Annotated in this window: 59 protein-coding genes, 1 tRNA gene and 1 other RNA gene (2 of these 61 cut by a window edge); 36 read left to right on the top strand and 25 right to left on the bottom strand. The window is 69.0% G+C overall.

Translation table 11 applies throughout. The features are described from left to right. Window positions 1–452, top strand: partial view of a phosphoribosylformylglycinamidine synthase subunit PurL gene (purL, locus tag FY251_RS02245; RefSeq protein WP_148413268.1) — the 3' portion only. The gene continues 1,657 nt to the left of window position 1, outside the view; only the last 452 of its 2,109 coding nucleotides appear in the window; the start codon falls outside the window, past its left edge; it ends in the stop codon at window positions 450–452. A gap of 43 nt (window positions 453–495) precedes the next feature. Here the strand turns inward: purL and FY251_RS02240 are convergent, their stop codons facing one another. From FY251_RS02240 to FY251_RS22385, 3 genes are all read right to left on the bottom strand, one after another. Next, on the bottom strand, window positions 496–1,467 hold the full coding sequence (locus FY251_RS02240; protein ID WP_148413267.1) for an NADPH:quinone oxidoreductase family protein: 972 nt from the start codon (window positions 1,465–1,467) through the stop codon (window positions 496–498). Between the two features lie 85 nt (window positions 1,468–1,552). Beyond that, a complete protein-coding gene (locus FY251_RS22390; protein ID WP_187367318.1) occupies window positions 1,553–1,720 on the bottom strand; it encodes a hypothetical protein in 168 nt (55 codons plus the stop codon). Between the two features lie 110 nt (window positions 1,721–1,830). Next, the gene (locus tag FY251_RS22385) at window positions 1,831–1,986 is read right to left on the bottom strand and encodes a hypothetical protein (RefSeq protein WP_187367317.1); all 156 of its coding nucleotides are present in this window, start codon (window positions 1,984–1,986) and stop codon (window positions 1,831–1,833) included. Between the two features lie 177 nt (window positions 1,987–2,163). Between FY251_RS22385 and hisF the strand changes: the two genes are divergently transcribed. Both hisF and FY251_RS02230 read left to right on the top strand, forming a co-directional pair. Then, entirely contained in the window at window positions 2,164–2,976 is an 813-nt protein-coding gene (hisF, locus tag FY251_RS02235; protein ID WP_148413266.1) for an imidazole glycerol phosphate synthase subunit HisF, read from the top strand. A 162-nt stretch (window positions 2,977–3,138) separates the two neighbouring features. Beyond that, window positions 3,139–3,699, top strand: a complete 561-nt coding sequence (locus FY251_RS02230; RefSeq protein ID WP_148413265.1) for a DUF1684 domain-containing protein — start codon at window positions 3,139–3,141, stop codon at window positions 3,697–3,699. A gap of 63 nt (window positions 3,700–3,762) precedes the next feature. Here FY251_RS02230 and FY251_RS02225 read toward each other — a convergent pair whose 3' ends face one another. Both FY251_RS02225 and FY251_RS02220 read right to left on the bottom strand, forming a co-directional pair. Beyond that, on the bottom strand, window positions 3,763–4,053 hold the full coding sequence (locus FY251_RS02225; RefSeq protein ID WP_148413264.1) for a DNA-directed RNA polymerase subunit L: 291 nt from the start codon (window positions 4,051–4,053) through the stop codon (window positions 3,763–3,765). A gap of 26 nt (window positions 4,054–4,079) precedes the next feature. After that, window positions 4,080–5,078 carry an MBL fold metallo-hydrolase gene (locus tag FY251_RS02220; RefSeq protein WP_148413263.1) on the bottom strand — a complete coding sequence of 333 codons (999 nt, stop codon included), beginning with the start codon at window positions 5,076–5,078 and terminating at the stop codon, window positions 4,080–4,082. A gap of 163 nt (window positions 5,079–5,241) precedes the next feature. Between FY251_RS02220 and FY251_RS02215 the strand changes: the two genes are divergently transcribed. Together FY251_RS02215 and FY251_RS02210 are read left to right on the top strand one after the other, a co-directional pair. Next, entirely contained in the window at window positions 5,242–6,363 is a 1,122-nt protein-coding gene (locus tag FY251_RS02215; protein WP_148413262.1) for a J domain-containing protein, read from the top strand. Between the two features lie 62 nt (window positions 6,364–6,425). Then, on the top strand, window positions 6,426–7,100 hold the full coding sequence (locus FY251_RS02210; RefSeq protein ID WP_148413261.1) for an MBL fold metallo-hydrolase: 675 nt from the start codon (window positions 6,426–6,428) through the stop codon (window positions 7,098–7,100). 404 nt (window positions 7,101–7,504) lie between these two features. Here the strand turns inward: FY251_RS02210 and FY251_RS02205 are convergent, their stop codons facing one another. Both FY251_RS02205 and FY251_RS02200 read right to left on the bottom strand, forming a co-directional pair. Beyond that, on the bottom strand, window positions 7,505–8,131 hold the full coding sequence (locus FY251_RS02205; protein ID WP_148413260.1) for a uracil-DNA glycosylase family protein: 627 nt from the start codon (window positions 8,129–8,131) through the stop codon (window positions 7,505–7,507). Between the two features lie 127 nt (window positions 8,132–8,258). Next, the gene (locus tag FY251_RS02200; RefSeq protein ID WP_148413259.1) at window positions 8,259–8,732 is read right to left on the bottom strand and encodes a DUF5793 family protein; all 474 of its coding nucleotides are present in this window, start codon (window positions 8,730–8,732) and stop codon (window positions 8,259–8,261) included. A gap of 210 nt (window positions 8,733–8,942) precedes the next feature. Between FY251_RS02200 and FY251_RS02195 the strand changes: the two genes are divergently transcribed. The 10 genes from FY251_RS02195 to tatA all read left to right on the top strand — a co-directional run bounded on the left by FY251_RS02195 (window position 8,943) and on the right by tatA (window position 18,690). After that, window positions 8,943–9,308, top strand: a complete 366-nt coding sequence (locus FY251_RS02195; protein WP_148413258.1) for a cupin domain-containing protein — start codon at window positions 8,943–8,945, stop codon at window positions 9,306–9,308. A 95-nt stretch (window positions 9,309–9,403) separates the two neighbouring features. Next, window positions 9,404–9,901, top strand: a complete 498-nt coding sequence (locus tag FY251_RS02190) for a hypothetical protein (RefSeq protein ID WP_042665365.1) — start codon at window positions 9,404–9,406, stop codon at window positions 9,899–9,901. 101 nt (window positions 9,902–10,002) lie between these two features. After that, window positions 10,003–11,697: a type II/IV secretion system ATPase subunit gene (locus FY251_RS02185; protein ID WP_148413257.1), complete on the top strand. Its 1,695-nt coding sequence runs from the start codon at window positions 10,003–10,005 to the stop codon at window positions 11,695–11,697. A gap of 1 nt (window position 11,698) precedes the next feature. Beyond that, window positions 11,699–13,825: a type II secretion system F family protein gene (locus tag FY251_RS02180; protein ID WP_148413256.1), complete on the top strand. Its 2,127-nt coding sequence runs from the start codon at window positions 11,699–11,701 to the stop codon at window positions 13,823–13,825. A 98-nt stretch (window positions 13,826–13,923) separates the two neighbouring features. Next, window positions 13,924–14,577, top strand: coding sequence for a class I SAM-dependent methyltransferase (locus tag FY251_RS02175; protein WP_148413255.1), 654 nt, complete (start codon window positions 13,924–13,926; stop codon window positions 14,575–14,577). Window positions 14,578–14,696: 119 nt separating this feature from the next. Then, window positions 14,697–15,725 (top strand): NAD(P)/FAD-dependent oxidoreductase, encoded by a 1,029-nt coding sequence (locus FY251_RS02170; RefSeq protein ID WP_148413254.1) that lies wholly within the window; start codon window positions 14,697–14,699, stop codon window positions 15,723–15,725. A 122-nt stretch (window positions 15,726–15,847) separates the two neighbouring features. Next, window positions 15,848–17,056: a DUF4382 domain-containing protein gene (locus FY251_RS02165; RefSeq protein ID WP_148413591.1), complete on the top strand. Its 1,209-nt coding sequence runs from the start codon at window positions 15,848–15,850 to the stop codon at window positions 17,054–17,056. A gap of 177 nt (window positions 17,057–17,233) precedes the next feature. Next, window positions 17,234–17,304 (top strand) — tRNA-Gly (locus FY251_RS02160). Between the two features lie 114 nt (window positions 17,305–17,418). Next, the gene (locus FY251_RS02155; protein WP_148413253.1) at window positions 17,419–18,189 is read left to right on the top strand and encodes an SDR family oxidoreductase; all 771 of its coding nucleotides are present in this window, start codon (window positions 17,419–17,421) and stop codon (window positions 18,187–18,189) included. 222 nt (window positions 18,190–18,411) lie between these two features. Beyond that, on the top strand, window positions 18,412–18,690 hold the full coding sequence (gene tatA, locus FY251_RS02150; protein WP_148413252.1) for a twin-arginine translocase TatA/TatE family subunit: 279 nt from the start codon (window positions 18,412–18,414) through the stop codon (window positions 18,688–18,690). 177 nt (window positions 18,691–18,867) lie between these two features. On the opposite strand, the gene ffs is transcribed toward tatA, so the two are convergent. Beyond that, an RNA gene (gene ffs, locus FY251_RS02145) (signal recognition particle sRNA) lies at window positions 18,868–19,179 on the bottom strand. A 121-nt stretch (window positions 19,180–19,300) separates the two neighbouring features. Next, window positions 19,301–19,714, bottom strand: coding sequence for a hypothetical protein (locus FY251_RS02140; RefSeq protein ID WP_148413251.1), 414 nt, complete (start codon window positions 19,712–19,714; stop codon window positions 19,301–19,303). 93 nt (window positions 19,715–19,807) lie between these two features. On the opposite strand from FY251_RS02140, the gene FY251_RS02135 reads away from it, so the two are divergent. From FY251_RS02135 to FY251_RS02125, 3 genes are read left to right on the top strand one after another with little or no spacing between them, the layout of a single operon-like run. Continuing rightward, window positions 19,808–20,959: a 3-ketoacyl-CoA thiolase gene (locus tag FY251_RS02135; protein WP_089778585.1), complete on the top strand. Its 1,152-nt coding sequence runs from the start codon at window positions 19,808–19,810 to the stop codon at window positions 20,957–20,959. After that, a complete protein-coding gene (locus FY251_RS02130; protein ID WP_148413250.1) occupies window positions 20,959–21,336 on the top strand; it encodes an OB-fold domain-containing protein in 378 nt (125 codons plus the stop codon). The genes FY251_RS02135 and FY251_RS02130 overlap by 1 nt, the downstream gene beginning before the upstream one ends. Window positions 21,337–21,376: 40 nt before the next feature. Continuing rightward, window positions 21,377–21,844, top strand: a complete 468-nt coding sequence (locus FY251_RS02125; RefSeq protein ID WP_148413249.1) for a hypothetical protein — start codon at window positions 21,377–21,379, stop codon at window positions 21,842–21,844. Between the two features lie 30 nt (window positions 21,845–21,874). Here FY251_RS02125 and FY251_RS02120 read toward each other — a convergent pair whose 3' ends face one another. The 3 genes from FY251_RS02120 to FY251_RS02110 form a co-directional block, all read right to left on the bottom strand. Then, window positions 21,875–22,681 carry a hypothetical protein gene (locus tag FY251_RS02120; RefSeq protein ID WP_148413248.1) on the bottom strand — a complete coding sequence of 269 codons (807 nt, stop codon included), beginning with the start codon at window positions 22,679–22,681 and terminating at the stop codon, window positions 21,875–21,877. A gap of 74 nt (window positions 22,682–22,755) precedes the next feature. Next, a complete protein-coding gene (locus FY251_RS02115; RefSeq protein WP_148413247.1) occupies window positions 22,756–23,844 on the bottom strand; it encodes an NADH:flavin oxidoreductase/NADH oxidase in 1,089 nt (362 codons plus the stop codon). Window positions 23,845–23,907: 63 nt separating this feature from the next. Continuing rightward, window positions 23,908–24,672 carry a carbon-nitrogen hydrolase family protein gene (locus FY251_RS02110; protein ID WP_148413246.1) on the bottom strand — a complete coding sequence of 255 codons (765 nt, stop codon included), beginning with the start codon at window positions 24,670–24,672 and terminating at the stop codon, window positions 23,908–23,910. A gap of 118 nt (window positions 24,673–24,790) precedes the next feature. Between FY251_RS02110 and FY251_RS02105 the strand changes: the two genes are divergently transcribed. Together FY251_RS02105 and FY251_RS02100 are read left to right on the top strand one after the other, a co-directional pair. Next, entirely contained in the window at window positions 24,791–26,050 is a 1,260-nt protein-coding gene (locus FY251_RS02105; protein WP_148413245.1) for a HEAT repeat domain-containing protein, read from the top strand. Between the two features lie 126 nt (window positions 26,051–26,176). Continuing rightward, the gene (locus tag FY251_RS02100) at window positions 26,177–27,871 is read left to right on the top strand and encodes a phosphatidylserine/phosphatidylglycerophosphate/cardiolipin synthase family protein (RefSeq protein WP_148413244.1); all 1,695 of its coding nucleotides are present in this window, start codon (window positions 26,177–26,179) and stop codon (window positions 27,869–27,871) included. A gap of 30 nt (window positions 27,872–27,901) precedes the next feature. On the opposite strand, the gene FY251_RS02095 is transcribed toward FY251_RS02100, so the two are convergent. After that, entirely contained in the window at window positions 27,902–29,803 is a 1,902-nt protein-coding gene (locus FY251_RS02095; RefSeq protein WP_148413243.1) for a DHH family phosphoesterase, read from the bottom strand. A 105-nt stretch (window positions 29,804–29,908) separates the two neighbouring features. Beyond that, entirely contained in the window at window positions 29,909–30,763 is an 855-nt protein-coding gene (locus tag FY251_RS02090; protein WP_148413242.1) for a fructosamine kinase family protein, read from the bottom strand. A gap of 102 nt (window positions 30,764–30,865) precedes the next feature. Between FY251_RS02090 and FY251_RS02085 the strand changes: the two genes are divergently transcribed. Together FY251_RS02085 and FY251_RS02080 are read left to right on the top strand one after the other, a co-directional pair. Beyond that, window positions 30,866–31,351 carry a Mov34/MPN/PAD-1 family protein gene (locus tag FY251_RS02085; RefSeq protein WP_148413241.1) on the top strand — a complete coding sequence of 162 codons (486 nt, stop codon included), beginning with the start codon at window positions 30,866–30,868 and terminating at the stop codon, window positions 31,349–31,351. Continuing rightward, window positions 31,348–31,776, top strand: coding sequence for an adenylyltransferase/cytidyltransferase family protein (locus FY251_RS02080; protein ID WP_148413240.1), 429 nt, complete (start codon window positions 31,348–31,350; stop codon window positions 31,774–31,776). The genes FY251_RS02085 and FY251_RS02080 overlap by 4 nt, the downstream gene beginning before the upstream one ends. A gap of 114 nt (window positions 31,777–31,890) precedes the next feature. Here the strand turns inward: FY251_RS02080 and coxB are convergent, their stop codons facing one another. Continuing rightward, the gene (gene coxB, locus FY251_RS02075; RefSeq protein ID WP_148413239.1) at window positions 31,891–32,682 is read right to left on the bottom strand and encodes a cytochrome c oxidase subunit II; all 792 of its coding nucleotides are present in this window, start codon (window positions 32,680–32,682) and stop codon (window positions 31,891–31,893) included. Window positions 32,683–32,844: 162 nt separating this feature from the next. Between coxB and cyoE the strand changes: the two genes are divergently transcribed. Genes cyoE through FY251_RS02055 form a run of 4 tightly spaced genes read left to right on the top strand, consistent with a single transcriptional unit; the run spans window position 32,845 to window position 35,645 of the window. Next, window positions 32,845–34,251 carry a heme o synthase gene (gene cyoE / locus FY251_RS02070; protein ID WP_148413238.1) on the top strand — a complete coding sequence of 469 codons (1,407 nt, stop codon included), beginning with the start codon at window positions 32,845–32,847 and terminating at the stop codon, window positions 34,249–34,251. A gap of 28 nt (window positions 34,252–34,279) precedes the next feature. Continuing rightward, window positions 34,280–34,936: a hypothetical protein gene (locus FY251_RS02065; RefSeq protein ID WP_148413237.1), complete on the top strand. Its 657-nt coding sequence runs from the start codon at window positions 34,280–34,282 to the stop codon at window positions 34,934–34,936. A 59-nt stretch (window positions 34,937–34,995) separates the two neighbouring features. Further along, the gene (locus FY251_RS02060) at window positions 34,996–35,229 is read left to right on the top strand and encodes a SelT/SelW/SelH family protein (RefSeq protein ID WP_004971007.1); all 234 of its coding nucleotides are present in this window, start codon (window positions 34,996–34,998) and stop codon (window positions 35,227–35,229) included. Window positions 35,230–35,240: 11 nt separating this feature from the next. Beyond that, complete coding sequence (locus FY251_RS02055; RefSeq protein ID WP_148413236.1) at window positions 35,241–35,645, top strand: metal-dependent hydrolase; 405 nt, start codon at window positions 35,241–35,243, stop codon at window positions 35,643–35,645. Between the two features lie 50 nt (window positions 35,646–35,695). Here FY251_RS02055 and FY251_RS02050 read toward each other — a convergent pair whose 3' ends face one another. Then, window positions 35,696–36,718 carry an aldo/keto reductase gene (locus tag FY251_RS02050; protein WP_148413235.1) on the bottom strand — a complete coding sequence of 341 codons (1,023 nt, stop codon included), beginning with the start codon at window positions 36,716–36,718 and terminating at the stop codon, window positions 35,696–35,698. A 52-nt stretch (window positions 36,719–36,770) separates the two neighbouring features. After that, window positions 36,771–36,992, bottom strand: a complete 222-nt coding sequence (locus tag FY251_RS02045) for a hypothetical protein (protein WP_089778615.1) — start codon at window positions 36,990–36,992, stop codon at window positions 36,771–36,773. Window positions 36,993–37,071: 79 nt separating this feature from the next. Between FY251_RS02045 and FY251_RS02040 the strand changes: the two genes are divergently transcribed. Then, the gene (locus FY251_RS02040) at window positions 37,072–38,070 is read left to right on the top strand and encodes a Gfo/Idh/MocA family protein (RefSeq protein WP_148413234.1); all 999 of its coding nucleotides are present in this window, start codon (window positions 37,072–37,074) and stop codon (window positions 38,068–38,070) included. Window positions 38,071–38,100: 30 nt separating this feature from the next. Here FY251_RS02040 and FY251_RS02035 read toward each other — a convergent pair whose 3' ends face one another. Next, the gene (locus FY251_RS02035) at window positions 38,101–39,495 is read right to left on the bottom strand and encodes a sorbosone dehydrogenase family protein (RefSeq protein WP_148413233.1); all 1,395 of its coding nucleotides are present in this window, start codon (window positions 39,493–39,495) and stop codon (window positions 38,101–38,103) included. Between the two features lie 141 nt (window positions 39,496–39,636). Here FY251_RS02035 and FY251_RS02030 point away from each other — a divergent pair, with 141 nt between their 5' ends. The 3 genes from FY251_RS02030 (at window position 39,637) to FY251_RS02020 (ending at window position 41,731) form a co-directional block, all read left to right on the top strand. Then, window positions 39,637–40,596 (top strand): ABC transporter ATP-binding protein, encoded by a 960-nt coding sequence (locus FY251_RS02030; RefSeq protein WP_148413232.1) that lies wholly within the window; start codon window positions 39,637–39,639, stop codon window positions 40,594–40,596. Then, on the top strand, window positions 40,593–41,348 hold the full coding sequence (locus FY251_RS02025) for an ABC transporter permease (protein ID WP_148413231.1): 756 nt from the start codon (window positions 40,593–40,595) through the stop codon (window positions 41,346–41,348). Before FY251_RS02030 ends, FY251_RS02025 begins: the two co-directional genes overlap by 4 nt. A gap of 98 nt (window positions 41,349–41,446) precedes the next feature. Further along, on the top strand, window positions 41,447–41,731 hold the full coding sequence (locus tag FY251_RS02020; protein ID WP_148413230.1) for a hypothetical protein: 285 nt from the start codon (window positions 41,447–41,449) through the stop codon (window positions 41,729–41,731). Window positions 41,732–42,004: 273 nt separating this feature from the next. On the opposite strand, the gene FY251_RS02015 is transcribed toward FY251_RS02020, so the two are convergent. From FY251_RS02015 to FY251_RS02005, 3 genes are all read right to left on the bottom strand, one after another. Beyond that, on the bottom strand, window positions 42,005–42,802 hold the full coding sequence (locus tag FY251_RS02015) for a ZIP family metal transporter (RefSeq protein WP_148413229.1): 798 nt from the start codon (window positions 42,800–42,802) through the stop codon (window positions 42,005–42,007). 238 nt (window positions 42,803–43,040) lie between these two features. Further along, window positions 43,041–43,793 carry a hypothetical protein gene (locus FY251_RS02010; RefSeq protein WP_148413228.1) on the bottom strand — a complete coding sequence of 251 codons (753 nt, stop codon included), beginning with the start codon at window positions 43,791–43,793 and terminating at the stop codon, window positions 43,041–43,043. Window positions 43,794–43,996: 203 nt separating this feature from the next. Beyond that, window positions 43,997–44,263: a hypothetical protein gene (locus FY251_RS02005; protein WP_148413227.1), complete on the bottom strand. Its 267-nt coding sequence runs from the start codon at window positions 44,261–44,263 to the stop codon at window positions 43,997–43,999. A 208-nt stretch (window positions 44,264–44,471) separates the two neighbouring features. On the opposite strand from FY251_RS02005, the gene acs reads away from it, so the two are divergent. Further along, window positions 44,472–46,565, top strand: coding sequence for an acetate--CoA ligase alpha subunit (acs, locus tag FY251_RS02000; RefSeq protein ID WP_148413226.1), 2,094 nt, complete (start codon window positions 44,472–44,474; stop codon window positions 46,563–46,565). Between the two features lie 26 nt (window positions 46,566–46,591). Continuing rightward, on the top strand, window positions 46,592–47,701 hold the full coding sequence (locus FY251_RS01995; protein ID WP_148413225.1) for a phosphotransacetylase family protein: 1,110 nt from the start codon (window positions 46,592–46,594) through the stop codon (window positions 47,699–47,701). A gap of 43 nt (window positions 47,702–47,744) precedes the next feature. Here FY251_RS01995 and FY251_RS01990 read toward each other — a convergent pair whose 3' ends face one another. The 3 genes from FY251_RS01990 to FY251_RS01980 form a co-directional block, all read right to left on the bottom strand. Further along, window positions 47,745–47,933, bottom strand: a complete 189-nt coding sequence (locus FY251_RS01990; RefSeq protein ID WP_148413224.1) for a hypothetical protein — start codon at window positions 47,931–47,933, stop codon at window positions 47,745–47,747. A 39-nt stretch (window positions 47,934–47,972) separates the two neighbouring features. Then, window positions 47,973–49,079: a Xaa-Pro peptidase family protein gene (locus tag FY251_RS01985; protein ID WP_148413223.1), complete on the bottom strand. Its 1,107-nt coding sequence runs from the start codon at window positions 49,077–49,079 to the stop codon at window positions 47,973–47,975. A 92-nt stretch (window positions 49,080–49,171) separates the two neighbouring features. Further along, window positions 49,172–50,278, bottom strand: coding sequence for a hemolysin family protein (locus FY251_RS01980; protein WP_148413222.1), 1,107 nt, complete (start codon window positions 50,276–50,278; stop codon window positions 49,172–49,174). Window positions 50,279–50,410: 132 nt separating this feature from the next. On the opposite strand from FY251_RS01980, the gene FY251_RS01975 reads away from it, so the two are divergent. From FY251_RS01975 to FY251_RS01965, 4 genes are all read left to right on the top strand, one after another. Further along, a complete protein-coding gene (locus FY251_RS01975; protein WP_148413221.1) occupies window positions 50,411–51,742 on the top strand; it encodes a S8 family serine peptidase in 1,332 nt (443 codons plus the stop codon). Window positions 51,743–51,844: 102 nt separating this feature from the next. Then, window positions 51,845–52,882, top strand: a complete 1,038-nt coding sequence (locus tag FY251_RS01970) for a hypothetical protein (RefSeq protein WP_148413220.1) — start codon at window positions 51,845–51,847, stop codon at window positions 52,880–52,882. 205 nt (window positions 52,883–53,087) lie between these two features. Continuing rightward, window positions 53,088–53,258, top strand: a complete 171-nt coding sequence (locus FY251_RS22380; protein WP_187367316.1) for a hypothetical protein — start codon at window positions 53,088–53,090, stop codon at window positions 53,256–53,258. 30 nt (window positions 53,259–53,288) lie between these two features. Beyond that, entirely contained in the window at window positions 53,289–53,516 is a 228-nt protein-coding gene (locus tag FY251_RS01965) for a hypothetical protein (RefSeq protein ID WP_089778645.1), read from the top strand. Window positions 53,517–53,523: 7 nt separating this feature from the next. On the opposite strand, the gene FY251_RS01960 is transcribed toward FY251_RS01965, so the two are convergent. Further along, on the bottom strand, window positions 53,524–53,924 hold the 3' portion of the coding sequence (locus tag FY251_RS01960; protein WP_148413219.1) for a CBS domain-containing protein. 382 nt of this gene lie beyond the right edge of the window; the window shows 401 of its 783 coding nt (coding positions 383–783); its start codon lies beyond the right edge, outside the window; its stop codon occupies window positions 53,524–53,526.

The raw sequence follows: 53,924 nt of genomic DNA, 5'->3' as shown, positions 1-53,924 counted from the left end.
TCGGCTTCCCGGGCGGGGCGCTCGGCGGCTCGGCGGTCCTCGAACACGCCGGCGGCTCCGACGCCTTCCCGGCGCTCCCCGAGGACGCCGACGCCGCGACGGCGGTCGAGACGATTCGGACGGTCGCGGCCGACGAGTCCACGGTCGCGGTCCACGACGTGAGCCACGGCGGCCTCGCGGTCGCGCTGGCCGAGATGGTCACAGACGACGTCGGCGCGGACGTGTCCGTCGCCGACTTCGTCTCGCTGTTCGAGGAGACGCCCGGTCGCATCGTCGTCGAGACGACCGACGAGGCCGCACTGCGCGACCTCGCGGGCGACGTGCCCGTGGTCGAACTCGGGACGACCACCGACGACGCGACGCTCTCGCTCGCGGTGGACGGCGACGAGGTCGCCTACGGCTCGGGCGACATCGCCGACCTGCGCGACGTGCTCGCCCGCGAACTCGACTGAACGAACCGAACTGCAAAAACGCGTCCGCGTCGCACCGCGTCCGCTACGGTTCGAGGACGACTTTCCCGCTGCTCTTTCTGGCTTCGATGTACTCGTGGGCCGCCGCGGCGTCTTCGAGGTCGAACGTCTCGCCGACGACCACGTCGAGTTCGCCCGCGGCGAGCAGTTCGGACAGCTCCGGCACCGATCCGAGAATCGACTCTGGGCGCTGCTGCATGGCGCTTCCGAGGTGGAAGCCGATGACGGACTTGTTCTCGAACAGCAGGCGCGTCGGGTCCGCCGCGGCCGCGTCGCCGGAGGCCGCGCCGTAGGTGACGAGTCGGCCGAAGTCGGCGAGGGCGTCCAGACTGCGCTCGAACGTCTCGCCGCCGACGCCGTCGAGGACGAGGTCGACGCCCGCGCCGTCGGTCTCGTCGGCGACGACCTCGCGGAAGTCCTCTTCTGTGTACTGGATGCCGTGGTCGAGTCCGAGGTCCGCCGCGAGGTCGAGTTTCTCCTCGGTGCTGGCCGTGCCGAACGTCTCGACGCCGGCGTGGGAGGCGAGCTGGACCGCCGCGGTGCCGACGCCGCCGGCGGCCGCCTGAATCAGCACGCGCTCGTCGTCGTCGAGGCCGCCCCACTCGTGGAGGCAGTTGTAGGCGGTGAGGAACTGGACGGGGAAGCCGGCCGCCTCGGCGAACGACATCGACTCGGGCACGTCGAACAGCGTCGGGGCCGGCGTGGTGACGTACTCGGCGTACGCCCCGCCGCCGGTCATGGCGACGACGCGCTCGCCGACCTCGCGGTCGACGCCCTCGCCGACCGCGTCGATGGTGCCGGCGGCCTCCATCCCCGGCGTGTACGGCGGTTCCGGGCCGTCTCGGTAGGTCCCGCGCCGCTGCATGATGTCGGCGAAGTTGATGCCGGCGGCCTCGACGGCGATGCGGACCTCGCCCGGGGCCGGTTCGGGCGTCTCGGTCTCTCGCAGTTCGAAGCTGTCGGTACTGCCGTACTCGGTGACGACTATCGATTTCACGACGGGTCGTAGCCGCGGCTGCCTGAAAAGCGGAGAGAACGCGGAAGTTCGTGCGGGTTGCCGGTTCCGAAGCCCCCGAGCGCGCTTACGCCAGCGCCAGCGGGATGCCGAACGTGACGGCGAGGCCGACGACGAAGACGAGGAGGCCGGTCGTGACCTGACTCATCGAGAACTCCTGCATCGGGGAGGTGACGCGGCCTTCCTGTTCGCCTTCGTGGTGGTCGTCGTGTCCGTGGTCGTGGTCGTCGCTCATACGCGGGGCGACGGGTTCGCGGTACAAAAACGCACCTAACCGTCGCCTGCGACCCCCCGCGACTGCATCGCCGGCGGCCGGTCTCGCGGGCGGGCGTCGCTCCGGACGGGTCAGGTCCAGTACAGATATAGCACGACCAGGAACACGAACGCGAGCGGCAGGAACGGAAGCGCGGCGTCGAGCGGGACCAAAAGCGCCACTACCGCGGCCATCACCACGAACTCGACGACCACGAGCAGACTGAGGAGTTCGGCTGAATCGGTCATCGTTCGAATCGGAACCCACGCCGGGGTTCTCGCCGACGAGTCATCAAACCACCCGCTGGACGAGGGGCCGAAATCGGCATCCTCGTCGCCGGGACTCGCCGAGGTGTTCGGATTTCGGCCAGCACCTGCCGTAGTCGAAACGGTGAAACGGCTCTTTCGCAAACGTTTCGGTAGCGAATGCTCACGAAGCGAATCATCCCCTGTATCGACGTCGACCTCGACGAGGACGGGAACCCGGCCGTCTACACCGGCGTCAACTTCGAGGACCTGAAGTACACGGGCGACCCGGTCGAGATGGCCAAACTGTACAACGAGGCGGGCGCGGACGAGTTCGTCTTCCTCGACATCACCGCCTCCGCCGAGGGCCGGGCGACGATGCTCGACACCGTCTCGAAGGTCGCAGACGAGGTGTTCATCCCGCTGACCGTCGGCGGCGGTATCCGCACCCGCGACGACATCAAAGAGACGCTCCGCGCCGGCGCGGACAAGGTCTCTATCAACACCGCGGCGCTCCAGAACCCCGACCTCATCGAGGAGGGCGCGCGCTCCTTCGGGAGCCAGTGCATCGTCATCTCGGTGGACGCCCGCCGGCGCTTCGACGAGGCGGGCGAGCACTACGCCGAGGTCGACGGCGAGTCCTGCTGGTTCGAGTGCACCGTCAAGGGCGGCCGCGAGGGAACCGGCGTCGACGTGGTCGAATGGGCCAACGAGGCCGAATCGCGCGGCGCGGGGGAGCTGTTTATCAACTCCATCGACGCCGACGGCACGAAAGACGGCTACGACATCCCGCTGACGAAGGCCGTCTGCGACAGCGTCTCGACGCCCGTCATCGCCTCCTCCGGCTGCGGCGGCCCCGAGGACATGTACGAAGTCTTCACCGAGGCCGGCGCGGACGCCGGCCTCGCCGCCTCCATCTTCCACTTCGACGAGTACACGATTCGAGACGTCAAGGAGTACCTCGACGAGCGCGGCGTGCCGGTTCGCCTGTAAGCACAGCGCCTTACGGCAGTTTTTCTCCGTCTCTCTCCGCCCCTCTTCGTCTCTCTCCGTCCCGCTTTTCGCCCCCAGCCACCGTCCCCGCCGACCGGTCGTGCGCTCCCCGCGCAGTCGGAACCAATCTTAACCCGCCGGCGCGTCGTATCTCGCTCCGAGATGACAGACGACGCGTGGCTCGACGCCCTCCGCACGCACCGAGAACAGAAGGACCGCTATCTCGCCGCCGACCGCAACTCGCCGATTCCGCCGGACCAACGGAGCTTTTTCGACGGTCTCGACTACTTCGCCCCCGACCCCGACCTCCGATACGAACTCGAACTCCGGGCGTACGACGACCCAGAGCACATCACCATCGGCACCTCGACCGACGGCGAGCGCGAGTACCTCGCGTGGGGTCGCTTCGAGTTCGAGGTCGACGGCGAGTCCTACGCGCTCGACGCCTACCGCGCCGACCCCGACGAGGACCGCCTGTGGGTGCCGTTCCGCGACGAGACGAACACCGAGGAGACGTACGGCGCGGGACGCTACCTCGACCTCGAAGCCGCGGACCGGACCGACGGCGGCCGCTGGGTCGTCGACTTCAACGACGCCTACAACCCGTTTTGCGCCTACTCGCCGCGGTACGAGTGCCCGCTGGTGCCGATGGAGAACTGGCTCGAAGTCCGCATCGAGGCCGGCGAGAAGGACTACGAGGGACCGGGCGGCGGCGACGAGTAACCGAAGCCGAGAACTGAGAGACGCGCCGCTCGCGGCCGGAAGAAACGAGAGAGAACCCGCAGATTACGCGTCGATGCCGACGCGGTAGGCGTCGGTGAACTCGTCGGCGGTGCGCTGGACGCCGCGGGCGGCCTCCGCGAGCGCGTCGAGGGGGTCGACGCCGGGTTCCGTCTTGATAGAGAGGACGGGGTCCGTCTGTCCGCCGGACTGCTCGGGGTTCACGTCGTAGGTCGCGGCCGTGATGGTGTCGGTCTGGAGGAGTTCGCCCTTCAGGACGTTCATGAAGGTGTGGTCCTCGCCGCCGATTTCGATGCGGAGTTCCTCGTCGGTCTTGTCGATGACCCGCAGTTCCATGGCTCTCCGTTCCCTCCAGCGGCGTTTTAACGTTTCGTCTCGGGGACCGCGACCAGTTCTTCGAAGTCCGGGTCCGCGTCGAGGAGTTCGTATCGCCCCTCGGCGTCCGGGGGCGCGACGACGCCCTCGGCGACGAGGTGGTCGAGGTGGGCGAACGCCTCGCCGGGGCCGTGGAGGATGTGGATGCCCGAGAGGTCGCCGAACAGGTGCGCGCTCACGGTCCACGCGTCCGTGGGTCCGTGTTCGTCGAGGACCGAGACGACGCGCTCGGTGCGCTCGCGGTGGTGCTCCGCGATGACGCGCGCCCGCCCGGCGGGGTCGGAGATGGGGTCGCGGTGGCCGGGCCACGCCCGCTCGAAGTCGAGGTCGGCGAGGCGAGCGAGGCTGTCGAGATAGGTTTCGAGCGGGCGGTCGACCCGGAGGTCCGCGCCGCCGACGTTCGGGGTGTACTTCGGGAGGATGACGTCGCCGACGTACGCCTCGCGGCCCGCCCCGCGCTCGCCGTCGAACGCGAGGGCGCTCAGTCCGGCGGCGTGGCCGGGGAGGTGGACGACGTCGAGTTCGCCGTCGCCGGCGGCGATGCGGTCGCCGTCCTCGACGGGCGTCACGTCGACGCGACCACCGCGGAGGTCGTCGTGGCCGTCGAGGTAGTCAGTCACTTCGGCGCGCGGTTCGTCAGGGATTCGCCACTCGTCGAAGCGGCGCTCGCGAATCGAGCGCTCGGCCGCGATTGCGTCGGGGTCGCCCGCGACGATGCCCGCGTCGCCGGCGTGGACGTAGACCGGCGCGCCGCTTTCGGCCTGTAGTTCGGCCGCGAGCCCGGCGTGGTCGGCGTGCCAGTGGGTGAGGACGATGGCTTCGAGGTCGGCGACCTCGTGGCCGGCCGCCGCGAGTCCCTCGCGGAGGTCCCGTCGGACCGAGTCGGTCGCCACGCCGGCGTCGACGAGCGTCGGCCGGTCGCCGGGGAGGAGATAGGCGTTGTTCCGCCCCTCGAAGACGGTGTTCCCGAGCCGTATTCGTTCCATGCGACCACCTGGCCGTCGAGGTGCATGATTATTCCGACTCCACTGGCGGCGGCGTCCCGCGGGGCGGCCGAGGGTCGTCCGACCATCGGCGAGTCGGCGGCCCGCACGCCGGCCTGACGCCCGACACATTCAAAAGCCGGCCGCGCATCGAATCGCACGTCGAATGCCGGTGGACTTCTACGAACTCCTCGGGGTCGAACGCGACGCCGAGACGGCGGAGATAAAACAGGCCTTTCGTCAGCGGGCGCGGGAGTACCATCCCGACGTCAACGACGACGAGCGAGCGACCGCGCAGTTCACCGTCGTCCGGAAGGCCTACGAAGTCCTCACAGACGACGCCGAGCGCGCCGACTACGACCGGATGGGTCACGGCCCGTACGTCGAGAAACGCCTCGACGGCCTGACGAAGTTCAAGTATCCCGGAAAAGCCGGCAAGAACGGCGGGCGCGGCGAGTCTGACACCGGCGGTCGGTCGGCCCCGGGGCGGTCGTCGGCCGGGCGGTCGGCTTCGTCGTCGTCCACAACGTCGTCTTCGTCGTCGTCCTCGTCTTCCCGGTCGTCCTCCCAGCGCGCGTCGTCGTCCTCTCGGCGGGCGTCGTCCGCGTCGAGTTCGTCGCGGTCGAGCCGGTCGCGAGCCTCCGGGTCGTCCTCGTCGTCGCGGGCCACGGGCGCATCGCAGTCGTCGGGCGCGGGCGGGTCGTCGCGCGGCCGCACCCGAACCTCGGAGTCCGGTCGCTCTGGTCGGACCGGAACGACCGGCCGGTTCGAACGCGGACGCGACGGTCCCGAGTCGTCGGCCACGACCGCGCCCACGTCGGGCGCGACGAACCCGCTTTGGTACGGCTGGAGCGTCTCGCTCGTCGCGCTGGTCGCGTATCTCGGCGGCTTCGCGTGGCACCTCGCGGGCGACGGCGCGGGGTTCGCGGCCGCGCTCGCGTCGCTGGACACCGCCGCGCCCGCCGCGGGACTCCTCGCGTCGTCGCCGCTGTCGCTCCCGTCTCTCGCGGCCCTGCAGGCCGCGGCGACGCCGGCGGCGCTCGCCCTCCCGGTCGCGGCGGCGCTCCTCGCCGTCTCGCTCGCGGGGGTCATCGCCCGGTTCGGCCACGCGTGGACCACGTGGGCCTACGCGCTCGCGGCGGGCGTCCCGCTGGCGCTCGTGGCGGCCGGCGCGCTCGGCGTCGGACGACCCGTCGCGGTCGACCTCCTCGGCTTCGTCGTCTGCCCGCTCCTCGGGGCGGGCGGTTTCGTCGTCGACGCCGGGTGGTATCTCTTCACCTCGCGGTAGCCGGCGCGACGCGCGCTTCGTCGTCGCCCACGATTTTTGTCGCCAGCGCCCGACGGACCGGTATGACCATTCCGACCGACTCGGTCCGACGGTTCCGACTCCGCGGCGTGAACGCGTACCTCGTCTCCGACGGCTCGGAGACGGCGCTCGTCGACGCCGGGACGCCGTGGGACCGCGACCGACTCCTCGGCGGTCTCGCCCGCGTGGACCTCGACCCCGGCGCAATCGACCGGGTGCTCGTGACGCATTTCGACCTCGACCACGTCGGGACGCTCGCCTCGCTCAGCCTCCGCGACGACGTGCCGATTCACCTCGCCGAGCCGGACGCCTCGCACCTGACCGGCGCGTCGAAGCCGTCGCTCCGCTCGCCGAAAGGCGTCGCACAGCGCGCGCTCGCGTCGTTCCTCGACCGGCCGACGAACCCCGTGGAGGTCGTCCGCGACGGCGACGAACTCGGCGGCTTCGTCGCGTACCGGACGCCGGGACACACCCCCGGACACACCGCGTTCGTCCACGAGGGCCGCGGCGTCGCGTTCGTCGGCGACCTGGTCCGCGAGTCGAACGGGCGGCTCGGTACGTTGCCGGCGTTCATGGCGACCGACGCCGCGGAGAACAGGCGGAGCGTCCGCGAGTTCGCGGCGCGCTGCCCGCCGGTCGACGTCGTCGCGGTGGGCCACGGCGAACCGGTCACGGAGTACGGATACGGCGCGCTCAAGCGACTCGCCGACAGGCTCTGAGCGGAAGCGACGCCGCTCTCTGTTCGGAGGGACGGGAGGCGAGACACCGAGCTATCGCTCGCGTCTGAGTTAAGAGCGGGGACCGCGGCCGAGCGCAGGTCCCCGGACTGACCAAGCCACTGTGAGGAGCACCAGTCTCACAGCTGCCTGACGCGCCCGGCGGAAGTGAATCGAACCACGCGCGTCAACACCACGTTGGACACTAGTTGTAAAAAGTCCTTTGTTATCGCCAATTAGGACCACGGCCTCCAGAACGATTGGATAAATATGCTCTTATGTGATCCATTTAGCCGCTTCAACTGTACATATAGTAACCATCATGGTTGTTACTGGACGAACGAACGGTAGAATCGTGAAGAATCTATCGAATCCGCGGACGACGGTCGAATACGGCCGAAAACGGGTTATCTGACCAGATACGGGTCCGCTCCGGGCATGAAGCGGCCGAGGTCTGACTCGCGGCGGAAGTCGGTCGACTGGAGCTCCAGCAGGCCCGCGACGAGTTCGTCGTGGTCGCCGTCGTCCCACTCGGCGGGGTCCTTGATGGGCAACACGAGGAAGCCGCTCCCGCGGAGCTCGTTCCCGTGGAGCGTCTCCATGTCCACGTCGGTCTTCCAGCCGACGGACGTGTAGTTGTTCAGGACGTGCTTCGTCGCCACCGCGCCGACCGGCAGGAGGACGTGGGCGGCGATTGCGCGGAGCTCCGCGTCGAAAAACCGCTCCATGTCGGTGTAGTCGGCCGCCGACGGCGTCCCGTCCGGCACGCACATGTGGAGATACGAGAGGAACGTGCTGTTGACGGTCGGTTCGTCGCCCGCCTCGGCCAGCAGTTCGCCGTCTTCGAGCGCCGGGAACAGCCTCGCGCCCGCCGCCCCCGAAAAGGGGATGCCGGTCTCGACGCCCCCGTGGACGCCGGGGTGGTCGCCGATGACGTGGAAGTCGGCGTTGGCGTCGCCGTAGCCGGGGACGTACCGGTCACACGACGGTCGCATGTCGAACGGGTTTCTCGTGCGGTCGGTTACGTTTCTCACGGTACACTCTGTGGGAGCGGTCGGTAAAGAAGACGTGGTTCCGCCCGATATCGTACACGAACGAGCGTGAGGAACGCGTCGAGAGAGTGAGAGAGCGTCGTCCGCGTCGTCGACCCGGCGAGCGCCCTCAGAGTTCGACGCCCGAGGGGATGAGACTCTGGCTCCGCAGGAGCGTCCCGTCGCCGTCGTAGACGAGGAACGTCGATTTCTCGAAGGTCTCGAAGTGGTCGCTCTCGATGGCCACGTCGACGCGGTAGCGCCCCTCGTCGTCGCCCGCGACGCGCCCGTACTCGCGGGCCGCGCGGATGAAGTCCAGTACGTCCTCCGCCCGAGCGTTGAGTTCGAGGACGTAGTCGCCGGTGAGTCGGTCCGTCACGCTCACGACGCCGCGGGCGTCGTCGTCGTCGACGGAGTCTTGCAACCGAAAGGAGACGTCCAGTTCCTCCGCGGCGACCACGTCGCCGCTGGTCGAGAGGAACCGAGACCGAAGCTCCTCGGCCGGGCCGTAGAAGTCGATAGATACTGTCGGTTGGCGGGGGTCGCCGTCGTCCTCGTACCAATCGACGTCGCGGACATCGAGTTCGAAGTAGTCACGCCGCATTCCGTACTGTTGGTTGTACTGCGCGGCCTATTAACGTGACGCCCCCGAATCGTGGTTCCGGGGTCGAAACCGGCCGAATGCGCCGGTTCGACACGGAAACGCCGCTCTCGTCGGTTCCGGCCGCCGCCGGAGTCGGGACGCGCCGAGCGAACGCCGGCCGCCCCGCGTCGGTCACAACGGTTATCGGCCGCCGCCGCGAGCGAACCGCGTATGGAACCCGTCAACCTCGACGAGATCTTCGCGTCGTTCGACGAGACGTGGGCCCCGAGAATCGCCGCGGAGCTGAACGACCACGCGGTGAAAGTCGCGAAGCTCGACGGCGAGTTCGTCTGGCACGCCCACGAGGGGACCGACGAGCTGTTTCTCGTCCGCGACGGGCGGCTCCGAATCGAGTTCCGCGACCGCGACGACGCGGACCTCGGCCCGGGTGACCTGCTCGTGGTCCCCCGCGGCGTCGAACACCGCCCCGTGGCACTCGAACCGAGCGAAGTGCTCCTCGTCGAGCCGACCGAGACGCTCAACACCGGCGACGCCGCGGCGAGCGACCTGACTCACGACCCCGAGCGGCTCGACTGAGGGCTCGTCCGCTCGGGCGTCGCGCCCGGCGACGCGGGCGGCCGACGCGCCCGGACTGTCGGTAGTTTTTACCTGTCAGACCGTGCGATTGTCCTATGGTCTGGGTCCGCTCCGAACACGCGGGTGCGCTGGCCGTCGTCTCGACGTGGCTCTGCGCGCTCCTCCCGTGGAACGTCGCGTACACGCCGAACGTCTCGGGCGCGAGCCTGCTTTTCGTCCGGTTCCCCTTCGCCGAGATTCAGTTCGCGTGGGGGCTCTCCAGCCGCGTCGCGGTCCGGACCCCGCTTTCCGCGCTGTCGCTCCAGTCGGGACAGACCGTCGCCGTCGCCTACCAGACGTGGGTCGTCGGCGCGGCCGTCCTCGCGCTCGCGGTGCTGTTCTCCATCGTCTACTACCTGCGCGACGAGCGGGTCGAGGCCGGCCCGGTCGACCCCGTTCGAGTCCTCGGCGGACTCCTCGGCGTCGTCGGCGTCGTCTTCGCCGCGGCGACGTATCTGCTCGCGACGCGCGGGCTCCCGGGGGTTCCGCTCCCGGTCGGCGTCGTCATCGCGCTCGTCCTCGCCGGCGTTCTCCTGACCGTCGACCGGACCTGAACGCGCGCCGCGGGCCGGTCGTTCACCCCGAGTGACAGTCTCCCGCGCGGACCTTTTAAGTTCTGACCCGCCATACCTCCCGACCAACTGACCGGGTGACGATGGCACGAGATACGACGAGCGAGACGACGGCGACGCGCGACCCGCGGGCCGACCGAGGGGTGCTGAGACTCCTCGCCGACGGGGAGTTCGACGCCGCGGCCGCCGAGGCCGAACGGCTCCTGCGCCGAACCGCGGAGATGCTGCGGGGGTCTGACCTCGACGTGCGCCCGCTTTCGCCCGGCGACACGCCGCTCGGGACGTACGAGGTCCCCGAGGGCCACGAGGAGGTCGAGCGCTACTGGGTGAACGCCCCCTTCGCCTACGTGGTCGTCACCTATGACAGTGACGCGACCGCCCACCGGTACCACACCGTCGAACCCGATCTCGACGCGTTCGAGGCGTCGCTGCTCGAACGCGTCCGCACCGACGTCCGCGACCCGCTTTTGTACCGCCGCGAGGCGGACCCGCGGACCGAGACGGCGCTCGTCGAGGAACTCCAGTCGATTCTCGAACAGTACGGGCTGGAACTCGACATGAACACCTTCTACACGCTTCTGTACTACCTCCGGCGCGACTTCCACGGCTACGGCCCGCTGGACCCGCTGATGAAGGACCCGCACATCGAGGACATCTCGTGTGACGGCTACGACCTCCCGCTTTTCGTCTACCACGACGAGTACACCGACATCGCCACGAACGTCTCGTTCGCGGCCGAGGAACTCGACAACTACGTCATCCGACTCGCCCAGCGCTCGGGCCAGCACATCAGCGTCGGCGACCCCGTCCTCGGGACGACGCTTCCGAACGGCGCGCGCGCCGAGTTGGCCCTCGGCGAGGAGGTCACCCCGCGCGGGTCGGCGTTCACCATCCGCCTGTACGCCGAAGAGCCGTTCACGCCCATCGACCTCGTGCGCTACGGCACGTTCTCCATCGAGCAGATGGCCTACCTGTGGCTCTGTATCGAACACAACAAGAGCCTCATCTTCGCGGGCGGCACCGCCTCGGGGAAGACCACCTCGATGAACGCGGTGTCGATGTTCGTCCCGCCGCGGTCGAAGGTGCTGTCCATCGAGGACACCCGCGAACTCGCGCTCTACCACGACAACTGGCTGTCGTCCGTCACCCGCGAGCGACTCCACGAGGGGACCGACATCTCGATGTACGACCTGCTTCGCTCCGCGCTCCGACACCGCCCCGAGTACATCATCGTCGGCGAGGTCCGCGGCGACGAGGCCGTGACGCTGTTTCAGGCGATGAACACCGGCCACACGACGTTCTCGACGATGCACGCCGACAGCATCGAGACGGTCATCAACCGCCTCGAAAACGAGCCCATCAACGTCCCCCGCGCGATGGTGCAGTCGCTGGACCTGCTGTGCGTCCAGACGCTCACCCGCCACGACGGCGAGCGCGTCCGCCGCTCGCAGACCATCGGCGAAATCGGCGACATCGACCAGCGGACCGGCGAGCTCGACTACTCGTCGGCGTTCGCGTGGGAGCCCGAGACCGACACGTTCAGCCGGAACGACAGCTCGCTTCTCACCGAAATTCAGCGCGAGAACGGCTGGTCGCGGACCGAACTCCGGCGCGAACTCCGGCGACGCGAGACGTTCCTCCGGTACCTCCTCGACAAGGGCGTCACCGACTACCGGCGCTTTACGGCGCTCATCAACGAGTACTACGCGGACTCCGAAGACGTGATGCGGCGCGTCGAGACCGACGAGAACATCGTCGACGCCGGCTCGGAGGCCTGAGATGCCCGCCGCGCAGTTCCTGTCGCTGCTCCCCCTCGTCCTCGCCGTCCTCCTCGTCCTCCCCGTCGTCCTGTCGCCGGTGAGCCGCGCCGCCGACCTCCTCGTCTCGCGGGTCGCGCTCTCCGTCTTCGGGTTCTACGTCGCCAACGAGAACCCCCGGCGCAGGGGACAGCGAAACCAACTGCGGGCGGCGCACGTGAGCGTCACCCACCGGGTGTACGCCTCGCGGACGCTCCTCATGGCGGGCGTCTTCGGCGTCGCCGGGAGCGTCTTCGGCGTCTACCTCGCCGCCGCGGCGCTCGACACCCTCGCCGTCCAGTCCGAGACGATTCGGGAGGTCCTCCCCGCCCCGCTCGGCTTCCTCGGCGGCCTCACGAGCATTCGGGCGCTCTCGCTCCACGACCTGTTTCTCGCGCTTCTGCTTTCGAGCGCGACGCTCGGGACGCTCCTCGCGCTCGGCGTCTACTGGGGCCGGTGGTACGTCCTCACCGAGCGGGCGCGGACCCGCTCGTCGGAAATCGAGGCGACGCTCCCGCGGACGGTCGCGTTCGTCTTCGCGCTGTCGCGGTCGGGGATGCCGTTCCCGAAGGTGCTGGAGACGCTGGCCCGAAACGAGGCCATCTACGGCGAGGCGGCGCGCGAGGTCTCCATCGTCGTCCGCGACATGGACGCCTTCGGCACCGACGTGCTCTCCGCGCTCCAGACGATGGCCACGCGGACGCCGAGTCCGAGCCTCGAAGAGTTCGCCGAGAACCTCGCCAGCGTCCTCGGGAGCGGGCGCAACCTCTCGTCGTTCCTCCAAGAGCAGTACGAGCGGTTTCAGGCGGAGGCGGAGGCCCAACAACAGCAGTACCTCGACCTGCTTTCGACGTTCGCGGAGGTGTACGTCACCGTCCTCGTCGCCGGCCCGCTGTTTTTCATCACCGTCCTCGTCGTCATCGGCCTCGTCCTCGCGGACACGCTGACGCTCATCCGCGTCGTCGGCTACGTCGGCATCCCGCTGGCGAGTTTCGGCTTCGTCGTCTACATCGACAGCATCACCGAGTCGCTCCGGGGCGCGACGGTCGCGGACGACGGCGCGGACACCGCGAGCGACTCGGGTCGCCGCATCGGCACATCCGCCGACGGCGGGGGGCCGCCCGCGACCGACGGCGGCGAGACCGACGTCCGAGGCGACCCGTGGGGCGCGAACCGCGAGCGACTCGCCGCCTTCGACCGCTTCCGCGCGGTTCGCGACTGGTTCGAGCGCCCGCTCGACACCCTCGGCCGCAAGCCGCTCGCCACGCTCGCGCTCACCGTCCCGCTGGGGCTGGTCTGGGTCGCGCTCCGGACCACGCTCCCCGCGGACCCGACGATACTCGGCGTCGCCGACGCGGCGGACCAACACGTCGTCGAGGCCGCAATCGGCGCGCTCGTCGTCGTCTCGGCGTTCCACGAGCTTCGGAAGCGTCGAATCCGCGCCATCGAGCGGAGCATGCCCGACTTCCTCGACCGCCTCGCCAGCGTCAACGAGGCCGGCCTGACGGTCGTCCAGAGTCTCCGCCGGGTGTCGGCGTCGGACCTCGGGCCGCTCGGCGACGAGGTCGAACGCGCCGTCCGCGACATCGACTGGGGGGCCGACGCCCAGACCGCGCTCCGGCGGATGGACCGCCGGACGGCGAGTCCGATGGTGTCGCGGTCGGTGACCCTCATCGCCAACGCGATGAGCGCCAGCGGCGACCTCGCGCCCGTGCTCCGCATCGCGGCCAACGAGGCCCAAGACAGCCGCCGCCTCGCCCGCGAGCGGAACCAGGAGATGGTCACCTACCTCCTCGTCATCTACATCTCGTTTCTCGTCTTCCTCGGTATCATCGCCGCGCTGACGGTGTCGTTCATCCCGGCGGTCGAGCAGGCCAGCGCCGGTGCCGTCGGCTCCGGCGAGGTCGCGGGCGTCAGTTCGGGCACGTTCTCCGGCCTGCGCGACGTGAACACGGCCTCGTACACGCTGTTGTTCTTCCACGTCACGGCGATTCAGGGGCTGTGTTCGGGACTCATCGCCGGACAGCTCGGTGAGGGACAGGTCGCCGACGGCGTCAAACACGCGGCCATTCTGCTCGTCGTCACCTACGTGACGTTCATGTTCATCTGAGCGTGCGCCCCGCTCGCCGACCGCCGGGTCGGAGCCGCCCGCGGATGCGGTCGCCCGCGACCCGTGCGGTCTTTGTCCCGCCGCCGCGACCGACCGGCATGGACGGAGACGAACCCCGAGACGGGGTCCGCGAGACGTACGACCGCATCGCGTCGCACTTCGCGTCGACCCGCGAGTACCCGTGGCCCGAAGTCGAGTCGTTCGTCGCCGACGCGACCGAGTCGGGACCGGCCGCCCGCGCGCTCGACCTCGGCTGTGGAAACGGTCGGCACGTCGAACTCCTCTCTGCACACGCCGACGAGGTCGTCGGCCTCGACGTGAGCCGCGGCCTGCTCGACGAGGCGGTCGCGCGGGCGGCGGAACGCGGCTTCGACGCCGGACTCGTGCAGGGCGACGCCTCGCGGCTCCCATTCGCCACCGACGCCTTCGACCTCGCGGTGTACGTGGCGACGATTCACCACCTCGCGCCGCGGGCGGCGCGCGTGGCCAGCCTGAACGAACTTGCGCGCGTGCTCGACGCCGACGGCCGCGCGGTCGTCAGCGCGTGGAGCACGGCCCACGACACGTTCGACCGCGAGGACGGCTTCGACACGACGGTCGACTGGACGCTCCCCGGCGGCGAGACGGTCCCCCGATTTTACCACATCTACGCGCCCGACGAGTTCGACGCCGACCTCGACGCGAGCGACCTCGCGGTCGTCGAATCGACGGTGTCCAGCGGGAACTGCTACGCCGTCGTCGCCGGGCGCTGAGCGTCGCGGTCGGCTTCGGGCGTCGCGCCCCCAGCGTGCCGGGCGTTAACACGTTTCGGGTGGATGCCGGCCGCGCACAGGTGATGTGGGCTTAAGAGCGCCGCGACGAATCCCCGTGTATGACCGACACCGACGAACCACGGGAGTACGAGGTTGTCGTCGTGGGCGGGGGCCCCGCCGGACTGCAGACCGCGCTCTACACGACGCGACTGGGCCACGACACCGCGCTCGTGGACCGCGGCGGCGGCCGCGCGGCCATGATGCTCGACACGCACAACGTCATCGGCGTCACCGAGGACGTCTCCGGCAACGAGTTCCTCGAAACCGCGCGCGGGCAACTCGAAGACTACGGGACCGACATCCACCGCGACTTCGTGACCGACGCGGAGCAGTTAGACGACGGTCGGTTCCGCCTCGTCGCCAACGAGGGCGAGTTCGTCGCCGACCGCGTCGTCCTCGGCGTCGGCTTCAACGACGAGCGCCCCGAGCCGCCGCTTCCCCGCACCGGGAAGGGCCTGCACTACTGCCTGCACTGCGACGCCTACATGTTCGTCGACGAGTCGGTGTACGTGATGGGCCACTCCGACTCGGCGGCCTACGTCGCCATGATTATGCTCAACTTCACCGACGAGGTGGACCTGCTGCTCCGGGGCGACGAGCCGACGTGGTCCGACGAGACGGACGAACTCGTCCGGGCGCACCCCGTCGATATCGTCGAAGAAGAGATTTCGGGCATGACGAAGCGCGACGACGGCTGGCTGGAGAGCTTCGAGTTCGAAGACGGGGCCGTCCGCGAGTACAAAGGCGGCTTCGCCATGTACGGCTCGAACTACAACACGGCGCTGTTCGAGGCGCTCGACGTGGACCTCGACGACGACGGGACGGTCCCCGTGGACGACCACGGTCGGACCAGCGTCGACGGCGTGTTCGCCGTCGGCGACATCACCCCCGGCCACAACCAGATTCCGGTGGCGATGGGGAAGGGCGCGAAGGCCGGTATCGCCATCCACATGGAACTCCGCGAGTTCCCCAAGAGCCTCGACGAGATTCGCGCCGAGGGCGCGGTGAGCGTCGACGACGTGCCCGGCATCTCGCCCGGCCTGCTCGACAAGGCAAAACGGTTCAACGAGTCGCACGCGGACGACTGAGGCGGTAATTCGGCGAAAATCGGTGAAAACCGAGGTCTACGAACACCCTTCTAAAGTTCCCGCGACCAGTACGGTCTCCCACGATGAAACGTACTGGACTTGCGACTGTCCTGCTCGCGCTCATGGTCGTACTGGCCGGCTGCGCGGGCGGGGCCGGCACGATGACCGAGACGCAGACTGACGGGAGCGCCGACGCGACGACGACCGCGTCGCCCGACGGCGGCGACGCGGCCCGGACCGGGACCGTGAACTTCTACGTGAGCGACGAGCAGAACGCCATCGCGGACTTCGAACACCTCAACGTCACCATCGAGCGCGTGACGCTCGTCCGCGCGGACGGTGACGCGGAAGCCGAAGCCGACGGCGGCGACGCGGAAACCGAGACTGAGACAGAAACCGAGACCGACGCCGACGCGGAGGCGAACGCGAGCGTCGAAGTGGAAATCGAAGCCGACGCGACGACGAACGCGACGAACACGTCCGCCTCGGCCAACGGGTCGGTCGACGCCGACGCCGACACTGACTCCGAGGCCGACGTCGAAATCGAAGAAGCGGACGACGCGAACGACACCGACGCGGCCGACGGCGAGTCGAGCGTCACCTACGAGGTCGACGACGCGACCGTCGACCTGACCGAACTGCAGGGCGAGAACGCGAGTCTCGTGGGCGAATACGACGTGCCGGAAGGCAACTACACGAAGGTCTTCGTGCACGTGAGCGACGTGAACGGGACGCTGAAGACCGGCGAACAGGTCAACGTGAAGCTCCCCAGTAACAAGCTTCAGCTCAACACGGACTTCGAGGTCGGCAACGGCGAGTCCGTGGACTTCGTCTTCGACATCACCGCGTTCGAGGCGGGCGGCAGCGGGAAGTACGTCCTCAAGCCCGTCGTGAGCGAGTCGGGGACGAACGTCCCGATTACGAAGGTCGGCGCGGAGGAGACGGCCGAGGCGGAGGCGGAGGCTGACGCGAACGCCGAGGTCGAAGCGGCCGAAAACGAGACCGACGACGGCGAGCGCGCCGAAACCGACGCCGAGGGCAACCTCACCGTGAACTTCGACGGGAACGCCTCCGCCGGCGAGAACGCGACGGTCGTCGTCACGCGGAACGGGACGCCCGTGGAGAACGCGACGGTGACGATAAACGACGAGACCGCCGGCACGACCGACGCCGACGGCGAGTTAGGCGTCGCCATCCCCGACGAGCGGGACGTGACGGTGGTCGTCGTCGACGGGGAGGCCGAGGCCGAGACGGAGTTCGAGTTCGAAGTCGTCGGGAGCGCCCCCGACAACCCCGCCGAGGGCGGCGAATCGACCTCCCTCGCCGCCTGACCGAAAAGGTAACATCCTTATTGGGGCGTCGAGAATGAAGGGATAGATGCCACACGCGGGCACCGGTGTCTTGGACGAGTGAAACGAGTCCAAGGCTCGGTGCACGAGTGAGGGACGAACGAGTGCACCGGTGTTGAGACGGACGGAGTCCGTCGATGCACGGTGCGAATGAAATGAGCACCGGTGGTCTAATGGTAAGACATTGGCCTTCCAAGCCAATTATCTGGGTTCGATTCCCAGCCGGTGCATCTTCTCCGGACCGCTACTCGCCGCGGAGAGCGCTCAGCGACTCTCGCCCTCGTCGGAATCGGCGGGTATCCTTAACTGTTATTCCGTCGATATTCGTGTGAGGTGTATTACAGATGAGTCTGCTCGACGGCCGCGTCGCGGTCGTCACCGGCGGGAGCTCGGGAATCGGACGGGGAATCGCGCTGGCCTACGCCGAGGAGGGCGCGGACGTGGTCGTCTGCGACATCCGCGAAGACCCGAAGGAGGGCGGCGCGCCCACCCACGAGCGAATCGAGGCCGACACCGATTCGTCGGCGACGTACGTCGACCTCGACGTGACCGACCCGGCCGCGTTCGAGGCGGCGATGGACGCCGCCGAGGCGTTCGGCGGCGTGGACGTGATGGTGAACAACGCCGGCATCTGGCGGCCCGAGGAGTTCCTCGACGTCACGGAAGACGAGTTCCAAGGGATGATGGACATCAACCTGAAGGGCGTGTACTTCGGGGCGCAGGCGGCCGCAAGGCGGATGGTCGAATCGGGCGGCGGGAGCATTATCAACGTCTCCAGCGTCAACGGCATCTTCGGCAACGGCAACTACCCGTCGTACAGCGCGTCGAAGGGAGCCGTCCGGACGCTCTCGTACTCGCTCGCCCACGGCCTCGGCGGAGACGGCGTCCGGGTGAACGCGATTCACCCCGGCGCTATCAAGACCAAAATCGGCCCGGAAGGGGCCGAGGAGACGAGCGAGGAACAGGTGGCGCAGTTGACCGCGATGATTCCGCTCGGTCGGCAGGGCGAACCGGACGACGTGGCCGGCGTTGCGGTGTTCCTCGCCAGCGACCTCTCGAAGTACGTCACCGGCGAGTCCATCGTCGTTGACGGCGGCTGGACCAGTTGGCGGTAACGCGGGATGAACCAGTTGGCGATGACGCGAGAGTAACGCGGGGGCGGCGCGAGGTGAGAGGTGATATCGGGCCGACGCGGGACCGATGCGTCGACCGCGGCGCTCGTACCGCACTGTGGCGCGTGACCGCCGATATATCGCCGAAACACGCGGACTGCGGCGAGTTCGGGTCGCCGACTCGGACCGTCTCTCTTATCTTCCTCCCGAACGTAACCGAACGTAATGCTGGATTCCATTCCGCTGTTCCCCGGACTGCCGGGCGGCCCAGAACTGCTCATCGTCCTGCTCATCATCGTCCTCCTGTTCGGCGCGAACAAACTCCCCCAACTGGCCCGGTCGTCGGGGCAGGCGATGGGCGAGTTCCGCCGCGGCCGCGAGGAAATCGAAGAGGAACTGAAGAAGGGCGCAGAGGGCGAGAGCGACGACGATGACGACGACGAGACCGAGACCGAGGCAGACGAGGCCGACGCGACCGAGACGGAACCCGAGAACAGACAGTAAGCGTCTCTCCGGGGACACAGCCCCCTTGTGCGGTATCTCAGGTTCGACGAGTGCCGACAGTCGGTGCTCGGCAGTCGTGCGGGGCGGAGAACGACCGGCGCGGGAGTCCCGAGACGCGGCGCGTGACTCGCGACCGAGAGACCGGCCGGTCGGCGAGTAACCGAATGAAGTATGAATGGGTGGACAGCGAGGTTGCCCGGCGTTCCGACGTGGGGAATCCCGGTTGCCTCCTCCACCCCGCGATCCCTCGAGCGACGCACGTCCGATGGTCCGCTGCTCGCTTCCGCGCCTGGCGGGGTACCACCGATGAACCGCGCGAACCCTTCCCTGCGGAAGGGGTACGCGGAACCGCTGTCCCCGAAGGACGAGGTTTCTACGTTGGCTTCCGGGGCCCGCGCCGGTCTGACCGGACGCGCCCGTGTTCGGTCCCCGCTGAAGACCTATTTCGCGGGTGGAGAGCAGGGCCTAACTGCCCGACCTAGTCCACTCCCTCATTGTCCACCGACTGTTAAGGGCCTTTCGACTCGGAGGCGGGAAAATCGGGGGACACCGTCGGGGTGGTTCGACGCGACGCGCCCGCGAGAAGTCGGCGTCCGTTCCGTGGGTCGGTTTACAACACGCCGCGTGCGTACCACGCGCCGCCGACGAAGGTGACGAACGCGGCGGCCACGACCGACCAACGGTGATAGGTGAGCCACGAGTACTGCCGGTCGAAGCTAAACAGGAGCGTCGGGTCGATGGAGAGCGACCACAGCGCGGCGACGCCGAGCATCGAAAGCGAGAGCACGAAGGCGAGTCCGGCGGCCGTCGCCGGGTCGGTCCGCCCCTGTCTGCCCGAGAGGAAGACGACGGTTTCGAGCAGTGCGAGCATCCCGACGAACGAGATGCCGACCGGGCCCGCGGCGTAGTAGGCGGCCACCTGTCCGTCCCCGGCCTCGACGGTGACGGCGGGAATCGCGATGGCGAGTGCGAGCAGCAGCGCGCCGACGATTCCGACCGTCGGCGCGAGGCGTTCGGCGTCCATGGCCGGTCGTTCGGGCGACCGACTGATAAACGGTTTGAGACGTGCCGGCGAGGGATTGCCCGGTTTTAAATCGCGCTGCGACGACGTGCGCGTATGGACCGCGTAGCGATTATCGGTGCATCGATGACCCAGTTCGGGCAGCGGGACGCGTGGATTCGCGAACTGCTCGCGGAGGCGGGGCAGGCCGCGCTCGCGGACGCCGACGTCTCGCCCGACGAAATCGAGCACCTCTACGTCTCGAACATGGCGAGCGGCGAGTTCGAGGGCCAGACGGGCGTGCCGAACGCCCTCGCCCACGACCTCGCGGCGATGCCCGCCTACACCGCCCGAATCGACCAGACCTCCTCGTCCGGCGGCGCGGGCGTCTACGCCGCGTGGCAGTCGGTCGCCTCCGGCGCGTCCGACATGACGATGCTCGTCGGCGGCGAGAAGATGACCCACCGCTCGACGGCCGAGGCGACCGACGTCATCGCCTCGCTGACGCACCCGGTGGAGTACAAACACGGCGTGACGCTCCCCTCCTTCGCGGGGCTGACCGCCCGGCTCTACCTCGACACCTACGACGCCCCGCGGGAGTCGCTCGGAAAGGTCGCCGTCAAGAACCACAAAAACGGCGTCGACAACCCCCACGCCCAGTTCCGCAAGGAGGTCGACCTCGACACCGTCCTCGACTCGCCGGTCGTCGCCGACCCGCTTCGCCTCTACGACTTCTGTCCCATCACCGACGGCTCGGCGGCGCTCGTCTTCTGTCCCGAGTCGGTCGCCCGCGAGTACACCGACGACTACGCCGTCATCTCCGGTATCGGCGGCGCGACCGACACCCACGTCGTCCACGAGCGCGCCGACCCGACCACGATGGGCGGCGTCGTCAACTCCTCGGAAATCGCCTACGAGATGGCCGACCTCGAACCCGACGACGTCGACGTGGCCGAACTCCACGACATGTTCACCATCCTCGAATTCCTCCAGTCGGAGGACCTCGGCTTCTTCGAGAAGGGCGAGGGCTGGAAGGCCGTCGACGAGGGCGTCACCGACCGCGACGGCGACCTCCCCATCAACACGTCCGGCGGCCTGAAGTCGAAGGGCCACCCCCTCGGCGCGTCGGGCGTCGCGCAGGTGTACGAGATTTACAAACAGCTCATCGGTGACGCAGGCAAGCGGCAGGTCGACGCCGACGTGGGCCTCGCGTGCAACGTCGGCGGCTTCGGTAACTGCGTGACCACGACCATCATGGAGTCCCGATAATGTCCGACGACGAACCCGCGATGGAGGCGTACCGCTACCCCGACGGGAGCATCACCTACCCCGGCCACCCGGTCGGCCCCGGCGGCGAGGAGCCGGTCGGCACGGTCGACCTCAGCGACTACACGGCGACGGTGCTGACGTGGACGAAATCGACGGCGACGCCGCCGGGCGTCCGACAGCCCAACACGCTCGCCATCGTCGAGTTCGACGTGGACAGCGAACCCGTCCGCGCAATCGGGCAGGTCACGGGCGAAGACGAGGTCGACATCGGCGACGAGGTCCGCCCGGTCTACTGCGAGGAACTCCGCGAACCCGGCGCCGGCATCCGCGAACCCGCGAGTCAGGAGTGGGACGGCTACCGCTTCGAACCGCTCTGAGCGGGCGAGTGTTGATGTAACTACACCTTCTCTCTCGGGTATGAACCGCACCAGCGGCGTCTCCTTCGCGCGCGACGCGGCGGTCGCCACGGCGGTGCTGGCCGGGGTGTACGGCCTCGGCTACGGCGTCCAGTTCCAACCGTTCCAACTGCCGACGTACCTGCTCATCGTCGGCTTCGACGCCCTCGAAGTCGCGTTCGGCTCCGCGGGCGCGGGCTACGACGTGCTGTTCGCCGCCTATCTCGTCGGGCTCGGCGTCGTCGGAGCCGCGATTGCGCGGACCGTCCGCGAGAACTCGAAGGCGACCGACCTCGCGTGGTGGCGACTCGGGGCGGCGTCGGCGCTGGCGCTCGTGGGCGTCATCTCTCTGTTGTTCGCGCTCTCGGTCCTCGCCAACGGCGTGCAGGTCACGCCCGTGCTCGTGGCCGGCGGCGCGGGGGTCGCGCTCCTCGCGCTTGCGGCGTGGGTCGGCGACGTGGTCCGCGTGGCCGTGCGACCGACGCGCTGAGTCGAACGCAGAACTCGGGGGGTGCCGCGCTTAGCGGTCGCTCGGTTCGTCGCCCGCGTCCGTGCCGGTCCCGTCGTCTTCGTCGTCGCCTTTCACTTCGCGCTTAATCGACGCCAGTTCGGCGTCGACGTCGACGGTCGGCTCGTCGCTCCCGCCGTCGTCGCCGTCCGGGTCGGCCTCCTCGGTCACGTCGATTCGGACCGGCCCCGTGCCGACCGGTTCGGGGTCGCGGGAGGGCGTTTCGTCGCGGGACCGCCGAGCGTCGTCGCGCCGTTGCCACTCGGATTCGAACGTGCGTTCCTCCTCGCGCCAGCGACGCTCGCGGGAGGTCCGCTCGCGTTCGGCCTCGGTGATTCGCGCGTCGAGTTCGTCGGCCAACGAGCGGGCGCGGTCCATCACGTCCCGAGCCTCGGGGTTCGAGGGCAGGTCTGCCTCCGAGAGCGCGTTTCTGAGTTCGTCGAGGGCGCGGTCGACGCCGGAGACGGCGCTCTTCGGGACGTTTCGCATCCGGGACTCCGTCTCGCCTCGGGCGTCTTCCATCGCGCGGCCGGGGTCGGAAAGCCGCATGAGGCGGCGGAGCAGTTCGAGAGAGGCGATAGTCGCTTCGAGGACGGCGATGACCGTCGGGATTGTGTACGACTCGGTGAACCGCAGGACCTCGCCGAACGTCGGCGGACGCGGGGGCCGAAACCGGTCGTCGCCGGTGACGCGTCGGTCGCGGCCGCGGCCCCGGTTGCGGTCGCGCTCCTCGCGGAGTTCCGCGCCGAGTTCGTCGAGCGTGTCCCCGAGTTCGTCGAGCAAGTCGAGGATGTCGTCGTCGCGTCGTCGGTCGCTCATGGGCCACGGTTGGGCCGCCGCGGGGATAAGCGTTCGAGGGGCGAAGCGTGGAGGGCGTTTCGAGAGTCGCTCGCTTACCGCCGCGGGACGGCGCGCTGGTACTGCGGCGGCCACTCCGCGTCTGCGTCGAGTTCGTCTGCGGCGTGGAGCCCGAAGTACGGGTCGTAGAGGTGCTCGCGGCCGACGATGGCGAGGTCGGCCCGGCCGTTTCGAACGACCTCGTCGGCGTGGCGCGCGGTTCGGATGCCGCCGACCGCGCCGACCATCGCGTCGGTCTCCTCGCGGATGACCTCCGCGAAGGGTATCTGATAGCCGGGGCCGGTGTTCGGAATCCGCTGGTCGGGGTGGATGCCGCCGGAACTCACGTCGACGAGGTCGACGCCGAGGTCGTCGAGGTCGGCCGCGAGGCGGGCCGACTGCTCGACGTCCCACGACTCGCGGTCGTCCAGCCAGTCGGTCGCGGAGATGCGGACGAACACGGGCTTGTCGTCGGGCCAGACCTCGCGGACCGCTTCCGTGACCTCGCGGACGAGTCGCGTCCGGTTCTCGAACGAGCCGCCGTACTCGTCGTCGCGGCGGTTCGTGACCGGCGAGAGGAACTCGTGGAGGAGGTAGCCGTGGGCCGCGTGGACCTCTGCGATTTCGAAGCCGGCGTCGAGGGCGCGCTCGGCCGCCGCGCGGAAGTCGTCGACGACGCCCGCGATACCGTCGGTCGAGAGCTTCCGGAGCGGCGGGGCCTCGCCCTCGTAGGGCCACGGCAGATCGCTGGGTGCGACGGTGGTCCACCCGCCGTCTTCGGGCGCGACCGGCTCGCTTCCCTCCCACGGTCGGGTCTTGCTCGCCTTCCGGCCCGCGTGGGCGAGTTGGATGGCCGGCGCGCTCCCCATCGACGAGACGAACGAGGTTATCTGCCGGAGCTTCTCGACGTGGTCGTCCGACCAGATGCCGAGGTCGTTCGGCGTGATGCGCCCCTCGGGGGAAACTGCCGTCGCCTCGGACATCACGATGCCCGCGCCGCCGACGGCGCGGCTGCCGAGGTGGACGAGATGCCAGTCGTCGGCGAACCCGTCGGTCGAGGAGTACTGGCACATCGGCGAGACCATGATTCGGTTTCGGACCTCCGTCTCGCGGAGCGAAAGCGGCGTAAAGAGCGTGTCCGTCATCGCCCTCGATTGGGCGGGGTCGGAAAAACCCCCCTCGGTTCCGGTGATGCAGTCCGGTTTCGGCTACTCGACCGAGCCGACGAACGCGCGCTGTTCGGCGAGCAGGTCGCGGTCGAGCGTCCAGACGAGGTCGCGCTCGCCGCGGTTCAGCGCCGCCGCGACGACGCCGTCGGGCCGAACGACGAGCGAGCGACCCGCGTACTCCGTGCCCGCGGTCCCCGAAATCGACCCGCTCCCCGTCCGGTTCGCGCCGACGAGCCACCGGACCCCGTCGAGGGCGCGGGCGCGACAGAGCAGTCGCCAGTTCGTCGAGTGGGCGGCGGGCCACGCGCCGACGACGAACAGGGCGTCGATTCGCTCGTCGGTCAGCGCGGCGCTGTCGCCGACGAAGTTCAGGTCGTAGCAGGTGAGGAGTCCCGTCCGGCCGGCGGGCGTGTCCGCGACGACGAGTTCGTCGCCCGGCGTGACGACCGCGGACTCGCCGCCCCAGAGGTGTCGCTTGCGGTAGACGGTCGCCGAGCCGTCGGGCCGGACGTAGGCGGCCGCGTTGTAGAGCGTCTCGCCGTCGCGTTCGAGGTAGCCCGCGAGCACGTCGAACTCGTTTTGCGCGGCGACGGAGGCGAGGAAGTCGGTCGCGCGCTCCCGCGAGATTGCACCGCTGAAGGCGCGGTTGTCGGCGACGAACCCCGTGAGCGCGTACTCGGAGAACAGCGCGATGTCGACCGACTCGGGGAGGTCGGCGGCGCGGGCGCGCACGTCTGTCTCGTTTCGCGCCGGGTCGAGGTCGAACGCGGCGCGCTGCGGGACGGCGATAGTGGGACCGGTCACGCTCGGAGGGACGGACGGGCCGCGAAAAAGTGACCCGGATGGAATCGACGGTCGGTCCCGGTCCGAGACGCGAAGCGAAGGGAAACGCTCTTTTCACAGTCGAACGGACTTCCGGCATATGAGTGACGGGGACGACGACACGACAGAACTCTCGCCCGAGAGCTTCGACGAGCGCCTGACCGAGGCCGAGGAGGCTCTGGAGGCGGCCGAGACCGAAGCCGACCTCGACGAGGTCGAGGCCACGCTCGACGACATCGAGGCCGACGTGGAGGCCGCGGACCTGCCCGAACCGGACGACGAAGACGAAGAGGACCCCGCCGAGGAACTCGAATCGCGCCTGTCGGACCTGCGCGACGACCTCGAATCCCAGCGCGGTCCCTACGCCGAAGACGCCGTCGAGACGCTCGACGAAGCCAAGTCCACCATCGCGGACACCCGGTGGACCGAGCAGGGCGAAGGCGAAATCGTCGCCGCGGTCGAGACGTTCGCCGACGAGTTCAACGGCGTGCTCGACGCGAGCGTCTCGGTCGACGGCGACGACGAGGACGCGCTCACCGCCGCCGTCGACGACGCTGTCTCGGCCATCGAAGCGGCCGACCTCGACGCCGACGAGGACGCGGAAACCATCGCGGATCTCATCGAGGTCACAGACGGCCTCGCTGACGGCCTCGACGACGCCCAAGAGTGGGACGACCTCGAAACGCGCGAGCAACTCCAGGTACAGGGCTTCTACGACGTGCTCGGCCACTACAAGGACTTCCCGCCGGAGCTGTCGGCGCTGAAGGAACACGAGAAGCGCGGCAACGTCGAGATGATCGCCCTCGCCTTCGAGAGCTTCCAGTCCGACTTCATGCAGGAGTACTGCATCGAGGCGTTCACGCGGATGAACGACGACCGCGCCTACGAGACCATCGAGGGGCAGGCCAAGCGCCGCGACAAGGGCGTCATCAAGGCCATCGGCAAGATGGCCGCCGAGGAGGGCGTCGAGATGCTCGTCGACTACGTCGACACCGACAGCGACCCCGCGCTCCAGAAGGTCGTGTTCAAGGCGCTCGGCGAAATCGGCTCCGAGGAGGCGACCCAGCCCATCGCGAACAAGCTCGTCACCGAGAACGACAACGTCCGCTCGGCCGCCGCGCGCGCGCTCGGCCTCATCGGCGACACCCGCGCCGTCGAACCGCTCTCGGACGTCGTCGCCGACGACGACGTCGACTCCGTCCGCGCCAGCGCCGCGTGGGCGCTCCGGCAGATCGGCACCGAAGACGCGCTCGAAGCGGCCGCCGGCTACGCAGACGACCGCTCGTTCCTCGTCCAGCGCGAGGCCGAACTCGCCACCGAGTTCCTCGGCGACGACGTCGAGGCCGAAGCGACCGTCTGAGGCCGCGCGACCGACGCGGCACCCCGGCGGTTCTGCGGTCTCCCTTAGTTCTATTTCTCCCGCAGTCACCCGCGCTGAGTCCCCGGTCGCGAACGTTTTTGTAGGCGAACGCGACCACCGCGGAGTGTGTCCCGCCGGCCACTCACCGCCGCGTTCGCCGCCTCGCTCGTCGTCCTGCTCGCGGCCGCGGCCGTCGTCCCCGCGCCGATAGCGGCCGCGCCGGGGTCGGAGAACGCGACCGAATCGGCCACCGCCACCACCGCGGCCACCGCGGCCACCACCCCCACCGCCGACCTATCGGCATCGGGCGATCCGCGAATCGTCGCCGCGCTCCCCGACCCGGCGACGCCCGACGACCGCGGCGAGTTCGTCACCGTCGCCGCGCCCGCGGGAACCGACCTCTCGCTGTCCGACGGCGAGGAGACCGTCTCGTTCGTCGCGCCCGGCGGGGCGGTCGCCGTCGCCGCCGACCCCGACGCGACGGCGAACCTGACCGACCGCCCCGTCGTCGCGCCCGGTCTCGACCTCGCGAACGGCGGCGAGACGGTCACGCTCCGCGTCGTCAGTAGCGACGGCAACGAGGGCGGAACCGGCGTCGTCGCCGACCGCCTCAGCTACGACCGGAGCCGCGAGGGCGCGCTCCTCGAACGACGAGACGGCGCGTGGTCGTGGTGGCCGCGGGCGCTTCCCCGACGGAACGTCACGACCCACGGCCCCGCGAACGCGACGCTGTTCGTGCTCCCCGACTCGCCGGACCGGCCGATTTCGGCGCTCAAATCGGCCGATGAACGGATTCTGCTCGCCGGCTACGTCGTCTCCTCCGAGCGCGTCGCGGACGAACTCGTCGCCGCCCGAGAGCGCGGCGTCGCCGTCTCGGTACTGGTCGAAGACAACCCGGTCGGCGGCTTCCCGCGGCGGTCCGCGCGCGTCCTCGACCGCCTCGTCGACGCCGGCGTGTCGGTCCGCGTCGTCGGCGACCCGCACTCGTTTCACCACCCGAAGTACGCCGTCGTCGACGACGCGGCGCTCGTGATGACCGAAAACTGGAAGCCCGCCGGAACAGGCGGGCGAAAGAGCCGCGGTTGGGGCGTCGTCGCGCGCTCGCCGGCCGTCGCGGCCGACCTCGCGGCCACGTTCGAAGACGACGCGAGTCTCCCCGAGACCGCTCCGTGGGAGACGTACCGCGTCGGCCGGTCGTTCGTCCGCACCGAATCGGCCAACGGCTCGTATCCGTCGCGCGTCGCGCCCGAGTCGGTTCGGGTCGACCGCGTCGCCGTCATCCGCGCGCCCGACAACGCCGAGTCCGCGGTCGTCTCTCGACTCGACGCCGCCGAGAGCCGAATCGACGTGCTACAGCCGACCGTCGAGGCCGACGGCCCGTTCGTCCGCGCGCTCAAGCGCGCCGCCGACCGCGGCGTCCGCGTCCGACTCCTCCTCGGGAGCGCGTGGTACGACGAGGAGGAAAACCGCGCGCTCGCCGACCGGCTGAACGAGTGGGCCGACGAGACTGGAAATCCGCTCTCGGTTCGGCTCTCGCGCCCCGGCGGTCGGTACGGCGCGGTTCACGCGAAGGGCGTCGTCGCCGACGACACCGCGCTCGTCGGCAGTCTCAACTGGAACCGGCACTCGGCCCGCGAGAACCGCGAAGTCGTGCTCGCGCTGTCTGACCCGGCCGCCGCGGCGTACTTCCGCGAGGCGTTCGCGGCGGACTGGCGGGCCAGCGGGCGCGGGGCGGAGCCGAAGACGGGCCTCGTCGCCGCGGCCGCCCTCGCGGTCGTCGTCGGACTCGCGGCGCTCAGGCGACTGGAGTTCGAAAAATAAGCGGTCGCAGTCCGTGCGTCGAACGCCGGCTTACGCCGTGGTCGACAGCTCTTCGTCGATGTCGGCTTCGGCCATCTTCTCGACGAGGCTGTCGATGACCTCCTCGCGCATGCCGCTGACGAACTTGATGGAGCCGACGACGAGGTGGCCGCCGCCGGAGACGCCGCCGCCGACGACCTCCTCGTTCAGTTCGGCGACCATCCGCGGGATGTCGAGGCGGACGCCGTCGGAGCGGAGGACGGCGAAGTCGGGACCGTAGCCGATGGTGATGACCGGCTCGCCCGTCTCCTGGACCTTGCGGTCGTGGAGCTTGCCCGTGGTCTTGCCCGGCGCGGGGTAGGTAAAGCGGTGGGCCCACTTGTCGAGGTCGATTCGGTAGAGGTTGGCCCCGCTGTCGAGGCGCTCGTGTTCGAGGTGCGGCTCGGCCGCTTCGAGCTGGCGGTCGACGTCGCGCTCGGCGCGCGTCGAGAGGAACTCGACGAGTTCGCGGTGTCGCTCCTCGTCGTCGCAGCCGACGTTGAGCACGTCGTTGACGATGGACGCGCCGTCGTTGTAGCGCAGCCAGTGGGCGGCGTAGTCGAGCGCCTCGCCCACGTCGAGGAGCTGTTCGCGGTCGTAGCCCTCGTCTTCGGCGAGCGCGATGTAGTTGTCCATGACCTCCGCCTTCGAGCGGTCAGACAGCCCGGCGACGGCGGGGACGTGACGCAGTTCGTCGGTCACGTCGGGGTGAATCATCCGCGCGAGTTCGACGCACATCATGCCGGTCGTGATGCGGTAGTCCTCGTCGTGGAGGTACGGGTTGACGTGCGCGTCGAGGAGGTGGTTGACCGCCTCGGGGTCGGGATGGTGGTGGTCGACGACCGCGATGGGCACGTCGTAGTGCGCGAGGTTCTCGTAGGCGGGCACGTCCTCCTCGGTCGACCCGTTGTCGAGCATGAGCAGGAAGGGGAGCCGCTGGCCGTGGCGGGCGCGCCCTTCGAGCGCGAAGTTCAGGTCGCGGGTCACGTCCTCCATCTCGTAGAACGGGGCCTTGCTCGGCAGGCGCTTGAACAGGTGTCGCGGCGCGTCGGGGTCGTCGTGGACCTCGGTGATGAGCCGTTCGAGGGCCAGTTGGACCGGGACGGACGCGCACATGCCGTCGCCGTCGGCGTGGTGGCGGACGCGAATCGGGCGGCCTTCGAGGACCGTCCGGCGGAGCAGGCGCGCCACGTCTTCGAGGTCGTCACGGAGCTTCTCGAACGCCGCCCACTCCACGAGCGGTTCGACCGGCTCCGGCTCGGCGCGGTCGTCGAGCGCGGCGTCGATGCGCTGGCGGGCGTCGGCCGCGGTCTCATCGTCGAGGATAGTGAGGCCGTCGACTTCGAGCTGTCGGGTCCCCTCGTGGTCTTCGACGGTGCCGGCCATGCGGACCACGTCGTCGAGGTCGACTTCGGGGAACGCGCGGACGCCGGCCTCCTCGAAGGCGGCGGCGGCGACGATGCCGGAGTCGTCGGCGATGCGGAAGACGGTCGGGCCGCCGGTCTGTTTGATCTGCGTGACGACGCCCTCGACGGTGACCGACTCGCCGACCGAGAGACTGGAGATAGGCGTGATGGTCGGCTCGTGGTCGACGGTCAGGGTGCGGTAGTCGTCCGGCGTGTCCTCGGCGAACGCGATGTCGCCGTTCTCGCGGACGGATTCGAGGCGGACGACCAGTCGGTCGCCGACCTCGTAGTCGGCCGAGAGGTTGGACTCGTGGATGAGTCCGGAGACGGAGTCGGAGACGTCGACGAAGATGCCGTACTCGACGACGCCGTTGACGACGGCGTGGTAGTAGGCGTCGGTCTCGACGTCGTCGGCGGTACAGTTCGGTGCGAGATCGTAGACGATAGGTCGCGCGTCCGAATTCGGACGCGAGTCGTCGCCGGAATCCCCGGCGTGCTCGTCGCTCATAGTCCCGCTAGGTCAGGGGGTAGTGTTAAGCTTTACAAAAGCATCTCGCGTGCGCGGCCGGTTCGCACGACCCGGGGCGACCCGAAAACTTCGTGGGTCGGGGCGTCAGTAGCCCAGTTCGTCAAGCGCGGCTTCGACCGACGGGACGTAGTCGACCCCGAAGACGCGGACGTGTTCGAGGAGCGGGAACAGCGCGTAGACGGGCGACCGCGCCTCGAAGAAGCCGTGGGCGATGGGTCGGCGCTCGTCGTAGGCGTCGAAGAAGGCGTCGCCCGCGGCGTCGAACCAGTCGATGTAGGCCAGTTCGACCTCGGGGTGGCCGTAGTAACACGCCGGGTCGAGGAAGGCGACGACGCGGTCGTCGCGGACGCGGAGGTTCGCGCCCCACACGTCGCCGTGGACGAGTCGCGGGGCCGCCGGCTCGACGAGGAGGCTGTCGAGGTCGGCCGCGACCGACTCGATTCGCTCGGCGGTCGCGGCCGGTAAGCCGGCGTCGCGCGCCGCGTCGGCCCACGGCAGGAGGCGCTGGTCGCGGAAGAACGCGACCCACGAGTCGGTCCACGGGTTCGGCTGTCGGTACGGGCCAGAGAGCGTGTCGTAGGCGAAGCCGAACGCCGGGGCGGTCGTCTCGTGGAGCGCGGCGAGGTGGGCGGCGAGGTCGCGCTCGGCGGCGGGGGTCAACTCGGACGCGCCGTCGACGTAGTCGAGGACGAGCAGGTCGGCGGCGGCGTGGTGGACCGCGGGGACCGGGAGACCGGCCGCCCCGAGCGAGTCGAGCATCGCGGCCTCCACGTCGAGCGGCGTGTCGCCCACCTTGGCGACGACGGGGTCGCGCCCGTCGAAGTCGAGGCGGTAGACGCGGCCGACGTGTCCGCCGTCGAGTTCGGTCGTCGCGGTCGGCGGCGCGTCGGCGGCGAGCGCGTCCGTCACGCGGGCCGCGAGGTCGGAATCGAGCGTCACACCCAAGTTCGGGCGACCGCCGACCTCAGTATGACGGTTCCGTTCCGGCGACCGACTCGGCGTTCCGGAACCCTTAGATGGAGCGCCCGCGGACGGTTCGGTATGCGACTCTTCCGGTCGCGGGAGGTCGTCGGCATCGCCGCTGACGCCCTCGACTTCGCGCTCGAAGCCTCTGCGGAGACGCATCCGAACGAGTACATGGGGCTCCTCCGCGGCGAGGAGGCCCGCCGGGTCGGCGTCGACCGCGACGGCTACGTCGTGACGGACGTGCTCATCATCCCGGGGACCGTGTCGGACCCGGTCAGCGCGACCGTCAGGACCGACCTCGTTCCGAACGACTTCCGCGCCGTCGGGTCGATTCACTCGCACCCCAACGGCGTCCTCCGCCCGAGCGACGCCGACCTCGACACCTTCGGGAGCGGTCGGGTCCACATCATCATCGGCAAGCCCTACGGCCCCGACGACTGGGAGGCGTTCGACCAGTCCGGCGAGGTCCGCGACCTCGACGTGCTCGACGTCGACCTCCCCGACCCCGAATCGTTCTTCGACTTCACGCAGGACGACATCGACGCGGAGTTGGACCGATGAGGCGGGTCATCGCGCAGGGCACCTTCGACATCCTCCACCCCGGCCACGTCCACTACCTCTCGGACGCCGCGTCGCTCGGCGACGAACTCCACGTCATCATCGCCCGCGGCGAGAACGTGACGCACAAGCCGAAACCGATTCTCGACGACCGCCAGCGCCGCGACATGGTCGCCGCGCTCGACGTGGTCGACGAGGCGCACCTCGGCCACCCCGAAGACATCTTCGTCCCCATCGAGAACATCGACCCCGACGTCATCGTCCTCGGCTACGACCAACACCACGACGAGGAGGGAATCGAAGCCGCGCTCGACGCCCGCGGCATCGACTGCGAGGTCACTCGCGCGACGCCGCGCGAGCAACGTCACGACGACGAACTGCTCTCGACGGGTCGCATCATCGACCGCATCGTCGAGCGGCGCTGCTGAGCGCTCGTCCCGGAAGACGACTCGGACCGCCGACTGGTTTGATTTTCCGACGGCCGACCGCGACGATCGCGAGCGTCGTCACTCGGCGGCGAGCGTCGAAAGAGAAGGGATGCGTTACTGCGTGGAGTTCGTCGCGGTGGAGTTCTCCGAAGTGCTGTTCGTCGCGGTGGAGTTCGAGGACGAAGACGACGACTCGCTGTTGGCCGACTGCTGTTCGTCGAGCCAGTTCTGGTACTCTTCCTGCGAGACGACTTCGACGGTGAAGTACATCTGGGAGTGCGCGACGCCGCAGTACTCGGTACAGTAGCCCTGGTAGGTGCCTTCCTCGTAGGCGACGGTCTTGATGGTGTTCGTCGACCCCGGCATCGCGTCCTGCTTGAGCGCGAGTTCGGGGACGTGGAATCCGTGTATCACGTCCGTTGAGGTGACCTGGAAGTAGACGGGGCGGTCCGCGGGGATGACGATCTCGTTGCCCGACGAGAAGTTACCTTCCTCGGGGTAGTACATGTTCCAGCCCCACTGGTAGGCCTCCGCCGTGACGACGACCGGGTCGTCGTCCATGGCGATATCGTTGCCCTGGTGCGTGACGTTCTCGTCGGCCAGCACGCCGTAGGAGGCGACGCCGACGAAAAGCAGGATAATCGCTGTCGCGATGGTCCACGTGATTTCGAGCCGGCGGTTCTCCTTGGTCGGCAGTGCGCGCTCGCTGTTGCGGAACTTGATGACGGTGTAGAGGAGGATGACCTCCACCAGCACGGTGATCGGGATAGCGACGTACAGCAGCTCCCCGTTCAGCTGGTTGATGAGTTCCGACGTGGCAGACGCCTGCGCGGCGGCGGGGGTGGCAACGAGCGCCATCACGGCCGTCGCGAGCAGGGACGCGAGCGCGAAACGCGTCTTTCTCATGCTGAGCGAGAGTTAGGAACAACCGCATAAATGCGTACCGACTCTCGGCCCGCCGTTTATCAACCCCTCCCCGCCATATCGCGGGGAGCGACGCTCGAACGCGGGGCCGAAAAGCGCGGGTCCTAAATACGGGACGGTCCAACACGTCCGTAGGTGAACTTCGTGGCCACGACGCGCGATTCGAACACGTTCCACGGCCTGCTCGCCGCGACCGCGATGGGCGTCTATCTCCTGCTCATCGTCGGCGCGACGACCGCGCTCACGGACGCGACCGCCGCGTGCAGCGCGTGGCCCGCGTGCGGCGACGGCCTTTCGCTCCCCGCGACGCTCGACGGCTGGGTCGCCCTCGGCCACCGCGTCGCGGCCGTGCTCGTCGGCCTCCTCACGGCCGCCACGCTCGTCTCGGCGTGGCGGACCGACACGTCTCGCCGGGTGCGAGCGACCGTCACCGCGTCGGCGGTGCTCTATCCCGCGCAGGCCGGTCTCGGCGCGGTCGTCGCCACCGTCGGCGTCGGAGCCGTGCTGTCGACGCTCCACTTGGTCCTCGGAATGGTCATCTTCGGCGGCCTCGTCGTCGCGCTCGCGTGGACGCTCGAAGCGGCCACCGGCGACCCCGACGACGCGCCGGTCGGCACCCCGTCGATGAGCCCCCCGGCCGACGACGGCGAACGACCGCCCGTCCCGACCGAGCCGGTCGCCCGCGCGAAGGCGACGGTCAACGCGTACTTCCGGCTCATGAAGCCGCGGCTGATGTGGCTCCTCTGTCTCGTCGCGTCGGCGGCGATGGCGCTCGCCGGCACCGTCTCGCCCGGCCTCACGCCCGAGGTCATCGCGGCGACCCTCGGCGGGGGCGTCCTCTCTATCGGCGCGTCCGGCACGTTCAACCACGTCCTCGAACGCGACGTGGACCGCCGGATGCAACGGACGAGCGACCGGCCGCTCGCGGTCGACCTCGTCCCCGTCCGCAACGCCGTCGCGTTCGGCCTGCTCCTGACGGTCGCGTCGGTGGCGCTGTTCGCGTCGGTCAACTGGCTCGCGGCCGTCCTCGGCGTCGTCGCCATCGCCTTCTACAGCGTGGTCTACACGCTTATTCTGAAGCCCAACACGGTCCAAAACACCGTTATCGGCGGCGCGGCCGGCGCGCTCCCGGCGCTCATCGGCTGGGTCGCCGTCACCGGCGACGTCGGCCTCGGCGGGGTCGTCCTCGCCGTAGTCATCTTCATGTGGACGCCCGCGCACTTCTACAACCTCGCGCTGGCCTACAAGGACGACTACGCCCGCGGCGGCTTCCCGATGATGCCCGTCGTCCGCGGCGAGACCGAGACGCGAAAGCACATCCTCTGGTGGCTCGGCGCGACGCTCGTCGCCGCCGCCGGCCTCGCGGTCATGGACGCCCTCGGGGTCGTCTACCTCGTGACGAGCATCCTCTTCGGCGGCGCGTTCCTCTACTTCGTCGTGCGCCTGCACTACGAGCGCGACGACACCGCCGCCTTCCGGGCGTTCCACGCCTCGAACGCCTACCTCGGGATGTTACTCCTCGCCATCGTCGTCGACACGCTCGCCATCTGAGAACCCGACTGCGACACCACCCAAACACATGGCAACCGCATCCGCACTTCCCCGCCCCTCGCGGGACAGTCTGCTCCGCGCCGCCTTCGCCGTGAACACGACGCTGATTCTGGCGTTCGTCTACCTGCTTTTCACCGAGGCGAGCGTCGGCGCGCCGCGCTACGCCGTCTACGGCGTCGCGTGGGTCGTCGTCGGCCTCTGGGTCATGTTCGACACCGACGTCGCGCCCGCCTCGCCCGCGACGAAGCGCAAGGCGGCCGCCGTCGCGGTCGGCTACTTCGCGCTCCTCGCGGTCGCCGGCGGGCTCGTCACCTCGCCCGTGCCGGGGGGCACGAGCGGCGTCCGCGTCGCCTTCCTCCCGCCGGGGTGGGGGCCGGCGCTCGTCTACGGCGGCGACCTGTTCAACCTCGTCCTCATGCCGGCGCGCGTGGTCGGCTACGCGGCGCTCGCGTTCCTCGTCTACGACACGGTCGTCGAGGCGGCGGGCGCGGCCGTCTCCGGCGTCGTCGGCCTCTTTTCCTGCGTCTCGTGTTCGTGGCCCGTCCTCGCGTCGGTCGCCACGACCGTCTTCGGCGGCGGAACCGCGGTCGCGGCGACCGTGACGACGCTCTCGTACGACCTCTCGACGCTGGTCTTTCTCGTCACCGTGGTGCTCCTCCGGTGGCGGCCCGGCTTCGGGAAGTAGCGGAGTTCCGCGCCCGCGACGCCCCCTCGCTTTTACCCGCTCGGCGTGAACGTCCGGCCATGACCGAGGTCGAAATCGAGTACTGCGTCCCCTGCGGCTTCCTCGACCGCGCCGAACAGCTCCAGCACGCGCTGCTCGAACAGTTCGGCGAGCGACTCGACCGCGTGGCGCTGGTCACGGGCGACCACGGCGTGCTCACCGTCACCGTCGACGGCGAGCGCGTCTGGGACAAGTCGGAAGACGAGTTCGACCCGGACCTCGTGCTCCGGCGGGTCCGCCCGCACGTCGGCTGACCGGGCGAGCCGTGAAGTCACTCGAACACGCCGTCGTCGGCGCGGTCGCCGGGACGGTCGCCGCGCTCGCCGTGGACCCGCCGGGGAGCCTGCCGCTTCTCGTCGCCGGTGCGGTCCTCGTGAGCGTCTTCGTCGACCTCGACCACTTCGTCATCGCCCGCGTCCAGCGCGGCGACTGGGCGAACCTGCGGCTCGCGGTGACGAACCCGCGGGTCGGCCTCCTCGACCAAGAGCGGGTGTTCGAGGAGTTCGACACCGAGTTCGACCGCAAGCGACTCCTGAGCCACCACCTCGTCGGCGGCGTCGCGGTCGGCGCGCTCGCGCTCTCGGGACTCGGGTCGCTCGCGGCGTTCCTCGCGGTCGTGCTCTACGTCCACGTCGTCTGCGACTTCCTGCGAGACCTCGGCATCGCGTGAAAAAAGCTGGAATCGTACGGTCGGCGGTTGCGAGCGTTGCTGACGGCCGTTCAGTGGCCCCAGCGCTTGCCGTCTTCGTCGTAGCGGGCGTTCGTGATGCGCTCCCACTGGTCGGTCGAGATGTCCACGTCGGCCGCGCCGACGTTCTCGTCGAGCTGGTCGGTCGTCCGCGCGCCGACGATGGGGACGACCGTCGCCTCGGGGTAGTCCATCAGCCAGCGGAGCGCGACCTGCGCGGGGCTGGCGTCGACCTCGTCGGCGACGGCGCGAATCTCGTCGAGCACCTTCCAGCCGCGCTCGGAGACGTAGAACCGGTCGAAGCGCTCGTCGAACGACCCGCGCGCGCCGTCGGGCGCGACGTACTCAGCCGGGTCGTCGGAGTCGGTCCGCTCGTACTTCCCGGTGAGGAAGCCGCCCGCGAGCGGCGAGTACGGACAGATCGCGATGTCCTGGTCGCCGCAGACGTCGAGGTAGTCTTTCACGTCCTCGTAGTAGCCGGCGTGGAACAGCGGCTGGGTCACGTCGAAGCGGGCGTAGTCGTTGACGTCGGACTTCCACAGCGCCTTCGTGAGCTGCCACGAGGCCATCGTGGACGCGCCGAGGTAGTTGACCTTCCCCTCCTCGACGAGGCCGTTGAGCGCCTGCAGCGTCTCCTCGATGGGCGTCTCCTCGTCCCAGCGGTGGATGTAGTAGAGGTCGAGGTAATCGGTGTCGAGGCGGTCGAGCGTCCCCTCGATCTGGTTGCGGATGTGGGTCCGCGAGAGCCCGCGGCCGTTGGGGTTGTCCTCGTCGAACGGGAAGTACACCTTCGAGGCGAGCACGTAGTCCTCGCGGTCGCGCTCGGCCAGCCAGTTGCCGATGTACTCCTCCGAGGTCCCGTTCGGATTCCCGTAGACGTTGGCGGTGTCGATGAAGTTCCCGCCGCGCTCCTCGAACGCGTCGAGGAGTTCGTGGGCCTCCTCCTCGTCGGTCTCCAGGACGCCGCTGCTCTTTCGACCGAATCGCCACGTGCCGAAGCACAGTTCCGAGACGCGGGTGCCGGTCGACCCGAGTCGTCGATAGTCGAGGCTCATGGTCGATGTCACGACGGCCGGCGACTAAAGGGTGCGAGTAGCGGCGAGGGATTCAGCTTTGTTCGTCGGCGTCGGGCGATTCGGCGGGGGCCGTGTCCGCCTCGAACAGGTCGCGCGCGACCGGCCCGCCGCCGAGCGCGAGTGCGAGGAGGAGCACCGCGAACCCAACAGTGACGAACCCCTGCGACGGATTCTCGGCGAGCGACGTGGCGTGGAGCGCCGCACCAACTAACGCGAGTACGACGGCGAACCGCTGGAGGACTGCGTCGTCCATGCCCGACTCACACGGGCCACCCCGTAATCGCTTGCGACTCGCCCGCACGCTTTTGCGGCTTCCGCGCGACTGATACGGCATGTTCAGAGTCGCAGGTATCGGCCTCGGAAGCCTCGGCGCGCTGGAGTGCCGCCTCCTCAACGAACTGGAGGGGGTCCGCGTCGTCGCCGGCGTCGACCCCGCAGACGAGGTTCGCGAGCGGTTCGGTGACGAGTTCGACGTGCCGACCTACGTGACGACCGAGGAACTGCTGGACGCCGAGTTCCTCGACGCGGTGACCATCGCCTCGCCGCACGCGAAGCACTTCGATCAGGCGCTCGCGGCGCTCGACGCCGACCTCCACGTCCACCTCGAAAAGCCGATGGTGACGGACCTCGGCGGCGCGCGGGCGCTCGTCGACCGCGCCGAGGACCGCGGCCTCACCCTCGCGGTCGGCTACCAGCGCCACTTCGACCCGCGGTTTCACGAACTGCGGCGCGTCGTCGACAGCGGCCGCATCGGCGACCCGCACATGGTGGTCTGCCACCTCGAACAGGAGTGGATTCGCTGGACGAAAGACGAGTGGCGCGGCGACCCCGCGCTGTCGGGCGGCGGCCAACTGTACGACTCGGGGTCGCACCTCCTCGACGCGATGCTCTGGGTGACGCGCTCGAAGCCGGTGACGGTCGCCGCGGCGGTCGACCACCGCGGTCACGACGTGGACGTGAACTCGGCGCTCGCGGTCGTCCTCGACCGCGACGGCGACCGCCTCACCGCGAGCGTCGGCGTCTCCGGCGACGGGCAGAGCGTCCCCGATCCCGGCGAGTCGCTCCGCGTCATCGGCACCGAGGGGATGGTCGCCTTCGACGGCGAGACCATCGAGGTGACGGAGGGCGGGACGACCTACACCGCGACGCCGCCGACGCCCGACTTCGAGGACCTGACCCGGAAGAAACTCCGGAACTTCGTGGACGCCGCCCGCGACGAGGCCGACCTCGCCATCCCGGCCGAGGACGCCCTCCGAGTGACCGCGCTGACCGAGGCGGCCTACGAGTCGGCGACGACGGGCAGGCGGGTCAACGTCGACGGCGACGCCTGAGCGCGGAGTGTGATTTCTCGACTCGGGTCGTTAAACGCCGGTGAGCCGGTTCAGCGTGCCCGACGAGCCGGTCACGACCCCCCGGTCGCTGGTGCAGACGTACAGTTCGCCGTCGGGGGCGCGGCCGAACGCGAGGACGTTCGTCCCGCCGTCGTCGCGGTCCGCCACGGGAATCTCCGCGATGTCCCACGGCCGCGACTCGCTCGGGCGGGCGGCGAACAGTCGACCGCCGGACTGCCAGTCGGCGAAGACGTACGCGCCCGACAGCGCCGGAATCGACTCGCCGCGGTAGACGTGGCCGCCGATGACGGCCACCCCGGACGGCCCGTCCCCGCTGTGAGGGTACTCCAGCACCGGGTCGATGAGCGGCGCGCCGTCGGGCGTCTCGGTCGGGCAGTCGTCCGCGCGGAAGCAGTGTGCGCCCTCGCGGACGTTCCAGCCGTAGTTGCCGCCGCGCTCCAAGCGGTTCACCTCCTCCCACGCGCCCTGTCCCACGTCGGCGACGTAGCAGTCCTCGCCGTCGAACGAGAGCCGCCACGGGTTTCTGAAGCCCCACGCGTACTGCTCGTCGCGGCCGTCGGAGCCGACGAGCGGGTTGTCCTCCGGAACGCCGTAGGGTCGGTCGTCGTCGCCGGAGACGCCGCCGGTCGAGTCCACGTCGATGCGGAGGACGCTCCCGAGGAGGTTCTCGGTCACGTCCTGCCCGTTGCCGCCCGAAACGGCGTCGTACCAGTCGTCGACGTGGCCGCGGCCCTCGTCGTTCGCGCCGCCCCCGTCGCCCGTGGCGACGTAGAGGTAGCCGTCCGGGCCGAACGCGACGGCCCCGGCGTTGTGGTTCGACTGGGGTTCGGGGAGTTCGAGCAACGTCCGCTCGGAGTCGGCCGAGACGGTCGTCGCCTCGGGGTCGACCGTCAGTTCGCTCAGGACGAACGTGTGGCTGTAGTTCGAGGGCGTCCCCGGCCGTCGCGGAGCGCTGTACCGGAGGTAGAGTCGCCCGTTGTCGGCGAACTCGGGGTGGAAGGCGACCCCGAGGAAGCCGCGTTCGTCGTAGCCGCCGACGTCGACGACGCGGTCGGTGATGTCGAGATAGGGTTCGCTTTGCAGTCCCGCGTCGTCGTGGAGCCACATCCGACCGGGCTGGTCGACGACGAACCGTCGGCTCCCGCCGAACGCCTCGGGGATGGCCACGTCGACCGGCGAGGCGAACCCGGTCGCCACCGTCTCGTAGGCGACTTCGAGGCCCGCGAGGGAGTCGTCTGACCCGCCGTCTCCGGTCGCGGTCGAGCCGTCGGTCTCGTCGGCCGTCGCGTCGCTATCAGTCGTTCCGCCAGCGTCGTCATCGGTCGGGGCGCTCGCACAGCCCGCGAGGCCGCCGAGGAGGGTCGCGCCGGTCGCGGCGAGGAAGTCGCGTCGGGAACCGTTCATGTCAACCAAGTGCGGCGCGACCGGAGTAAGGCTTGCTACGGTTGAGCGGGCTATGCGTTCTCGCGCTCCCGCCCGCGCCGCGACTCGAACCGAGCGGCGATTCCGAACCGCTTACCACTCGACAACGACGACGGGTACGACATGGACGCGGTACTCGCCGCCGACGGCCTCAGGAAGTCCTACGGCGACGTGGAGGCGCTCTCGGGCGTCTCCCTGTCGGTCGCCGAGGGGGAGGTCTTCGGCCTCATCGGTCCGAACGGCGCGGGGAAGACGACGCTGGTTCGCGCCCTCACGGGCACGACCGCGGTGGACTCGGGGTCGGCGGCCATCCTCGGGCGCGACCCGACCGAGGTGGACCGCCAGCGCCTCGGCGTCCTCCCGCAGGAGTTCCGGCCCGCGGGGCGGCTCTCCGCCCGCGAACTCGTGGCGTACTACGCGGGGCTGTACGACGACGCCCGCGACCCCGACGCGGTGCTCGACGAGGTCGGCCTCGCCGACGCCGCCGACACGTGGTACGAGAACCTCTCGGGCGGCCAACAGCGCCGGGCCTGCATCGCGCTGACGCTCGTCAACGACCCCGACGTGCTGTTCCTGGACGAGCCGACCACCGGCATCGACCCCGCGGGCCGCCGGTCGCTGTGGGGGCTCGTCGAGGACCTCGCGGCCGGCGGGACGACGGTGTTTCTCACCAGCCACTCGATGGAAGAAATAGAGCGCCTCGCCGACCGCGTGGGACTGCTCAACGCGGGCGAACTCGTCACGGTCGGCCGGCCGGACGACCTCGTGTCCGAGTACGGCGGCGACAGTCGTCTCGTCGTCCGAACCGACGGCGACGCTGACGCCGACGCCGAAGCGACCCTCGGGTCGGTGTCGCTGCCGGCCGCGCTCGACGCGACGGTGACGGGTGACGGCATCACGGTCCACGGCGTCGGCCCGCGCGACATCGGCGACGTGGTCGCCGCCTTCGACGACGCGGGCGTCGTCTACGAGTCGCTCGTCTGGAAACAGCCCGGTCTCGAAGAGGTGTATCTCTCTCTGACCGGCGAACAGTTCGAGGCGGCCCGCCCCGCCGCGGCCGCCGCGGTCGGGGGTGACAGATGAGCCTCGCCGCCCGCGTCCGCTCGGAGTTCGTCGCCTCGTGGCACGCGTTCCTCCGGCGGCGGACGGCGGTGTTTTTCACGTTCTTCTTCCCCGCCATCATCGTCGTCATCTTCGGGGCGCTCGTGCAGACCCAGCCGACCGGCGGCGGCCTGTTCGCCGAGCCGAAGGAGTACTACATCGCCGGCTACCTCGCGGTCGTCGTGCTTTTCACCCCGCTGTCTCGCGTCGGGAGCACCATCGCGCGCCACCGCGAGGGAAGCCGCTTCGAGAAGCTGGCGACGACGCCGCTGTCGCGCGCCGAGTGGCTCCTCGCGCACTCGCTCGTCAACGTCGTCGTCATCGGCCTCGCGGCGCTGTTGCTCCTCGCGCTGTCGGCGCTCGTGACCGGCGCGTCGATTCCGCTGACGCCCGCGACGCTCGCCATCGTCCCCTTCGTCGCCCTCGGCGTGACGCTCTTCTGCGGCCTCGGGGCCGTCATCGGGAGCGTCGCCGACTCACAAGACGGCGTCATCGCCGCGAGCAACGCCATCGCGCTCCCGCTGCTGTTCCTCTCGGAGACGTTCGTGACGCCCGACCTGCTTCCCGCGTGGTTCGTGCCGGCGCTGAACCTCTCGCCGCTCACGTACTTCGCCCGGGGCGTCCGGGCGCTCACCTACGGCGGCGGCGACTGGCTCACGAACCTCGCGGTGCTCGCGGCCCTCGCGGTCGCCTTCTTCGCGGCGGGGACGGTGGCGATTCCGCGGACCGACTGAGGAACACCCGCCGCCCGCGTGCGGTGCCGGGGGGTTCGGCAGCCCCCGACGCGCCCGCAAACTCAAGCCTTAACCCGCGGCCGACCCCACGTGGTGGCATGGTCGAAACTGAGACGTACACCATCGAGGGACCGGACGGAGACACCGAAGCGCTCGAACTCCCCGCGGGCCTCGTCGACATCTTCTCGGAGCAGGGCGAAGACCCGACCGACGTCGTCGCCGACGTCGTCGTGCAGGCGTTCGCACAGCAGGCGCACGTCGTCGCGCACCACAGCGAAGGCGGCGCGCCGGCCGACATCGCCGAAATCAACGAGGCGATGGAGGAACTGTTCGAGGACCGCTTCGGCGTTCCGCTCTCGGACGCGCTCGGCCACTCGCACTAAGCGGCAGTCGCACTCGTATTTTCTCGGATTACGACAGGTAGCCGCGCCTGTCGAGGGAGAGCCCAGCCACGACGACGACGAGCACGATGCCCAGCGCCACGGGCATGAAGTACGGACTAGATATCGTCCCTCGCGTGAGTAGCCACGAGCAGAGAATCCCGAGAAATCCGCCGAGTGTGACGAGCGCCCAGAGGAACCCTCACTCGGAGAGAACCCGCGTCATCACGGCTGTTCTGACAACCTGCAGAACCATATGTGTTTCAGCGGGCGCGCTCAGATGAACGCCAGCGGGACCATGATGGCGAAGCCGGCGACGAGCCCGGCGAGCAGTTCGACCCGGCCGCCGCGCGGGAGGCGCTCGCCGAGTTCGAGCGCTTCGGGGATGAACTCCGTGAGGACGAGAAAGACCATCGCGCCCGCGGCGAAGCCGAAGCCGAAGGGCAGGAACTCCCGGGCGATGCGGACGAAGTAGAAGGCGATGACCGCGCCGATGGGCTGGGGCAGACTGGAGAAGATGGCCCACCAGACGAGCTTCCAGTTCGAGACCTCCATCGACCGGAGCGGGATGGAGATAGCCAGTCCCTCGGGGACGTTGTGAATCGAGATGGCGATCGTCATGAACACCGCCAGCAGCGGGACGACGAAGCCGAACAGTTGGAGACCGCCGTCGAGCCCGAGGTCGGCGAAAGAGACGCCGACGGCGACGCCCTCGGGGAAGCTGTGGACGGTGAGGATGCCGAGAATCAAAAGCAGTTTGCGGAAGTCGGCCTCCTCGTACTGCTTGGGGTTGACGTCCGCGCCCTCGATGATCCGGTGGGCGACGAGGACGAGCGCGACGCCCGCGAGCATTCCGATACCGAGTTGGAGCGGCGTCCCGTTGGCGAGGCCCTCGAAGACGAGTCCGAACAGCGACGCCGACACCATGATGCCCGAGGCGATGCCCCACAGCGCCACGTTCCAGCGGTCGCTCACGTCCGAGACGAAGAAGAACGGAATCGCGCCGAGGCCCGTCGCGATGGCCGTGACGAGGCCGGCGAGAAAGACGAACGTCAGCGCGGCGAACTGGTCCATACCGAGGGTAGTCACTCGGTGCCGATAAGTATTATCATATACCAGATAATTTTGGCAAGCCTAAAGCATTGGGAGGGAGATAGAGACAGTCTACCAGTTTAGACGAGCCGAAAAGTCGAACTGAAATATATACTATGAATTCTGATAGGTTCACTCGTGGGAGCGATCACTCGCCGATGATAGTCGGTGAGGAAAGGGACTCGGTTTCGCGGTGTGCGCACACCGGAACGGAGCGGTCTCAGTCGTCGGCCGCCGACGCGCCCTCGGGTGAGTCGCCGTCGCCGCCCATCGGGGAGACGGGGGTGGCCGCGACGGAGCGGGCCGACCCCATCCAGCGCTCGACGTTGGCCGAGACGTAGTCGCGCGCGCCGAAGGCGACCGCGCCGCCGACGCCGATGGCGAGGGCCGCGGCGATGCCCCACGCGAACGCCTGCGCGATGGTGAACAGGATGGCCACGTCGATGCCCATCGTGCTCAGGCCGATGACGACCGCGGTGAAGTAGAGGAACATCCGGGTGCCGACCGCGAAGACGCTCGTGTACGGCGTCTCGGTCGCCGCGCGGGTCCGGGTGATTGCGTCACCGATGAAGTCGGCGACGACGAACCCGAGGACGATGACGAGCAGCCCGGCCACGAACGACGGCGCGTACGACGCCGCGGTCGAGACCCATTCGGAGAACAGGTCGACCGCGAGCACGTCGGCGGCCGCCAGCACGGCGATGGCGTAGACGAACCACTTGCCGAGCGTCCCGAACGCGCCCGAGACGGCCCGTTCGGTCCCCCCGAGAATCTTCCCGACGGGCGTCGCCAACACCGCCTTGTCGACCTCGACGCGGTCGGCGAGTCGCGTGATGAGGCGAGCCGTGATACTCCCGATGAACCAGCCGACGATGAGAATCAACAGCGCGCCCGCGAGCCGCGGGACGAACGCGAGCACGGCGTTGGTCAACTCTGCGATGGACTCGGTCAACGTGACTTGTAACGGGTACATGTTCCGGGTGGAATATCGCGCCCTCGATAGTTAGTTAAGAATAGTAGAACCGTGAATAAAATCGTCTCGTAATCGGAACCCTCCGATTTCGCCGATACTCGGAGAAAACGGACGGAACGACGGCCCGCGGGGTGAGACGACCGGGCCGCGCGCGATTCGTCCGCGAGCGAGACGGTCTCCGGTTCGGGCGCGTCGGCCGCGATTTAATCCCGGCTTGATTCGTCGTCGCGGTCGCGAGAATCGGCGCGCTCGTCGGCGAGGCGGCCGAGCTGTGTCGCGATTTCCTCCGCGGCGACGACGAGTCTGGCGGCGTACCAGAGGACGACGGCGATGACGAGGAGGAACACCCACGCGAGGAGTTGCCGGGCGATGAGGAGTGCGTAGACGAGCGTCAGCGCGAGAAACACCGCGACGGCGACTTTCGCGCCCGCGGTCCGGTGGAGGGGCGTGCCGTCCGCTGATGGGGACATGACCCGTCGTTTTCGGGGGATGACATTATGTGTTTGGCCGCCGAAGGCCGGCGGCGATCTCATCCCAACTGACGAGCGAAATCCGCCCAATTCCGCGGTATAAATCGCGAACAATCCCGATTAATTGCGCTACTGTAGCGTGCCACCAAAGGCCGTGAGACGGCCCACACCACCGAGTTTATCAGGCAATGACCGGAATCAACAACCAATGGGAGAGCTATCCGAATTGTTCGCGCCGAACCGAATCGCGGTGGTCGGTGCGACCGAGCGCGAAGGAGCAGTCGGGCGGGCAATCATGGACAACCTCATCGACGAGTTCGACGGTGAGGTCGTTCCGGTCAACCCCAAGTACGACGAACTGTTCGGCCTGCGGTGCTACGGCGACGTCGGCGAGACGGACGCCGACCTCGCGGTCATCGTCGTCCCGCCGAAGGTCGTCCTGCCGGCGATGAAGTCCGCCGGGGAGGCGGGTATCCAGAACGTGGTCGTCATCACCGCCGGCTTCGGCGAGACGGGCAGCGAGGGGGCCGCCCGCGAGCAGGAACTCCGCGACATCGCCGAGGAGTACGACCTCAACGTCGTCGGCCCGAACAGTCTGGGCATCATGAACACGGACGTCGGCATGAACGCGACGTTCGGCCCCGACATGGCCCTCGACGGCAACATGTCCTTCATGAGCCAGTCGGGCGCGTTCATCACGGCCGTCATCGACTGGGCCAACGACGAGGACATCGGCTTCAAGGACATCGTCTCTCTGGGTAACAAGGCCGTCCTCGACGAGGCCGACTTCATCGAGACGTGGAACGACGACCCCGACACCGAGGTCATCATCGGCTACCTCGAAGGCATCTCGGCGGGCCGCGAGTTCATCGACTCCGCCCGCGAGGTGACGAAGGACACGCCCATCGTCCTCGTCAAGTCCGGCAAGACCGACGCCGGCGCGCAGGCCGCCTCCTCGCACACCGGCACCATCGCCGGCTCCGACGCCGCCTACGAGGCCGGCCTCGAACAGGCGGGCGTCATCCGCGCGGAGTCCGTCCAGCACCTGTTCGACACCGCCCGCGTGCTGGGCGACCAGCCGGTCCCCGAGAACAAGGACGTGGCCGTCATCACGAACGCCGGCGGCCCCGGCGTCATGACGACCGACGCCATCGGCGAGTCGGAGCTGAAGATGGCGGACTTCACCGACGAGACGCTCGAAACCTTCTCCGAGTCGCTGCCCGCCGAGGGGAACATCTACAACCCGGTCGACATCGTCGGCGACGCCGACAACGCCCGGTTCAAGGAGGCCCTCGACGTGGCGCTCGCCGACGACAACGTCGGCATGGCGCTCGTCCTGACCTGTCCGACGGCCGTCCTCGACTACAACCAGCTCGCCGCCGACACCGTCGAGCTTCAGGGGAAACACGACAAGCCCATCGCCGCCTGTTTCATGGGCGGCGAGCGCGTCGACGCCGCGTCCGACGTGATGAAAGACGCCGGCATCCCGAACTACTTCGACCCCTCGCGCGCCGTCGACGGCCTCGAAGCGCTCTCGAAGTACGCCGACATCCGCCAGCGCGAGTACGACGCGCCCACCGAGTTCGACGTGGACCGCGAGCGCGCCCGCGAAATCCTCGAAGCCGCCGAGGAGCGCGACGACACCCGCCTCGGCGTCGAGGCGATGGAACTGCTCGACGCCTACGGCATCGAGACGCCGACCGGCGACATCGTCGACGACCCCGCCGACGCGCTGGAAGTCGCCGAAAACATCGACGGCGACGTCGTGATGAAAATCGTCAGCCCGGACATCCTCCACAAGTCCGACATCGGCGGCGTCAAGGTCGGCGTCGCAAACGAGGACGTCTACGACGCCTACGAGGACCTCATCACCCGCGCGAAGAACTACCAGCCCGACGCCAACATCCTCGGCGTGCAGGTCCAGGAGATGGTGAACCTCGACGACGGCGTCGAGACCATCGTCGGCATGAACCGCGACCCGCAGTTCGGCCCGCTCATGATGTTCGGCCTCGGCGGCATCTTCGTGGAAATCCTCGAAGACACGACGTTCCGCGTCGCGCCCGTCTCCGAAACGGAGGCCGAGGACATGACGAAAGAGATCGACGCCGCGCCGATGCTCCGCGGTGCCCGCGGTAACGACCCGGTCGACATCGGCGGCATCACGGAGACCATCCAGCGGCTCTCCCAGCTCGTCACGGACTTCCCGGCCATCCTCGAACTCGACATCAATCCGCTCGTCGCCCTGCCGGACGGCGTGAAGGCCGTCGACGTTCGACTCACCGTCGACCCGGACGAACTTTAAACACTTCACCACCCTATCACTCAACAATGAACACGGTACTCGTCACCTCGACCGGAGAAAGCACCGGGAAGACCGCAATCACGCTCGCACTCGGCGTCCTCGCCAAGGAGCGCGGACTGGACGTGGGCTACATGAAGCCCAAGGGCACCCGCCTGCAGTCCAGCACCGGCAAGACCCTCGACGAGGACCCGATGCTCGCCCGCGAACTGCTCGACATCGACGCGGAGATGCACCAGCTCGAACCCGTCGTCTACTCCCCGACGTTCATCCAGGGCGCGGTCCGCGGCAAGGAGAACGCCGAGGAGCTCTCGGAGGTCATCTCCCACCACTTCGAGGACATCTCGGCCGGCAAGGACCTGATGCTCGTCGAGGGCGGCGGCTCCTACCGCACCGGCGGCATCGTCGACCTCACCGACGGCGACGTGGCGGACCTCCTCGACGCCGAGGTCGTCCTCGTCGCCGACTACCAGCACCCGAGCGACCTCGACGACGTGGTCGCGGCGGTCGAAGACATCGGCCCCGACCGCCTCGCGGGCGTCGTCTTCAACCGCGTGAGCGACGCCGCCTACGACGAACTCGAAACCGAGGTCGCGCCGTTCCTCGAAGCCCGCGGCGTCCCCGTCCTCGGCGTCGTCCCGACCGAAAAGGACCTCGCGGGCGTCACGGTCGAGGAACTCGCGAACGAACTCGGCGCGAACTTCGCCACCGACGCGCCGACCGACGCCTTCGTCGAGCGCTTCCTCGTCGGCGCGATGGGCGGCGACGCGGCGCTCCGCTACTTCCGCCGCACGAAGAACGCCGCGGTCATCACCGGCGGCGACCGCGCGAACATCCAGCGCGCCGCGCTCGAAGCCCCCGGCGTCAAATGTATCATCCTCACCGGCGGCCACCGACCCGTCGGAGCCGTCATCGGCAAGGCCGAAGAGAAGGGCGTCCCGGTGCTCCTCGTCAACGGCGACACGCTCTCTGTGACCGACCGCGCCGAGGACATCGTCAGCACGGGCCGCACCCGCGACGAGCGCACGGTCAACCGGATGCGCGACCTGCTGTACGAACACGCCGACATCGACGCGATCATCGGGAACATCGAACCGTCCGGTGACGACGCGGCCGACGGCGACGGCGACGACGAGTAACGACCGGCGCGCCGGCATCGACCGCTTTTTTCGGGATTCGGACTCAGGCCCCGTTGTGTCCACCCTCGCGGCCATCGAGGTAGTCGTTGAGGAGCGACGGCGCACCGACGCCGACCGCGAGGAGCGCGAAAAACGAGAGGACGAACTGTCCGGTGACTAGCTCCACGAGATAGGCGGTGGGGAGGGCGGCGAGAACGAACGCGGTGACGACGAGCGTCTGTCGGGAGACCATACGCCCGCTACGAACGTCAGTGGGTTAAACGGTTCCCGGTCAGCAGCGCCAGCCGCGGTCGGTGTCGTTCAGGAGTTCCGCGCCGTCGTCGGTGACGACGACGAGGTCCTCGATTCTGACGCCGAACTCGTCGGGGAGGTAGATGCCCGGTTCGACGCTGAAGACGTTCCCGACTTCGAGTTCGCGGTCGCTCCCGGCGACGATGTAGGGTTCCTCGTGCACGTCGAGGCCGACGCCGTGGCCGGTCCGGTGGATGAAGCGGTCGCCGTAGCCCGCCTCCTCGATGACCTCGCGGGCCGCGCGGTCGACGTCGCCGGCGGCGACGCCGGGTTCGACGGTCTCGACGGCGGCGGTCCGGGCGGCCTGTACGACGCCGTGGACCTCGGCGAACGCCGCGGGGGGCTCGCCGGCGAAGACGACGGTCCGGGTCTGGTCGCTCGGATAGTGGTCGACGACGGTGCCGAAGTCGAGGACGACCGGGTCGCCCGACTCGATGACGCGCTCGCCGTGGCCGTGGTGTGGCATCGCGCCGTTCGGGCCGGAGCCGACGAGCGGGCCGAAGGGAATCCCCTCGCCGCCCTCGTCGGCGAGGAGGCGCTCGATTTCCGCCGCGAGTTCGTTCTCGGTCATGCCGACGGCGTCAGCGCCCATGTCGCGGACGCGCTCGGCCGCCCGGTCGACGGCCGCCCCGGCGCGGCGGAGCGCGTCGAGTTCGGCGTCGTCCTTCCGCGCGCGGAGCGGGGCGACGACCTCGCTGGCGAGGCCGAAGTCGGCGTCGGGGAGCGCCGCCCGGAGGTCCTGCGAGAAGCGCGCCCACATCGTGTCGTCGACGAGGACGCGGCCGCCCGCGAGGCCGAGGTCCGAGACCACGTCGCCGAGGGCGTCCCGCGGGTCGTCGTCGTCGCTCCACGTGCGCACGTCGGCGACCCACGACTCGGCGCGGACCTGCGTCTCGTAGAGGTCGGGGACGAGAAACACCGGGTCGCCCTGGCGGGGGACGAAAAGCAGCAGATGGCGCTCGGCGGGTTCTTCGTCGAAGCCCGAGAGGTACAGCAGGTTTCGGCTGGGGAACAACGCGGTCGCGTCGGCGTCCGCGTCGGCCAGTCGCTCCTGACAGGCGCGGGTCCGTCGTTCGAAGGGCGTCATGCGAGTCGATACGGGCGGCGGGGGAAAAGCGTGGGCGGTCCGCGAGCGCGCGTCGGGGCGCCGACCACTGGTCGCTCCGCCCCGCAGGCGTCCTACGCCCCGAGGTCGAGCGGGTCGTACAGCTGGCCGGTGATGGACTCGAAGGCGTCGGAGGCGGTCACGAGGCCGACCACGGAGCCGCTTTCGGGGTCGCGGACCATCGCGAGCTCTTGATTCTCTTCTTGGAAGCGGTCGATGAGGTCGCTGACCGAGAGGTCCGCGGGGACCGAAAGCGGCGGCGCGGCGATGTCGTCGAGGCGGCGGTCGCCCGACTGGAGGCGGTCGATGTTCGAGAGGACCGTCGGCGCGTAGACGACGCCGCGCACGTCGTCGAGCGAGTCGCCGACGAGCGGGAACCGCGAGTGCTGGGGGTTCGACCGGACGCGTTCGAGGCTCTCGTCAGTGGTCGCGTCGGCCGAGAGCGCGACGACGTGGTCCGCGGGGACCATCACGTCGCGGACGGGTAGCTCGCCGATTCGGAGCGCGTTGAGCACCTCCTCGCGGCGGTCCTCGGGGAGCGACCCCTGTGCGATGACGTTCCCCATCTGGCTGCGGACCTCGCCGCGACTGAGTCGGGTGCCACCGCTCCCGGAGCCGTCGCCGTCCTCGTCGTCGAGTTCGGCCTCCTGCCACGACCGGGTTATCTCGACGCCGCCGAGCGACAGCAGGCGCTTCGCCAGCCAGTCGGCGACGACGATGACCGGGTACATCAGCTTCGTCCAGCCGTACAGGACGGGCGCGGTGTACTTCGCCACCGCGCGGGAGCGCTCGACGCCGAGATACGTCGGCACCTGCTCGCCGAGGACGACGTGCGAGAGGTTGATGACGACGAGCGCCAGCCCGACCGAAAGCGACGTGTGGGAACCCGCCGCCGCCGCCCCGCCGCCGAGGACCGCGTCGAAGGTGGCCGCGACGGCCGGTTCGGCGACGACGCCGAGGCCGACGCTGGCGATGGTAATCCCGACCTGACAGCCCGAGAGGTACACCTCCAGTCGCTCGGTCATCTCCCACGCGAGTTCGAGGCCGCGAGAGCCCTCGAAGGCGGACTCCTCGAACTGGGGGACGCGCGTCATCGCGAACTCCGAGACGACGAAGAAGGCGTTCGCGAGCAACAACACGAGGCCGCCGCCGAGACGAAGCGCGGTTTCGACACCTACCATGTGAGCCGAGCGTTCGAACCGGACTCCCCTGAGCGTGTCGGCTCCGGTACGACGTTGTGGTTTTTCGAAGTGTTATTTTAAGTTCCCAAATGTGCCGTAACAACTATGTCTCCGACGCCCGGGTCGTTTGGTATGCGTCAGCAACACAGGCGATCCTTCCTGAAGCTGAGCGGTTCCCTCCTCGGCGGCGTCGCCGCCGGGTCGACCGTCGTCGCCGCCGAGCGGACGGACCGATTCATCGTCGACCTCGGCGGGAAGGACGCGTCGGCGCGGGTGAACGCCGACATAGAGGTCATCTACGACCTCTCACCGGCCGGGGTGGCCGTCGTCGAGGGGAGCGAATCGACCGTCGCCGCGCTGGACGCGACCTACGCGCCCGACGTGGAGATTGCAATCGACGCGCCGGCGGTCAACGACGTCGCACCGACGAGCGCCGTCGACGAACCGGGATACGGCGCGCAGTGGGACAAACAGAGCCAGCGGATTCCCGCCGTCCACGACGTGACCCGCGGCGAGGGCGCGCGCGTCGCCGTCATCGACACCGGGGTCGCCGCCGACCACCCCGACCTCGAACACGCGGTCAACACGTCGCTGTCGCGGAATTTCACCGGCGACGGGTTCGGCGCGGGCGTCCCCGCCGGCGGCGACCACGGCACCCACGTCGCGGGCATCGTCGCCGCGAACGACAGAAACGAGACGGGCGTCGTCGGCTCCGCGCCGGGGGCCGAACTCGTCGACTGCCGCGTCTTCTCGCCGAACTCGCTCGCCTCGTTCGCCGACATCCTCGCGGCCGTCGTCTACAGCGCCCAAATCGACTGCGACGCCGCGAACCTCAGCCTCGGTGCCTACCCGGTCCCGCGGCAGGGCGAAGGAGGGTTCTACGGCGAGGTGCTGAACAGGACGCTGACCCACGCCAACCGCTCGGGGACCGTCGTCGTCGTCGCCGCCGGCAACGACAGCGCCGACCTCCAGCACGACGGTGGCATCATCAGCCTCCCCAACGAGGGGGCACAGGCGCTCAGCGTCAGCGCGACCGGACCGAAGGGCACCGCCTTCGACGCGGGCGACGAAGAGGAGGGTCCGAAGTCCCCGGCGTTCTACACGAACTACGGGACCAACGCCGTCGGCGTGGCCGCGCCCGGCGGCGACGCCCTCCTCTCCGCACGGGAGAGCCACCCTGACACGTGGTTCTACGACCTCGTCTACAACACCGTCTCGACGCCCTCGTACGACGACGACGGGAACTACGTCGGTTCGACCGACGGCTACGGCTGGAAAGCCGGGACGTCGATGGCCGCGCCGCAGGTCGCCGCCGCTGCGGCACTCGTCCGGTCGGTCGAACCGGGATTGACCGCAGATCAGGTCGCCTCGAAACTCGGCCGCACCGCGGCCGTCCCAGCGGAGGCGGACCGGGCGTACTACGGTTCGGGCTACCTCGACCCGCTGGGCGCCGTCACCGAGTAACGGCTCTCGCGGGGTGCTGCGACGCGTCCGAGGAGCCCGCGGAGCGGGGAGACACCTTAGCTCTCGAACAGCTTTATCTCGCGAGGCGTCGCATTGTCACTCATGAGTTGGAAAGCAATCGACGCCCTCGACGACGCCCGTGACGCCACGGCGTCGCTCCTCCTCCCGTTCGACGCGGGTCGATGGGCGCGCCTCGCACTCATCGCCCTCTTCGTCGGCGGCCTCGGCGGTGGCGGTGGCACCGGTGGCAACGCCGGAACAACCGCGCCCGGCAGCGGCGGGTCGACCGACATCCCGGTCGACTCGCTCCCCGGGTTCGTGACGCCCGAGAACGTCTTCGCCGCGGTCATCGCGCTCTTAGCGGTCGGCATCGTCCTCTGGATTCTCTGGTCGTTCGTCGGCTCCGTGATGCAGTTCGTCCTCGTTGACGCCGTCGTCACGAAAGACGTACGCATCCGCAAACCGTTCCGCGAGCGCTTCTGGCTCGGCGTCAGACTGTTCGCGTTCCAAATCGGCCTGCTCATCGCCATCATCACGGTCATCGGACTCCCGGTCGCGGCCGTATACTTCGGCTACATCGCGTTCACACCCGGGATTGCCCTCCTCGCCATCCCGCTGGTGTTTCTCGCCATCGGGCTACTGTTCGTGAGCGCCATCATCGTGCAGTTGACGACCGACTTCGTCGTCCCGACGATGATAGCCGAGGACCGCGCCCTCCTGTCGTCGTGGGGGCGGGTCGTTCCGGTGTTCCGCGCCGAACTCTCCGAGTTCGGGCTGTACGTCATCGTCCGGTTCATCCTCGGCATCCTCGCGAGCATCGGTATCGGCATCGCGGCGCTCCTCGCCCTGCTCGTCGTCGCCATCCCCTTCGCCATCGTCGGCGGCGCGGCGTTCCTCGCGCTCAACGCCGCGAACGTCGCGCTGTTCTCGACGGCCGGGCTGGTCGTCTTCGGCGCGCTCGGGGTCCTGTTCGTCCTCGCGGCCATCGCGGTCGGCGCGGTCGTCCAGATGCCCGTCGTGACGTACTTCCGGTACTACTCGCTGTTCTTGCTCGGGAGCGCCGACGACTCGCTCGACCTCGTCTCGCAGTTCCGGTCCGACGACGACTCGTCGGCTCCGGAAGGCCCGACGCCCGCGTGAGGACGGCGACTCGCTCGCCCCGACTCGCGCTCCAGTCTCGGAGCGCGCTCGCCGCCGTCGCGCTCCGGTACATCCGTCACGCTCTAGAACACCCGTCACACCCCGAAACGCCCCGGTGTACGCGGTTTTTCGCGCCGTCGCCGACGCGACCGTCTCGGGTGGTAAGCGGTGATTAATTAATACGTTGACAATCCTACGCTTCGGTATGTCCTTCGAATGGGTCTCGTACTTCACGTGCGAGGAGTGCGGGCTAGAGCGCCCGTCGCCGGAGGTCCCCTACGACCACCTCGGGTACGCGGTCTGTCCGAACTGCGGCGCGGAGACGCGCCCGGCCGCCCCGGTGACGGCCGACGCCTCGACGCTGGCGGATGGGTAGACACTTCGGCCTCCGCCGTCATTGCCCGGTATGAGTTGGACGGAGGTCCGCCGGGACGACCGCATCGCGGAGTGGGAGCGAAGCGACGGCCACGCGACAATTCGGCTCCGACGCGGGCCGAACGCGTGGCACGTCAGGGTCGACCGACTCTACCAGTCCGCCGAGGGCCGCGGCTACGAGGGCGAGCGCTTCGAGTCGGAGGCCGAGGCTCGCGAGGCCGTCGACGCGTGGAAAGCCGAGTACGACGTGGAGAACTGAGACTGAGCTACTGGAGTCGGCGAGTCGTCTCGACCAGCGGGTGTCGGGCGTAGTCGACGATGTCGATGTCCGAGATGGACTTGAGACCCTCCTTTTCGGCGGTCCGCTGCATCCCGAGCTCGACCGGGTCGTCGACGACGATGACGTAGGCGTCCATCTCCTCGATGCCGATGCGGTCGGCCGCGAGAACGCGGTGGTGACCGTCCGCGAGGAGCAACGTCCCGTTGTTGTCGATGACGACGAGGGGTTCGGCGAGGCCGCGTTCGAGTTCGTAGCGGCGGCCGTCGAGTTCGTCGGCGTAGACGCGGGCCTGCGTCGGAATGAGGTTCGAAAGCGAGACGGTTCGTCGCTCCTGGTGGACCGTGATGCCGTGAATCTGTTCGAGCGTCCGCATGAGTTTGCCCACCT

Source organism: Haloferax sp. KTX1 (assembly GCF_902410085.1).
Classification (GTDB): Archaea; Halobacteriota; Halobacteria; order Halobacteriales; family Haloferacaceae; genus Haloferax; species Haloferax massiliensis.
Note: the sequence above shows the minus strand (reverse complement) of the source record. Positions and strands in the feature narration are given on the sequence as shown.

Excerpts from the sequence above, each read along its gene's own strand:
- FY251_RS22390 (WP_187367318.1), bottom strand. The coding sequence starts at position 1,720 with ATGAGCGACGACCACGACCACGGACACGACGACCACCACGAAGGCGAA.
- FY251_RS22385 (WP_187367317.1), bottom strand. The coding sequence starts at position 1,986 with ATGACCGATTCAGCCGAACTCCTCAGTCTGCTCGTGGTCGTCGAGTTC.
- hisF (WP_148413266.1), top strand. The coding sequence starts at position 2,164 with ATGCTCACGAAGCGAATCATCCCCTGTATCGACGTCGACCTCGACGAG.
- FY251_RS02230 (WP_148413265.1), top strand. The coding sequence starts at position 3,139 with ATGACAGACGACGCGTGGCTCGACGCCCTCCGCACGCACCGAGAACAG.
- FY251_RS02225 (WP_148413264.1), bottom strand. The coding sequence starts at position 4,053 with ATGGAACTGCGGGTCATCGACAAGACCGACGAGGAACTCCGCATCGAA.
- FY251_RS02220 (WP_148413263.1), bottom strand. The coding sequence starts at position 5,078 with ATGGAACGAATACGGCTCGGGAACACCGTCTTCGAGGGGCGGAACAAC.
- FY251_RS02215 (WP_148413262.1), top strand. The coding sequence starts at position 5,242 with ATGCCGGTGGACTTCTACGAACTCCTCGGGGTCGAACGCGACGCCGAG.
- FY251_RS02210 (WP_148413261.1), top strand. The coding sequence starts at position 6,426 with ATGACCATTCCGACCGACTCGGTCCGACGGTTCCGACTCCGCGGCGTG.
- FY251_RS02200 (WP_148413259.1), bottom strand. The coding sequence starts at position 8,732 with ATGCGGCGTGACTACTTCGAACTCGATGTCCGCGACGTCGATTGGTAC.
- FY251_RS02195 (WP_148413258.1), top strand. The coding sequence starts at position 8,943 with ATGGAACCCGTCAACCTCGACGAGATCTTCGCGTCGTTCGACGAGACG.
- FY251_RS02190 (WP_042665365.1), top strand. The coding sequence starts at position 9,404 with ATGGTCTGGGTCCGCTCCGAACACGCGGGTGCGCTGGCCGTCGTCTCG.
- FY251_RS02185 (WP_148413257.1), top strand. The coding sequence starts at position 10,003 with ATGGCACGAGATACGACGAGCGAGACGACGGCGACGCGCGACCCGCGG.
- FY251_RS02180 (WP_148413256.1), top strand. The coding sequence starts at position 11,699 with ATGCCCGCCGCGCAGTTCCTGTCGCTGCTCCCCCTCGTCCTCGCCGTC.
- FY251_RS02175 (WP_148413255.1), top strand. The coding sequence starts at position 13,924 with ATGGACGGAGACGAACCCCGAGACGGGGTCCGCGAGACGTACGACCGC.
- FY251_RS02170 (WP_148413254.1), top strand. The coding sequence starts at position 14,697 with ATGACCGACACCGACGAACCACGGGAGTACGAGGTTGTCGTCGTGGGC.
- FY251_RS02165 (WP_148413591.1), top strand. The coding sequence starts at position 15,848 with ATGGTCGTACTGGCCGGCTGCGCGGGCGGGGCCGGCACGATGACCGAG.
- FY251_RS02155 (WP_148413253.1), top strand. The coding sequence starts at position 17,419 with ATGAGTCTGCTCGACGGCCGCGTCGCGGTCGTCACCGGCGGGAGCTCG.
- tatA (WP_148413252.1), top strand. The coding sequence starts at position 18,412 with ATGCTGGATTCCATTCCGCTGTTCCCCGGACTGCCGGGCGGCCCAGAA.
- FY251_RS02140 (WP_148413251.1), bottom strand. The coding sequence starts at position 19,714 with ATGGACGCCGAACGCCTCGCGCCGACGGTCGGAATCGTCGGCGCGCTG.
- FY251_RS02135 (WP_089778585.1), top strand. The coding sequence starts at position 19,808 with ATGGACCGCGTAGCGATTATCGGTGCATCGATGACCCAGTTCGGGCAG.
- FY251_RS02130 (WP_148413250.1), top strand. The coding sequence starts at position 20,959 with ATGTCCGACGACGAACCCGCGATGGAGGCGTACCGCTACCCCGACGGG.
- FY251_RS02125 (WP_148413249.1), top strand. The coding sequence starts at position 21,377 with ATGAACCGCACCAGCGGCGTCTCCTTCGCGCGCGACGCGGCGGTCGCC.
- FY251_RS02120 (WP_148413248.1), bottom strand. The coding sequence starts at position 22,681 with ATGAGCGACCGACGACGCGACGACGACATCCTCGACTTGCTCGACGAA.
- FY251_RS02115 (WP_148413247.1), bottom strand. The coding sequence starts at position 23,844 with ATGACGGACACGCTCTTTACGCCGCTTTCGCTCCGCGAGACGGAGGTC.
- FY251_RS02105 (WP_148413245.1), top strand. The coding sequence starts at position 24,791 with ATGAGTGACGGGGACGACGACACGACAGAACTCTCGCCCGAGAGCTTC.
- FY251_RS02095 (WP_148413243.1), bottom strand. The coding sequence starts at position 29,803 with ATGAGCGACGAGCACGCCGGGGATTCCGGCGACGACTCGCGTCCGAAT.
- FY251_RS02085 (WP_148413241.1), top strand. The coding sequence starts at position 30,866 with ATGCGACTCTTCCGGTCGCGGGAGGTCGTCGGCATCGCCGCTGACGCC.
- FY251_RS02080 (WP_148413240.1), top strand. The coding sequence starts at position 31,348 with ATGAGGCGGGTCATCGCGCAGGGCACCTTCGACATCCTCCACCCCGGC.
- coxB (WP_148413239.1), bottom strand. The coding sequence starts at position 32,682 with ATGAGAAAGACGCGTTTCGCGCTCGCGTCCCTGCTCGCGACGGCCGTG.
- FY251_RS02065 (WP_148413237.1), top strand. The coding sequence starts at position 34,280 with ATGGCAACCGCATCCGCACTTCCCCGCCCCTCGCGGGACAGTCTGCTC.
- FY251_RS02060 (WP_004971007.1), top strand. The coding sequence starts at position 34,996 with ATGACCGAGGTCGAAATCGAGTACTGCGTCCCCTGCGGCTTCCTCGAC.
- FY251_RS02050 (WP_148413235.1), bottom strand. The coding sequence starts at position 36,718 with ATGAGCCTCGACTATCGACGACTCGGGTCGACCGGCACCCGCGTCTCG.
- FY251_RS02045 (WP_089778615.1), bottom strand. The coding sequence starts at position 36,992 with ATGGACGACGCAGTCCTCCAGCGGTTCGCCGTCGTACTCGCGTTAGTT.
- FY251_RS02040 (WP_148413234.1), top strand. The coding sequence starts at position 37,072 with ATGTTCAGAGTCGCAGGTATCGGCCTCGGAAGCCTCGGCGCGCTGGAG.
- FY251_RS02035 (WP_148413233.1), bottom strand. The coding sequence starts at position 39,495 with ATGAACGGTTCCCGACGCGACTTCCTCGCCGCGACCGGCGCGACCCTC.
- FY251_RS02030 (WP_148413232.1), top strand. The coding sequence starts at position 39,637 with ATGGACGCGGTACTCGCCGCCGACGGCCTCAGGAAGTCCTACGGCGAC.
- FY251_RS02025 (WP_148413231.1), top strand. The coding sequence starts at position 40,593 with ATGAGCCTCGCCGCCCGCGTCCGCTCGGAGTTCGTCGCCTCGTGGCAC.
- FY251_RS02020 (WP_148413230.1), top strand. The coding sequence starts at position 41,447 with ATGGTCGAAACTGAGACGTACACCATCGAGGGACCGGACGGAGACACC.
- FY251_RS02015 (WP_148413229.1), bottom strand. The coding sequence starts at position 42,802 with ATGGACCAGTTCGCCGCGCTGACGTTCGTCTTTCTCGCCGGCCTCGTC.
- FY251_RS02010 (WP_148413228.1), bottom strand. The coding sequence starts at position 43,793 with ATGTACCCGTTACAAGTCACGTTGACCGAGTCCATCGCAGAGTTGACC.
- FY251_RS02005 (WP_148413227.1), bottom strand. The coding sequence starts at position 44,263 with ATGTCCCCATCAGCGGACGGCACGCCCCTCCACCGGACCGCGGGCGCG.
- acs (WP_148413226.1), top strand. The coding sequence starts at position 44,472 with ATGGGAGAGCTATCCGAATTGTTCGCGCCGAACCGAATCGCGGTGGTC.
- FY251_RS01995 (WP_148413225.1), top strand. The coding sequence starts at position 46,592 with ATGAACACGGTACTCGTCACCTCGACCGGAGAAAGCACCGGGAAGACC.
- FY251_RS01990 (WP_148413224.1), bottom strand. The coding sequence starts at position 47,933 with ATGGTCTCCCGACAGACGCTCGTCGTCACCGCGTTCGTTCTCGCCGCC.
- FY251_RS01985 (WP_148413223.1), bottom strand. The coding sequence starts at position 49,079 with ATGACGCCCTTCGAACGACGGACCCGCGCCTGTCAGGAGCGACTGGCC.
- FY251_RS01980 (WP_148413222.1), bottom strand. The coding sequence starts at position 50,278 with ATGGTAGGTGTCGAAACCGCGCTTCGTCTCGGCGGCGGCCTCGTGTTG.
- FY251_RS01975 (WP_148413221.1), top strand. The coding sequence starts at position 50,411 with ATGCGTCAGCAACACAGGCGATCCTTCCTGAAGCTGAGCGGTTCCCTC.
- FY251_RS01970 (WP_148413220.1), top strand. The coding sequence starts at position 51,845 with ATGAGTTGGAAAGCAATCGACGCCCTCGACGACGCCCGTGACGCCACG.
- FY251_RS22380 (WP_187367316.1), top strand. The coding sequence starts at position 53,088 with ATGTCCTTCGAATGGGTCTCGTACTTCACGTGCGAGGAGTGCGGGCTA.
- FY251_RS01965 (WP_089778645.1), top strand. The coding sequence starts at position 53,289 with ATGAGTTGGACGGAGGTCCGCCGGGACGACCGCATCGCGGAGTGGGAG.